Below are 55047 nucleotides of genomic sequence, written 5' to 3'. Positions count from 1 at the left end.
CGTTCGATGGCCAGCCTCCCCGGTATGGCGGCGGCTCGTTGAGGAGGGCCCAGAACACCCCGATCTCCTTGATCGCGGCGAAGAACTCCTCGAAGCCCACGGGCTTCACCACGAAGGCGTTCACCCCGAGGTCGTAGGAGCGCACCAGGTCGGTCTCCTCGCGGGACGAGGTCAGCATGACCACGGGCGTCTTGCGGGTGACCGGGTCGCCCTTGATCTTGGCGAGCACCTCCAGGCCGTCGACCTTGGGAAGCTTCAGGTCGAGCAGGACCACGGCGGGATCCTGGGCCTGCCGCTTCTCGTGGGCGCCGCGGCAGTAGATGAAGTCGAGGGCCTCGGCGCCGTCGCGGCAGATGACGATCTCGTTGGCGAGCTGGCTCGATTCGAGGGCCGCGAGGGTCAGCTCGATGTCGTTCGGATTGTCCTCGACCAGGAGGATGGGTTTCAGTCCTGCCATCTCAGTGCGCCTCCTCCCGGATGGGCAGGGTGAAGTAGAATGTGGCGCCCCGGCCGAGCGTTCCCTCGGCCCAGGTCCGCCCGCCGTGGCGCTCGACGATGCGCCGGACGTTGGCGAGACCGATGCCGGTGCCCTCGAACTCCTCGACCCGGTGCAGCCGCTGGAAGACGCCGAACAGCTTGTCGACATAGGCCATGTCGAAGCCGGCGCCGTTGTCGCGGACGTAGTAGACCGCCTCCCCGTCCCGGGGCGGCAGGCTGCCCACGGCGATCACCGCCTCCGCGGTGTCGCGGGTGTACTTCACGGCGTTCGACAGCAGGTTCTCGAGAACGAGCCGCAGCATCACCGGATCGGCATAGGCGCGGCCGAGCGGGGCGATCTCCCAGCGGATGGTCCGGTCGGGGGTGACGTCGCGCAGGACCTTGCGGCGGACTTCCTCGACCAGGGCGTTCATGTCGCCCCAGACCTTGTTCAGGGCGTGCCGGCCCATCTGCGAGAAGCTGAGGAGGCTGTCGACCAGGGTTCCGGCCGAGAAGGCCGCCTCGATGATCGTCTCCACGTAGTGCCGGCCCTTGTCGGACAGTTGGGCCCCCTCGCGGGTCTTGAGCAGGTTCGCGTAGCCGACGATGTGGCGGAAGGGCGCGCGCAGGTCGTGGCTGACCGAGTACGAGAAGGCCTCCAGCTCCTTGTTCGTGCGCTGCAGCTCCTCGCTCATGGCGGCGAGTTCCTCCGCCCGGCGCAGCACGATGCCGAGCACCGAGGCGCGCAGGTCCTTGGCGGCCTCCACCTCCGGGTCGGACCAGGGCAGGGAGCGGCCCTTCACGGTTTCCTTCCAGATCTCGAACGACTTGCGCGGGTGCAGCCGGTCCGGGCCGCCGTCCGGATCGGGCTCGACGGCCTTCACGGGATTGCCGCCCCACTTCACCGTCCGCACGACCTCGGGTCTGAACCAGAGGATGTAACTCGCGTATTTCTTCGAGACCGAGACCGCCAGGAGACCGCTCGCCCGCCCGGCGAAGGCCGCGGCCGCCGGAAACGCCTCCGACAGGGCTTCGGAGACGAAGACCTCCTCGGCCTCCTCGCGCGCGGACAGCCACCGGTACAGGCCACGGACCTCGCGCTCGGTCGGCGTGGCCCCGAGCAGCCGGCAGCGGTCCGCCGTCACCACCGCGGCGCCGGTCGCGTCCACCAGGGCCAGGACGTCGTCGGGATGGTTGAGCAGGCCGTCGACGAAGCTGTCCTCCTCGGCCATGAAGCCGAGGAGGCGCGCCTGCACGGCGCCCAGGGCCAGACGCCTCTCGGACTGGGCGCCGCGCTCGCGGGCCGAGAGCTGCAGCGCGAAGATCTGGGTGAGCACGTCGCAGGCGTTGCGCGCCTGGAGGGGCACGCGCTTGGGCGCGCGGTTGTGGCAGGAGATCAGGCCCCAGAGCGCGCCGTCGACGAGGATCGACACCGACATGGACGCCATCGTGCCCATGTTGCGCATGTACTCGACATGGACCGGCGAGACCGAGCGCAGCACCGACTGGCTGAGGTCCAGGGGCCGGCCGGACGGCGTGGTGGCCGGCCGGATCGGCACGGGGACGTAGCCGGCATCGGGGATGATGCGCAGGCGGTTCCGGCGGTAGAGTTCGCGCGCCTGGACGGGGATGTCGGAGGCCGGGAAGCGCAGGTCGAGGTAGGAGGGCAGGACGCCGTTCCCGGCCTCGGCCAGCACCGTCCCGTGCCAGTCGCGGTCGAACCGGTAGACCAGGGCGCGGTCGAGACCGGTGATCTGACGGATATCCTCGGCGACGAACCGGCAGAGGTCCTCGACGGTTCTGGCGGTGTGCAGGCGTTCGACGAAGGCGCGCAGGCGCGGGGTGAGCAGGTCGACGCCGATGTCGGCGGCGGCCGCGTCGATCTCCTCCAGTTCCACCACCACAAGGTCATCGACCCGGTGGGCCGCCACCTCGTAGGCTTGGCGCCCGCTGCCGGTCTCCAGCGTGACGGTGCGAAGATAGAGGGCCCCGTCCTGGGTCTCCGCCGCCGCCAGATGGTGCCGGACGACGGCCGCAAGGTCGGGCAGAGCCGCGTCGAGGATGGTCCCGACCGCCGCCGCCGCTGGGGCGTTGGCGCTCGCCTGGACGATGGCGAGGGACCGGGCGTCGAGCCCGAGCAGGAATCCGTGCGGCTGGACGCTGCCGACGATATGGATGGGCTCGCGATCGCACGCAGTCACATCAAGACGCTGAGCCGCGCCGCTTCGTAGGTTCAAGCCGGGGTTCGCCTCCTCACCGGGTCGGCCGCAAAACTTAAAGCGTGTTAACAGCCGAACCGTGCCGCTCCTATAGGGCTAAAGGATTGGCACAGGCGGCTTAACCGTCCGCGCGGGAGGCCGGTGCCGGGTGGCCGAAGGGCACGGCGACCGGATCCGCCATGCGCGCGCGACGCCAGGTCGCACGACGGGGCCGGGCGGCGCGCCGGGAGCCTAGAGCGGAACCCAGGCGGCGAGGGCGATCAGGACCAGGGGCATCGCCACCAGGGCCAGCACGGTCTGCGCCGCCGTGATCCCCGCCATCAGGGGGGCGTCCCCGCCGAGCTGCCGGGCCAGGATGTAGGCGGAGGAGGCGGTGGGCAGGACCTGGAAGAGCAGGGCGGTGGTCAGCGCCGGGCCGTGCAGCCCGAGGCACAGGGCCGCCAGAACCGTCGCCGCCGGCATGGCGACGAACTTCATCGTCGAGGCGGCGAGCACGGGCCCCGCCCAGTGCCGGGCGGTGCCGAAGTCGAGCGCCGCGCCGACGCAGAGCAGGCCGAGGGGCAGCGACGCGGCCCCGAGGGCCCGCAGGGCCGGTTCCAGCCCCGGCGGAATACCGAGGCCGAGGCCCTGGACCAGGATTCCGCCGAGCGAGGACACCACCAGCGGGTTGGTGGCCAGTTGCCGGGCGATGCCGCGCGGCGTCAGCCGCACCGTGCCGTGCCGGGCGAAGACCAGCACGCAGAGGATGTTGACGGTGGGCACGATCGCCGCGTTGCAGATGGCCGCCAGCGCGATGCCCTGCGGCCCGAACAATCCGGCGGCCAGCGTCACCCCGACATAGTTGTTGAAGCGGACACTGCCCTGGAACACCGAGGTGAAGGCCGGTCCGTCGAGCCTCAGGCACGGCCTCAGGACGATCACGAGGACCGCGACGGCGAGGGTCGACAGGATCAGCGTCAGCGCGAGGGCGCCGACCGGCACGGCCTCGATCCGCGCCGTCGCGAGGCCGTGGAAGAACAGGCTCGGCAGCAGCACGAAGTAGCCCAGCCGCTCGGCCTGCGGCCAGAAGCCCTCGGCCAGGAAACCACGCCGCCGCAGGGCCAGTCCCAGCGCGGTCAGGATCACGATCGGCAACAGGGCGAGCAGCACCGCGCCGGTCACGGGAGAGGGTCCAAGGCGGTGTCGCTTTCAGCTGCGCCGGTCAGGTGCGCCGCGGCGCTGGCGGGACGGCCATGCCGTCAGCCGCGCCCCAGCGTGTAGAATTCCGGGTTGGGCCGCAGGCTGGTCACGTTCGCCAGCCGGTTCGACAGGCCGAAGAAGGCCGCGATGGCGGCGATATCCCAGGCATCCGCGTCGTCGAAGCCGTGCGCCCCGAGCGTTTCGAACGCGGCCTCCCCCACGAGATGCGCGGACTGGCTGACCAGCATGGCGAAATCGAGCATCGCCTTCTGCCGATCGGTGAGGTCGGCCTTGCGGTAGTTGATCGCGACCTGATCGGCGATCAGCGGGTCCTTGGCGCGGATCCGGAGGATCGCACCGTGGGCGATCACGCAGTACTGGCACTGGTTCATGGCCGAGGTCGCCACGACGATCATCTCGCGCTCGGCCTTGGTCAGGTTGCCCGGCTTGTCCATGAGGGCGTCGTGATACGCGAAGAAGGCTCGGAATTCCTCCGGGCGATGGGCGAGCACCAGGAACACGTTCGGGACGAAGCCGGACTTTTCCTGCACCGCCTCGATCCGCGCGCGGATGTCGGCCGGCAGATCCTCCAGGCGGGGGATCGGGAAGCGGCCGATCGGGGCGTGTGCGGCTGACATGGGCGCGCTCCTCGCGGATCGAGCCGGCGCCCGAGGCCGCCGGCCGTCCTGCGCAGGCGATAGACCGAACGGTCTCCTCAGCGCAATCGATCGCGGCCGCGCGCACCGGACCGGCCGCTTCCGATCGAGACCGGGTGAAACGTGGGTCCCGGGATCGGTCTCGCAGGGATGCCGTCGTGTGACGATCGCGGGATGCTGTGCGGCGCTCCCGCTCGTCGGGGCTGCCGGCATGCGTCACCGCGAAGATCCGGCCGACGGCACGATCGTGCGAGGCAGCCTTGACCGGGCGGCACGAAGCGGCAGCCCGTGCCACTCGATCATCGACAGTTCGTTGAGCGATGCCTTTCTGTTTTGGCAAATAAATCTGTCAACAAAAACGTCCGACAGATCATGGAGAACGATCTCCGGGAATCAATGTCCGGTGGTTTCGCCGCGTACCCCTGTATCGCGCGCCCGGGTCGGGAGACGACATCCGCCCGGCCGGTCACACGGGTGCGCAGGCGACGCCGACGGCAGCGTTTTCACTCCGCCTCGACCCTGCGCGGGCTTCACGGTCGGCCTCAACTCTGCCCGAAAGCTTTTGTTCGGTCCGCCGACGATCCGGTGACCCGGGCTCCCGGCCCGTTCCGGGATGTGGCGGCGCGCTGGAGGGAGGATGTTGTGCTGCGACGGAAGACGCCTCCGCCGAAGCGATCACGGCCGGCAGGCGGCGGATCGATGCCCGGCCCCGCCCGGGCTTCCGGTCAGGCCTCGCCGAGAGCGGCGTTCGCGGAGCGCCCGGCCTTCCAGCCGCGGCGATGGCGGGCCGCGTGCCCCGTGCTGGCGCTCGGCTTCGGCCTGAGCGCGGGCGCGTCCGCCGCGCAGGCGGCTCCGGATTGCGCCGGGAGCCGGAGCCGGGTCGAGACGCTGATCTGTGCCGACCCCGCTCTGACGAGGCTGGACGACGAACTCAGGCGCCTGTTCGACAGGATCGCCGGGGAGACCCGTGGAATCGACGGAGAGACCGGCCGGGCGATCGACACATTCGGTGCGGACCACGCACGCTGGCGCACGCGGATCCGCGATGCCTGCCCGGATGCCGCCTGCCTGACGCGGGTCTATACCGCGCGGATCGCGCAGGTCCAGCGCGACTGGAGCGAAGCGCTGTCGGACACACCCGCGCTCCGGCACGTGGTCAATGCCCGTTTCGGCTTCTCCATCGACGTTCCCGCCGACCTCGTCGCGGAGCCGCCGCCCGACAACGGCGACGGGCAGGCCTTCCATTCGACCGACGGCCATCTGCACCTGACGGTGTCGGGCCTGAACGACGGGCTCGACCAGGATCTCGACGCCGTCGTGGCCGCGGACCGGAAGACCTGCCTGCGGCAACCGCCCGAATACGGGGCGCGCAAGCCCGGCTGGATCGTGTTTTCCTGCACGACCGCCGACGGCATCCTGTACCGGAAGACCCTCCGGGCGGGCGGGCGCGGCGGCGCCTTCGTCACCCTGCGCATCCGCTATCCCGTGGCCGAGCGGGCGCGCCGGCAGGCGGCCGTCACCACGGCCGCGACCTCGCTGCGGCTGACGGAACCGGGCCGGGACAGCCGCTGACGGCGCCCCCGATCACCGCGAGAAGGTCGTGGCCGTCTGCGCGGTCGAGACCATCGTGTTGTAGTCGTTCACGATCCAGGTCACGTCGCGCCCGGCGCCGCGGCGGGCATCCCCCTTGGCCTTGGCGAGCTTGGCGTCGAATTCGCGCAGCTTGCCGAGCAATGCGCGCGGCCGGCTCTCGAACACGTGGAAGGCGTTCGGGTTGGCGGCGCTGTACCCGTCCAGGTCCTTCACGGCGACGGCGTAGCGCCCGAGCGCGGCCTCGAAGGCCGCCATGTCGACGACCGGCTTGGCGTCGGTGGGCAGCAGGTCCATGACCTTGCGCGCCTCGGTCATCACGTTCGCGACGTGCCAGCGCGCCTTGCGGCCCTCCCGCGCCTCGATGGCGGCGAGTTCCAGCGCGTCGCTCTTCTCCTTCTCGACCCGCAGCGCGGCGTCGACCTGGGCGCGCGCCGCCAGGAAGGCCGGCCCCGCGACGGCGAGCTTGGCGTGGAGCGCCTTGCCCTGCTCCATCTTGTCCGCGCGGTAATCCTGCCGCTCGTAATAGCCCTCCGCCTCGGTGATCGTCGGCGCGAGGGCCTGGTAGGCGGCGATGTAGCGCGTCATGGCGCCGTCGAGGTTCGGCATCGCGGGCGGCTGCGCCGTCGCGGCCTCCGCCTTCGCGATCTCGCCGCGGACATCGTAGAGCCCGTAGAGGCCGTAGATGATCCGCTCGCGGCCGGTCGGGCCGGTCTTCATGTTGACCCAGCTCTGATAGCGGCTGAGCGATTCCTGCGCCCGCAGGGTGCGGTTGAGGAGCCCGACATAGGCGTTGAGCTTGCGGATCGTCTCCTGCGCGGGATCGACATCGGGCTTGGACGCCTGACCCGCCGGGGCGGGGGCGGAGGTAGGGGCCTGTGCGCGAGCCGGGGCGGCGGCGAGCAGCGTCGTCAGAACCAGCCACGTGGTCGCTGTCAGGGTCCTCGTTCTCATGGGCGCGGGGGATCCTCCGGATTCGTTCAGCCCGTGTAGCCGGCGCCCGGCGTGAAGACCAGATGCGATAACCGGTGTCATCCGTCCAGTAGAGACCCTGTCACGGACAACGGCATTGCATTGCGCAAAATCGAAGATTGCATGATTGATCATGGATGTGGAGACGATGGTCTCGCCGGACGCGACCGATTCAGCCTTCGGACGCACAGCGCCGCTTGAACCGGGCGGCGCATGCGGATGTCAGGATTTGCGCCGGGGCGGGCCACGACAGGCCGGACGTTGCCCGACATACCGCGCGCGGACGGGCCATCGACGAACCCGGATCGGTGCGGTCCCGTCTCGTCCCGCGGAGGCGGATCGGATAGAGGATCGGACGATGCTCGACGGCCATCCCCGCATCCTGGCTGACCTGCGTGCCCGGCTGGCCGAGCCGCAGCGCGTCTATCACGGCCAGGCGCATATCGACGCGCTCCTGGAGGCGTTTCGCGCCCACCGCGCGACCGTCCGGAATCCCGACGCGGTGGAACTGGCGATCTGGTTCCACGACGCCGTCTACCAGCCGGGCGCCCCGGACAACGAGCGCCGCAGCGCCGCGCTCCTGCGGGTGCTGCTGGAGGGCGCGGTCCCGGCACCCACGCTGGCGGCGGCCGAGACGATGATCCTGGCGACCGAGCGGCACGCCGTCCCGGACGGTCTCCCGGCCGCGCTCGCCGCGGACGTCGCGCTCTTCCTCGATCTGGACATGGCGATCCTCGGGGCGGCCCGAGCCGCCTATGACGGCTACGCCGCGGGCGTGGCGCGGGAATTCGTCCCGGTCGTGGGCGAGGCCGCCTACCGGCAGGGGCGCGCGGCCTTCCTGCGGGGGGCCCTCGCATCCGGCCGGCCGCTGTTCGTCACCGCCCGGGCCCGGGCGGAGCTGGAGGGGCCGGCGCGGTCGAACATGCGGCGCGAACTCGCGGCGCTGGGCCGGTGACCGGCGACCCGGGCCGCGGTCACGGCGCGATGAGGTGCGGGACGAACCGGGCCCGGTCGGTGGTGATGAGGCCGTCCGACTCGCGCAGGCACAGGCCGGCGGGTCGATCGCCGACCATCCAGCTGCCGACCAGCGCGCGGCGGCCCTCGAAATCGGGCAACGCGGCCAGGGCCTGCCGCACGAAGCCTTCGCCGCCATAGGGGCCCTCGTCGCGCGCCGCGACGGCGCCGTCGCGCACGATCAGCACGTTGGCGCCCTCGCGCCCGTAGAGGGGCTTCCTCACGAAGCTCCGGCCCAGCGCGGCCTTGGCCGGGTCCTCCTCGAAGTAGGTCGGCAGCAGGTTGGGATGGCCCGGCGCCATCGCCCAGAGATGCGCCAGCATCCCCTTGTTGGAGAGCACCGCCTTCCAGGGCGGCTCCAGGAACCGGGTCGATGCCGTGCCGACCGCGCGGCCGAACGGGTCGGCGAACATCCATTCCCACGGGTAGAGCTTGAACAGGCAGCCGATCGGGGCACCGGCCGCGTCCACGAAGCGCCCGTCCTCGGCGAGCCCGATCGCCTCGACCGGCAGGAAGGGGGCGGCGCGGCCGGCCTGGAGCGCGCAATCCTGGAGATAGGCCAGCGTGCCGCGATCCTCCGGCGCGTCGGGGAAGCCCGCGAAGGCGACGCCCTCCGGGGGCGCCACCACGGCGAAGCGCGCCACCAGCGCCTCGTGCAGGGTGTTGAACTGGTCGGCGCCGGCGGGAAGGCGTCCCCGGGCCAGCCCGTCCTCCAGCCACAGCCACTGGAAGACCGCGCTCTCGTAGAGGGCGGTGGGCGTGTCGGCGTTGTATTCGAGGAGCTTCGCCGGCCCGGTTCCCCCGTAGCTGAAGTCGAAGCGCCCATACAGGCTGGGGTCGCGCCGCTCCCAGCTCGCCCGGATCGCGTCCCAGGCATGCTCGGGGATCCGCAGCGCGGCGAGAATCGCTTCGTCGCGGACCGCCCGGTCCACGAAGGCGAGGCAGAGCTCGTGCAGCGCGGCGCTCGGCGCCTCGATGGCGTCCTCGATCTCGGCGAGGCTGAAGGCGTAGTAGGCGGTCTCGTCCCAGTAGGGGGCGCCGTCGAACGTGTGGAAGGCGAAGCCGGCCCGCGCGGCGTGGAGCCGCCAGTCGGGCCGCTCCGGGATCGCCACCCGGCGCATCAGCCGCCTCCGAAACCGCCCGTGCGGCCGCCCGAGCCTCCGGAGAACGCCGTCGCCCGCCCGGTGCCGCCGAAGCCGCCGCGGCTGATCGTGCGCGGGGTCGTGCTCGTGGTGCGGGCGACCGAGGCGGGGACATGGACCCGCGAGACGCCGCCCGCATAGGCGACCCGGCCGCCCGTGCCGGTGCAGTAGCCGCCCCCATGTCCGGCCGTCCCCGCCTCCGCCGCGTCGCGCTCCTCTTCGGGGGCGTGCGGGTAGAGCGGCTGGACCGGCAGGTCCTGCGCGTCCGTCCGCCCCATCAGGAAGGCGGCCATCACCGGCAGGTAGCGGCCGCGCGCGGCCTCCGTGACCGGCCCGCCCGGCGTGCAGCCGCCGGTCCCGTGGTGGCGCTGGCAATCGGCCTCGGTCTCGTAGCGCGGCGCCGTCGCCGCGTAGGCCTCCTGCGCGGTCTTGTAGGCGGCGATGCAGGCCTCGGCGCTGCGCAGCTGCTGGGCGATGCAGGCGCCGAGCGTCCCGTAGACGAGCGCCTCCTCCTCCCGCTGGGACGGGTCGAGGCCGCCGAGGGCCAGGGCGGCCGCGCCGGCGCCCGCGACCAGAACCAGCGACACGGCGGCCGAGCGCTTGGAGCGGCGGGCGGCGGCGAAACCGGTTTCGGGCGCGCCGACGGCTGCGGGGGTGGGGGCGGTCTCCGTCACCGGCCGCTCAATAGGTCATCGCGGCGGCGTTCACGACGCCGCCCGCCAGCGAGGCCGCGCCCAGGAGGAGCGCGGCGGCGGCGCGATCCTCCTCGATGCGCCGCGACAGGTCCGGCACCGCAAGGCGCACGAGCCAGTAGATCGCGATCTGGATCACGAGGGCGATCAGGCCCCAGATCAGGCAGTCGAGCAGGGACCGCGCGTTGTAGATCGCCACCGCCAGCGGCAGGGTGAAGCCGAGCAGGCTTCCGCCCAGCGCGATGGCCGCAGCCGTCACATCCCGGCGGATCAGCGCGACCTCGTTATGCGCGGTGGCGAGGGTGTAGATCAGCAGGTAGAGGCCGATCAGTCCGGTCGCGGTGCCGAGATAGAGCAGGAAGTCCGGCAGTCCGGAGACCAGGGTCACGCAAGACCCGCCGTCTCACCGGCCCCGATCGTCGAAAGCACCGCAGCCGGACAGGTCTCCCGGTCGAATCGCATGACGAGCGAAGCGAATGTCGGGGCTGATTGTTGGACGCGGGATCGATTCACGCCCGCAAATCCACGCAATTTCCCGCGCGGTGTCAAGCTTGTCGCGGATTTCAGAGAGTTGGACTGACGGCAATACGCCGAGGTCCGGAAGGGCGCTACCAGACCAGCCGCTCGATCACCCCGTCCGGATGCACCGCCTGCCGGCCGAGCCACTCGGCCACGTCGCCCAGGCGGTGATGCGCGGCCGTGACGCCGAGTTCCTCCGCGTGGATGCCCCGGGCCACCAGCACGCTGGCGATGCCGAAGCCGCGGGCGCCCGCGATGTCGGTGCGGATCGCGTCGCCGATCGCCAGGACCCGCGCCGGATCCACCGGGGCCCCGGTGAGGGCAGCCCCCTTGGCGAGGGCCGCCTCGTAGACCGGGCGGTGCGGCTTGCCGGCATAGACCACGGGGCCGCCGATCTCCGCATAGGCCGCCGCGAGCAGGCCCGCGCAGGGGATCAGGCGGTTGCCGCTCTCCACGACGAGGTCGGGATTGGCACAGATCATGGTCAGCCCGCGGGCGGCCAGACGCTCCAGCTCCGGCCGGTAATCGTCCGGGGTCTCGCTGCGGTCGTCGAACAGGCCGGTGCAGACGACGAGGTCGGCCTCCGATTCCGGGACGAGGCTGAGGTCGAGCCCCTGGAAGATGCCGAGGTCGCGCTCCGGTCCGAGATGCCGGATCCGGGCGCCCGGGCGCGCGGCAATCAGGTCGTGGGTGAGGTCGCCCGAGGTCAGGATCGCGTCGTAGGCCTCCCGCGGCACGCCGAACCGGTCGAGGATGCGGCCGACGCCGTCGCCGGGCCGGGGCGCGTTCGAGACGAGGACGACCCGGCGGGGCCGCGCCCCCGGAAGGCCACGGAAGCGGATCAGCGCCTCGCCGGCGGCCTCGTGGGCCTTCTGGCCGTCATGCAGCACGCCCCAGACGTCGCAGAGGATCAGGTCGTACCGGTCGGCGACCTCGGCGAGACCCTGGAGGGTCGGGATCGGCGCGGGGGTGGCGGTCGCGGTCATGGAAGGTCCTGGAAGATCCTGGAAGATCCTGGAAGGTCCTGGATTCAAAAGGTCCGGGACCTTTTGTGGGTGCAGGGCAAAGCCCTGCGATACAGCAGGGCCGCGCCCTGACAACCCGCCAGAGTGCGCGGCCCTTGGGGAAACCCCTTACGGGCGCCGGGCCGGTCCCAGCCGGTGCTCGGCGAAGAAGTCGAGCATCGCCCGGGACGCGTCGGGCCCCTCGGGGTCCGTGTAGCTGCCGTCGGGGCGGCCCCCGGACCAGGCATGGCCGGCGCCGCGCACCCGCCAATCCTCGACCACGACCCGGCCCGCCTCGTCCCGGTAGCGGGTGCGGGTGAAGGGGTGGCCGCGGCCCTCGAAGGTCTCGGACCGGGCGATCAGACCGGCGACGTGCGCCTGGGCCAGAACCTGATCGGCGTTGCGCACGCTCACCGTGCCGTCGTCCTCGCCGTGGAAGATGATCGTCGGCACGCGGGTGGCCGGGGCCGGGCTGCCGAAAGCCGTGGCGGTGCCGAGGCCCGGGGCGCCGACCTGCATGGCCATCAGCGCCGAGCCGAGATCCCGGGCGCAGCCGGCCGCGAGGCCGGAATGCACGCCGACGGCGGCGAAGAGGTCGGGATAGGCGCGGGCGATGTTCAGGGCGGCGGCGCCCCCCGCCGACAGGCCGGCGATGTAGACCCGGGCTCGGTCGATCGGGTGCTCCGCCATGATGGCGCGGGCGAGGCCCGCGATGATCGCCGGCTCGCCCGTGCCCCGGCCCTGGTCCCGAGGCTCGTACCAGTTCCAGCAGCGCTGGGCATGGGCCTGACGGCTCTGGGCCGGGTAGGCCACGAACACGCCGGCGCGCTCGGCGAGGGTGTTCATGCCAGTGCCGGCGGCGAAATCGTCCGGATTCTGCGTGCAGCCATGCAGCATCACGATCAGCGGCGCGGCCGCGTCCGGATGGCTCGGGATGAACAGCTTGTACTCGCGGGTGCCGGCGGGCTCGGCATGGGTCAGGGCGACGAAGCGGCCCCCGGTCCCGCCCCCCCGGTCGGCGGGCGGCGGAGCGGGGTGCCGCAGCGGGTTGCCCAGGCCCTTCAGCACCGGTGCAAGGCCGCGCACGACCTGCCCCACCACCTCGCGCATCCGCGTCCCGGATTCCGCTGCGGGAATCTGCGGCATGGCCGACGGATCGGCGTGATGCGGGGAAGAGTCTGTCGACGCGTGTTCAGCGGGTGCGGCCCTCTGGCCGGCAAGGCTGCGCTGGATCAGCGCGGTCGCCTCCTCGAGCCGGCCGAGGCCGGTCAGACGGGTGGCCTCGATCATGTCGGCGAAGGGCGACAGGCCGGTCTTGTCGTCGCGCTGTCCGTCGCGACTGCCGAAATTCTCGGTCATGCGTGCGCGCCTCACTGCCTCAATGTCTCTGTCACGGCCGGACCCGATGCGCCTGCGCCACCGCACGGGCATCGCATGAGCCGACCCTCACCATCTTGCGAGATGATGTGTCGAGGATGTTTTGTGCATTGCAATAAACGCCCCTGTGCAATGCGACAACCGTCGGCGCCGCGCAGCAGGCTTAGGGATCAGACCGCCGGATCAGACGGGATCGTCCGCCCCGATATAGTCGGCCCAGATCGCGGCAGGACCGAGGCTCGCGCGGAAGCCGTCGTGGCGGGTGCGCTCCGCATCGGTAAGACGGCTCCGGTAGGGACGGGGCGCCACGGGGGCCACGGCCTGGACGGAAGATCCGGCCACCGGGGCGGCTTGCTCCGCGTCCAAGAGCCCGAGGCTGGTCTGCTTGCCCCCGAGGAGCTCGACATAGACCTCGGCCAGGATCTGCGCGTCGAGGAGCGCCCCGTGCTTGGTGCGCCGGGTGTTGTCGATGCCGTAGCGGCTGCAGAGGGCGTCGAGGTTGTTGGCCGCGCCCGGATGCTTGCGCCGGGCCATCGGCAGGGTGTCGACCACGTCCTCCAGCCGGATCGGGGGCGGGGCGTTCGCGCCGAGCCGGGCGTATTCCATGTTGAGGAAGCCGACGTCGAAAGGCGCGTTGTGGATGACGAGGCGTCCGTCGGCCAGGAAGGCCAGCAGCTCACCGACGATCTCCGCGAAGACCGGCTTGTCGGCCAGGAACGCGTCGGACAGGCCGTGGACATTGAACGCCCCCTCGGAGACCGCCCGCTGCGGGTTGCAATAGCGGTGGAAGCTCCGGCCGGTGGGGATGTGGTTGAGGAGTTCCACCGCGCCGATCTCGATCAGCCGGTCGCCTCCCTTCGCCTCCGTGCCGGTGGTCTCGGTGTCGAGGACGATCTCGCGCAGCATGGGTCTCGCGACTCGCGGGGTGGGGGCGGACCCTAGCCGGATAAGGCGGAGGGGTTAAGCTCCCGTGCGCCTCAGCGGGACGTGTTGCGGTAGACGCAGACGGGTCCCCGGTCCTCGTAGCCGCCCGGACAGGCGGTGACGCAGGCGCCGGCCGCGAACTTCTTCGGCGGGGGGCAGCTGGCGGCGTACTGGGCCTGCGCGGGCATGGCCGCCAGCAGCACGAGAAGGGTCGCGGCCCCGAGGCCGCCGGACCGGACCGGATCCATCCCGCCGGAGTGCCGCGCCATCACGTCCATCCTGCCGTTCGTGTTCCCCCCGGAACGCAACCGCAGATATTCATCCGCGCGGGCGTGTCATCCGGTGCCGTGGTGCGGCTCCGCACGATGCGCCGTGAGGCGCTCGACGATCCGCGCCACCTCGGCCTCGGCGGCGGGAAAACCCCGGCTCGTGTCGATGACGAAATCCGCCCGGGCGCGCTTCTCGGCGTCGGGCATCTGCTTGGCCAGGATCGCCGCGAAGGCCGCCTCGGTCATGCCGGGGCGGGCGAGCACCCGGGCGCGCTGGATCTCGGGCGGGGCGCTCACCACCACGACCGCGTCGCAGCGGCCCGCGCCGCCGGTCTCGTAGAGGAGCGGGATGTCGAGGACGACCAGCGCCGCCGCCGCGTGCCGCGCCAGGAAGTCCGCGCTGGCCGCCCGGACCAGGGGATGGACGATGGCCTCCAGCGCCGCCATCCGGTCGGGCGCGTCGAGCACCGCGGCGCGCAGCCGCGTCCGGTCGACGCCGCCGTCGTCGTCGAGCACGCCGGGAAAGGCCGCGCCGATCGCCGCGGCGGCCGCGCCTCCGGGCCCGTAGAGGGCGTGGACCGCGGCGTCGGCGTCGTGAACCGGGACGTCGCGGTCGGCGAACATCCGGGCGGTGGCGGACTTGCCCATGCCGATCGAGCCGGTGAGCCCGAGGATGACGGGTCCGGATCCGGCCTTCGGGGTCATCCGGCGAGATCCGCCACGATCCGGTCGCGCAGCGCCGGGGTGACGGCGGGGCGCGGGCCGAACCACGCCTCGAAGCCCGGCACCGCCTGGTGCAGCAGCATGCCGAGCCCGTCCACGGCCGCGAGCCCCCGGCGGCGCGCCGCCGCGAGGAGCTCCGTCTCCAGGGGTGCGTAGACGATGTCGGCCACGGCCGCCTCCGCCGGCAGGGGCGACAGGTCGATGGCGAGGGGCGGCTGGCCCTTCATGCCGAGGGACGTGGTGTTGACCAGGAGGCCGGTCCCGGCGAGCGCCGCCGGCAGGTCGTCCCAGGCGAGCGCCGCGCCGATGCCCGGCGCGAGCGCCGCCACCGCCTCGGCCCGGGCCGCGGTGCGGTTGGCGACCCAGATGCGCCGCAGGCCCCGCTCGGCCAGCCCGACCACGATCGCCCGCGCGGCGCCGCCGGCGCCGAGCACCAGGGCGGTGCCGCCCGCCCGCGCCTGCCAGGCTGCGCCTAAGGTGTGGTCGAGATGGGCGCAGAAGCCCGGCGCGTCGGTGTTGTCGCCGCGGATCCGCCCGTCGGGCTCGACCACCAGGGTGTTCACCGCGCCGATCGCCTTGGCCCGCGGCGTCAGGGTGTCGGCCAGCGCGAAGGCCGCCTCCTTGTGGGGGATCGTGACGTTGCCGCCCCGGAAGCCCGAATCCGGCAGGGCGCGGATGAAGTCCGGAAACGCCGCCGGCGGCACGTCGAGCCGCTCGTAGGAGCCCGGGATCCCGTGCGCGGCGAGCCAGTAACCGTGGATCAGCGGCGAGCGCGAATGGGCGATCGGGTGGCCGACCACGAAGGCGCGGGGATTCGCGACGCTCATGCCGCGCAATCCTGCGCGAGGCGGCAGGCCGGGCCGCCGGCCTCCTCGATCTGCAACGTCGCGTGGCCGATGCCGAACCGGGTGCGCAGGCCCTCGGCGGTCTCGTTGAGGAAGCCGTTGCCGGGGTGGCCGTGAGCCTGATGCCCCTCCGCCATCACGAGATGGACGGTCAGGGCGATGCTGGTGGTGCTCATGGGCCAGATATGCAGGTCGTGCAGGCCGGCAACGCCGGGCCGTCCGAGGAGGAAGCCGGTCACGGCATCGGGAGAGATCTGCGGCGGCACGGCGTCGAGGGACATCGCCACGCTGTCGCGCAGCAGGCCCCAGGTCGCCCAGACGACCAGAGCCGCGATGACGAGGCTGACCGCCGGGTCGAGCCAGGCGAAGCCGGTGAGCTGGATCACGAGGCCCGCGATCACGACCCCGGCCGAGACGGCGGCGTCGGCCGCCATGTGGAGGAACGCCCCGCGGACGTTGATGTCGCCCTTGGCGCCGCTCACGAAGAGCCACGCGGTGAGGCCGTTGACCAGGATTCCCACCGCGGCCACCACCATCACGGTCGTGCCCGCGACCGGCTCCGGATGGACCAGCCGGACCAGCGCCTCCCAGATCACCGCCCCCATGGCGATCAGCAGGACCACGGCGTTGAACAGGGCGGCCAGGATCGAGGAGCCGCGATAGCCGTAGGTGAAGCGCGCGGTGGCGCGGCGGCGCACCAGCACGGCGGCGATCCAGGCCGCCGCGAGGCCCAGAACGTCCGAGAGGTTGTGGCCGGCATCGGCCACCAGGGACATGGAGTTGCTGAGATAGCCGTAGGCCGCCTCGATCACCACGAAGGCGGTGTTGAGGACGATGCCGATGGCGAAGGCCGTGCCGAAATCCTTCGGCGCGTGCGCGTGGCCGCCGTGGCCGCCATGGGCATGGCCTCCGTGAGCGTGGCCGTCGTGGGAATGGTCATGCCCGGCCAAGGGGAGGCTCCCTCAAAAATCCAGAACCCCGGCCCCGCGCAGGCGGGCGAGGAGCGGCAGCAGCGGCAGGCCCAGCACGGTGCTGTGGTCGCCCACGACCGATTCGAACAGGTGGATCCCAGGCCCTTCGAGCTGGTAGCCGCCGACGCTCGACCGCACCCGCGCCTCGCCGGCACAGCCCACATAGGCCGCGATGGCCCTTTCATCGAGGGGGCGAAGGGTCAGCCGGGCGGTCTCCACGAAGGCGTCCTGCACCGCCCCGGCCAGGACCACGGCGGAATGCAGGGCGTGGGTGCGGCCGGACAGACGGGCGAGCTGGGCCCGGGCGGCCTGCGCATCGGCCGGCTTGTGGAACACGGTGCCGTCGAGATCGAGCACCTGATCGGCGCCGATGACGATCCGGCCGGGATGGCGCGCCGCCACCGATTCCGCCTTGGCGCGGGCGAGCACCAGGGCGAGGTCGGGCGGGGACAGGCCGGCGCACTCCGCTTCCAGGGCGCGCTCGTCGACATCCGGGGCGGCGGTCTCGACCGGCAGGGCGGCGCTCTCCAGGAGGAGGCGCCGGGTCGGGCTGGTCGAGGCGAGGAGGAGCGGATCCGGACCGGTCCAGGGCGAGCGGAGCATCGCGCCAGTGTCACGGATCCGGGGATCGGTGCAAGCCGGGGATCGCCCGGGCTGCGACGAGCCCCGCCGCCGGGATGGACCGGCCGGCGGGGCTGTCGCGGCGCCGATACGCAACCTGGCGCCCGAAGAGGACCTTGGCAGGGAGGGGTTAGGAGACAGTCAACGGCCGCATCGCGGAGCCGGTCGCTTCCGTGCCGCGGCGGGACAGAGGCACACCGGGGCACACCGGCCCTCCAACCCTCCCCCTCATCCTGAGGTGCCGTAGCGCAGCGGAGGCCTCGAAGGAGGCCTCCGGATGCCCTGCGATCCCTGGAGCCCTCCTCCGAGGCGGCTGCGCCGCACCCGAGGAGGAGGCGACGGGTTGGGATGCCCGTTGAACCGGCGCCTCAGGTGTTCATCGAGTCGAAGAAGTCGCTGTTGCTCTTGGTCTGGCGCAGCTTGTCGAGCAGGAACTCGATCGCGTCGGTGACGCCCATCGGGTTGAGGATGCGGCGCAGCACGTAGGTCTTCTTGAGCGAATCCGGCGGGACCAGCAGCTCCTCCTTGCGGGTGCCCGAGCGGGTGATGTCGATCGCCGGGAAGATGCGCTTGTCGGAGACCTTGCGGTCCAGGATGATCTCGGAGTTGCCGGTGCCCTTGAACTCCTCGAAGATCACCTCGTCCATGCGCGAGCCGGTGTCGATGAGCGCGGTGGCGATGATCGAGAGCGAGCCGCCCTCCTCGATGTTGCGGGCCGCGCCGAAGAAGCGCTTGGGCCGCTGCAGGGCGTTGGCGTCGACACCGCCGGTCAGCACCTTGCCGGAGGACGGCACCACGGTGTTGTAGGCGCGGCCGAGGCGGGTGATCGAGTCGAGCAGGATCACGACGTCGCGCCCGTGCTCCACGAGGCGCTTGGCCTTCTCGATCACCATCTCGGCGACCTGCACGTGGCGGGTGGCCGGCTCGTCGAAGGTCGAGGCGATGACCTCGCCCTTCACCGAGCGCTGCATGTCGGTGACCTCCTCGGGCCGCTCGTCGATGAGCAGCACGATCAGGTAGCACTCGGGGTGATTGAGGGTGATCGACTGCGCGATGTTCTGCATCAGCACGGTCTTACCCGTGCGCGGCGGCGCCACGATCAGGGCGCGCTGGCCCTTTCCGATCGGCGCCACGATGTCGATGATCCGCGGGGAGAAATCCTTCTTGGTCGGGTTGTCCAGCTCGAGCTTGAACCGCTTGGTCGGGAAGAGCGGCGTCAGGTTGTCGAAGTGGACCTTGTGCTTGATCTTCTCCGGGTTCTCGAAGTTGATCGTGTTGACCTTGAGGAGCGCGAAGTAGCGCTCGCCGTCCTTGGGGCCGCGGATCGGGCCCTCGACGGTGTCGCCGGTGCGCAGGCCGAAGCGGCGGATCTGGGTCGGCGAGATGTAGATGTCGTCGGGGCCGGGCAGGTAGTTCGAGTCGGAGGAGCGCAGGAAGCCGAAGCCGTCCTGCAGCACCTCGACGGTGCCCGAGCCGATGATCTCGACCTCCTTGGCAGCGAGCTGCTTCAGGATGGCGAACATCAGCTCCTGCTTGCGCATGGTCGAGGCGTTCTCGACCTCGACCTCCTCGGCGAAGGCCGTCAGGTCGGTGGGCGTCTTCGACTTGAGGTCTTGGAGCTTGACCTCGCGGACGCCCTCGAGGGCGGCGGGCATGGTGGGCGCATCGGCCGGCTCCGCGGTCTCGATGTCGGCGAGGGCGTCGGGGTTTGGCGTCATGGGGTGTCTTGCAACCGACGGAAGAGGTGGGAGGGCCGGTTCAGTGCCAGGCACCCGGGGGATGGGCGCCGAAGAGCGGGCCGCGCTGCGGCGAGGGGCCCGGGGTCAGATTGGCGAAACCGATGAGGCAGGACCCTCGCGGCTCACGGGCGCGCTGCGGCGCAGACCTTGTGATGAGGGCGCAGTAGAGATAACGCCTTTTTCGCCCGCACTCAAGGGCCCGGCGCGGGATGCCGGCGCGGGGACCGCAAAGGCCCGGCCGCAAGGGCCTCGCCGGGACGCCGAGCCGGCGCTAGAGAGGCAAGCCCGCAGACGGGGTCATCGGAACCGGGCCGGCGCGCGGCCGTTCCCCGTCCCGGTGCTGCAGCGCAGCAGACCGTCCAACCGAGAGTCCCCCCTGACCGCCATGCGCGACGACGCTACCGGACGCACCCTCACCACGCGCGAGCCGCGCCGGATCCCCTGGCTCGACCTCGTCTTCGGCTTCGGCCCCATGGTGCCGATCGCCGTCGGGGCCGCGGTGGCGTGGTGGCTGAACGGCCAGCCCCTCGATTATCTGGTGGCGCTGTTCACCCTGCTCTATGCGGCCTCGATCCTGCTGTTCCTGGCCGGGGTGCGCCGGGGCGTCAGCTTCCGGACCGAGGGCGGCCCGCAGGTGTCGCAGCTCGTGACGATGCTGATCCTGTACGGTCTCGGGCTGGCCAGCCTGTTCACGGCGGTGATGGGCAAGGCCGTGCCGGCGCTGGCGATGCTGATCCTCGGCTACGCCGCCATCGGGATCCTCGACCCGATCGCGGCGCGCGCCGGCGAGGTGCCGCTGGCGCATGCCCGCCTGCGTCCGCTGCAGATGCCGATCGCCGTGGTGAGCCTCGCGGCCCTGCTCTGGCTCAAGCTGACGGCGCCGTACTGAGCCCCGCCAACCGAATTCCCCTTTCGCGCGGCATGCTTTAGAGCCCGGCCAAGGGTTCTCCGCCCGGCGGAGACGATTCAAGATCCGATGCCGGACCCGGGCTCCGGGTCCGCGAGAAGCGAACGCGCGCACATGTCCAAGGCCGACACCCCCAAGGCCGAGAAGGCCGAGACCTTGAAGCCCCGCCTGCCGCGCGGCTTCGTCGACCGGCGCGCCGGTGAGATCGCCGCGCAGGGGCGGATGCTGGAGACGATCCGCAAGAGCTTCGAGCTCTACGGCTTCGAGGCCCTGGAGACGCCCTTCGTCGAGTACACCGAGGCGCTCGGCAAGTTCCTGCCCGACCTCGACCGTCCGAACGCGGGCGTGTTCTCGTTCCAGGACGACGACGAGGCGTGGCTGTCGCTCCGCTACGACCTGACGGCGCCGCTCGCGCGCTTCGTCGCCGAGAACTACGACGCCCTGCCCAAGCCGTATCGCAGCTACCGGGCCGGCTACGTGTTCCGCAACGAGAAGCCGGGGCCGGGCCGTTTCCGCCAGTTCATGCAGTTCGACGCCGACATCGTGGGCGCCGGCAGCGTCGCGGCCGATGCCGAGACCTGCATGCTGATGGCCGACACGCTGAACCGCCTCGGGCTCGGCGGCCAGTACGTGGTCAAGGTCAACAACCGGAAGGTGCTCGACGGCGTCATGGAGGCGATCGGGCTCGCCGGTCCCGACAAGGCCGGCCAGCGCCTGACGGTCCTGCGGGCGATCGACAAGCTCGACCGGCTCGGCGTCGACGGGGTGCGCGACCTCCTCGGCGCCGGCCGCAAGGACGAGAGCGGCGACTTCACCAAGGGCGCGGGCCTCGACGCGACGGCGATCGGCCGGATCCTCGCCTACGTGTCGTTCCAGGCCGATGCCGGGGACGGCGCCGACAAGATGGCGTTCTGGGAGAAGTTCTTCGCCGGCTGGCACGACGCGGTCGGCGAGTCCGAGACCGGCCGGGAGGGCATCGCCGAATTGCACGCGATCATGCGCCTCTGCGCCGCCGCCGGCTACGGTCACGACGTGATCCGCGCCGATCCGAGCGTGGTGCGCGGCCTCGAATACTATACCGGCCCGGTCTATGAGGCCGAGCTGACGTTTCCGGTCACCAACGAGGACGGCCAGACCGTGCGCTTCGGCTCGGTGGCGGGCGGCGGGCGCTACGACGGGCTCGTCGGGCGGTTCCGGTCCGAGCCGGTCCCGGCCACCGGCTTCTCGATCGGCGTCTCGCGGCTGTTCTCGGCGCTCCAGCTCGTGAACAGCCCGCTGCTCGCAGGCGCCGAGGCGCCCGGGCCGGTGGTGGTGCTGGTCCTCGACCGGGAGAACATGGCCGATTACCAGCGGCTGGTGGCGCTCCTGCGCGCCGACGGCATCCGGGCGGAGCTCTACCTCGGCGCCGCCGGCATGAAGGCGCAGATGAAATACGCCGACCGCCGGCGCGCACCCGTGGCGGTGATCCAGGGCTCGAACGAGCGTCTGGCCGGCGAGGTCCAGATCAAGGACCTGATCGCGGGTGCCCAGGCGGCCGAATCCATCGCCAGCAACGCCGAGTGGAAGGCGGCGCGGCCCGCGCAGATCTCGTGTCCGGAGGCCGATCTGGTGGCGCAGGTCCGCGCCGTGCTGGCCCGGCATTTCACGGCTTCGGAGACCTGAGGCGCGCAGGTCGAACGCGGCGGCTCCGGCGGCGTTATCCTCGGTCGGTTCCGTGGAGGGGTCGGGGGAGATGTCGGGATGCGCGCGAAGATCCTCATCCTGTCGGCCGGCCTGATCTGCGCCGGGACAGGCCCCGTCTGGGCCGCCCGGCCGGTCCTCGACCGGTTGCCGAGCGCCGTCGCCCAGGCCACCCCCGGGACCGGCAGCGCCCCCGTCCTGAGCGCCGGGATCGCCGGAGCGCCGGCCCTGACCGTGATCGCCCGCCGCAAGCCGGTCCGGCGCCCCCGCGGGGCGCGTCTCGGCGGCGGCCGGCCGCTCTGAGCGGCTGCTCCGAGCGGGTGAAGTCTGTGGCGCCGTAGCGCGTATCGGTCCGCGGTACGGGGACCTGCGCAGTCCTGCGCACCGCACCGCCCTGCGACGTGTCGCCAAGTCCGGCCACGGTTGCTACAGAGCGCCCGCGAGGATGGATCCGATGACACGACCGGAGGCAGGCGAGACGGGGGCGGGGGACGCGGCGCGCACGCGGCTGCTCGCGCATCTGGCGGCGGCGGGCTATCGGCCCGTGACGCCGCCGGTGCTGCAGCCGCTGGAGCCGTTCCTCGAATTGTCGGGCGAGGACATCCGCCGGCGGATCTTCGTCACGCAGGATGCGGGCGGCGCCGAGCTGTGCCTGCGGCCGGAATTCACGATTCCCGTCTGTCGCCTCCACCGGGCGGAGGCCGACGGGCAGGTGGCCGATTACAGCTATTGCGGTCCGGTCTTCCGCCTCGCCGCCGACGAGCCCGACGAGTTCTTCCAGGCCGGCATCGAGTCGATCGGGCGCACCGACACGCCGGCCGCCGACGCCGAGGTGCTGGGTCTCGCCCTCGAGGGCCTCGCCCTGTTCGGCCGGACCGATCCGGCGGTGCGGCTCGGCGACATGGGGCTGACCGTGGCGCTCCTCGACGGCCTCGCGGTCCCGCCCGCCGCCAAGCGCCGGACGCTCCGGGCGCTGGCCGCCGGGCGCTCGCTGGACGTGGTCACCAACGGCGCCGAGGGGACCCGCCCGGAGGATCCCCATGCGGGCCTGCTGGCGGCGATCCAGGGCCAGGACCCGCGGGGCGTGCGCGCCTTCGTGGAGGACGTGCTGGCGATCGCCGGGATCTCGGCGGTGGGCGGGCGCAGCGCCGGCGAGATCGCCGAGCGCTTCCTCGCCAAGGCCTCCGCGCAGGCCCATGGCGGGGCCGGGCTCAACGCCGAGAACCGTGCGCTCCTCGACCGCTACCGGGCCATCGCCGGCCATCCGGATGCCGCCGCCCGCGACCTGCGGGCGCTGGTGGCCGACGCGGGCATCCGCCACGACGCCCTCGCGGCCGCCCTCGACCTGTTCGAGGAGCGCACCGGCTTCATCGCGGCCCGCGGGCTGCCGATCGAGCGGTTCCGCTTCCAGGGCGGCTTCGCCCGCAACCTCGACTATTATACCGGCTTCATCTTCGAGGTGACCGAGGGGCAGGGCCCGATCCTGGTCGGCGGCGGCCGTTACGACGGCCTGCTCGGCCATCTCGGCAGCCCGGCGCCCCTGCCCGCGGTGGGCTGCACCTTCTGGATCGCGCGCGTGGCGGGAGCCGGCCGATGAGTGCTTCGGACGCGACCGCCATGCCGCTGATCCTCGCCGTGCCATCCAAGGGCCGCCTGCAGGAGAACGCCAGCGCGTTCTTCGGCCGGGCCGGTCTGAAGCTCGCCCAGGGCGCCGGCGCCCGCGACTACCGGGGCAAGCTGCTCGGCGTTCCCGATGTCGAGGTGCGCTACCTCTCGGCCTCCGAGATCGCCGCGCAGCTCGCCTCGGGCGCCGCCCATCTCGGCGTCACCGGCGAGGACCTGATCCGCGAGACCCTGCCGGACGTGCGCGGCCAAGTGGAGCTGCTGACGCCGCTGGGCTTCGGCAACGCCACCGTGGTGGTCGCCGTACCCCAGGCCTGGATCGACGTGCGCGACATGTCCGACCTCGACGAGGTCGCCGCCGGCATGCGCACCCGCCACGGGCGGCGCCTGCGGGTCGCCACCAAATACGTGAACCTGACCCGCCGGTTCTTCGCCGAGAAGGGCGTCGCCGATTACCGGATCGTCGAGAGCCTCGGCGCCACCGAGGGGGCGCCGGCGGCGGGCTCGGCCGAGATCGTGGTCGACATCACCACGACGGGGGCGACGCTCTCCGCCAACGCCCTGAAGGTGCTGGACGACGGCATCATCCTGCGCTCGGAGGCGAACCTCGTCGCCTCGCTGAAGGCGCCCTGGGGCGAAGGCCAGCGGGCGGCGCTCCGCACCGTGCTCGGCCGCATCGCCGCCGAGGAACGCGCCCGGACCACCCGGGAGGTGCGGGGCGCCCTGCCGGAGAGCGGCACCATCGACCTCGCCACCCTGGCGGGCCTGCACGAGGCCGAGCTGCCCTACGGCGCCCCGAAGGGCCCGGAGGGCGAGATCGTCCTGCGCTGCCCTGAGGGCGCGGTGTTCGACCTCGCCGGCGCCCTGGTCGAGGCGGGGGCGCGGGCCGTGACGGTGCGGCGGGTCGACTATGCCTTCGCGGCCGAGAACCCGCTGGCGGAGCGGCTGCTGGCGCGGCTCTGAGGAGGCCGGACCGTCGTGGTGGTGTCCTTGCGGAGCACCGCGACGGCTACGGGCCCTGCTTGGCGAATTCGGACAGTACCCCGCGCAGCACCTTGAGCCGCCCGTCGTAGGCGGCTGTCAGGCAGGCGACGTCGCCGCTGCAGGCGCGCCGCTCCGTCAGCCACGCCTCCTGATCGTCGCGCAGCTTGGCTTGGCCGCCCATGGGCAGCACGCTCTTCAGGATCTCGAACCGGGTCGCCATCTCGACGTCCCGGTCGTTGAGGGGGAGATGGGCACAGATCGCCTTCTCGTCCGGAGCCTCGGCCCTGTCGCACGGAAAGCTCGCGGCCCGGGCAGCCGGGGCGGCGATCGGAGCCGCGAGGGCGGCGAGGGCCAGGGCGAGGACGAGCGGCTTCGGCATGGCCAGGAAACGGCCCGGCGGCGGAAAGGCTCCGCGCAGCGCGGCAGCCGGGTGAATCGACCCGGTCTCAGAAGCCCGGCTTGACGATCGCCAGGATGACGATGCCGATCATGAGTAGCGTCGGCACCTCGTTGAGCACCCGGTAGAACCGATGACCGCGGGTGTTCCGGTCGGCGGCGAAATCCTTGACCATCCGGGCGAGCCAGCCATGGATACCGGTCATCGCCAGCACCAGCGCGAACTTCGCCTGGAGCCAGGGGCTCGCATAGAAGCCGCTCATCCAGGCGAGCGCCACCCCGAACAGCCAGGTGGCGATCAGGGCCGGGTTCATGATCGCCTTGAGCAGGCGGCGCTCCATCACCTTGAAGGTCGCGCTCTGCGCCTCCGAACCCGGCGGCAGGCTCGCATGGTAGACGAACAGCCGCGGCAGGTAGAGCATGCCCGCCATCCAGGCGATCAGGCTGATGACGTGGCCGGCCTTGATCCAGTCGTACAGCACGGGCGCAGCCTCAACCCTGGCCGCGCAGCCGGGCGAGCATCCGCTCGACATGGGCCACCGGCGTCTGGGGCGTGATGCCGTGGCCGAGGTTGAAGATGTGCGGACGGCCGGCGGTCGCCTCCAGGACGGCATCCACCGCCGCGTCGAGGGCCGCGCCGCCCTCGATCAGCGTCTCGGGATGGAGGTTGCCCTGCGTCACCGTGGTGGCCGGCACCGTCGCCCGCAGGGCCTTCAGGTCCACCCCCCAGTCGACGCCGACGGCATCGGCGCCGGTCTCCGGCACCACCCGGGCATGGCCGTCGAGGCCCGAGCCGCGGGCGAACACGATGATCTTGGCGCCCGGCACCCGGGCGCGGACGCCCGCCACCATCCGGGCGATCGGCTGCAGGGACCAGCGGGTGAGGGCGTCCGCCGCGGGCGCGCCCGGCAGGGCGCTCTCAGCCACGTCGCCGACGGGCTCGACGGTGCCGTCGGAAGTCGGCACGGCGAGGGGCAGCGTGCCGGCATGGGACTCGAAGATCTGCACGGCGTCGGCGCCGGCCTCGAGCTGGCGCACGAGGTAATCGGTCTGCACCGTGACGAGGCGGTCGATCAGCGCGTCCACCAGCGCCGTGTCGCCCTCGGCCAGCGCCCGCGCGGGGGCGAGGTCCGGGGTGCCGCGACCGCCGATCATGTAGCTCGCCACCGTCCAGGGGGCGCCGCAGAAGCCGAGCAGCGTGGTCTCGCCGGGCAGTTCCGCGCGCAGCCGGGTCACCGTCTCGAAGACCGGTGCGAGATGGGTCATCACCGCCGGGTCGCCGGCCTCGCGCAGCTTCGAAAAGGCCTCCCGGCCGTCGAGGGGATCGAGGCGCGGCCCCTCGCCCTCCACGAAGCGCACGTCCTGACCGAGCGCATGGGGCACGACCAGGATGTCCGAGAACAGGATCGCGGCATCGAAGCCGAACCGCCGGATCGGCTGGAGCGTCACCTCGACGGCGAAGTCGGGGCTGTAGCAGAGGTCGAGGAACGAGCCGGCCTCGGCGCGGGTCGCCCGGTATTCCGGCAGGTAGCGGCCGGCCTGCCGCATCATCCAGGCGGGGGGCGGACCGATCGCCTCCCCGTCGAGGACGCGCAGCACCTTCCGCTCGGACTTGCGCTCCGTCCCCGTCATCGTCGTTCCCATCCCGTATCCGTCATCCCGCATGCCCGTCGGCGGGCCTCCTGTCGAGTCGAGGCGCGCCGATCCCCACACAGGCCCCTTCGAAAAGAAAAGAGAGAATCTAGGACTCTGTTTTTTCTCTTGGGGGGCCGAATCACGGGGGCACAAAAGCGTCCACAGGCGGTCCCCGGCGCCGCGCCGTTAACGAGGCTTTAAAGGATTTGCTCCATCTTGCGAGAACGACCAGATCCGACAGCGCCTTGGCAACGCCGAGTCGTGTGCGGACCCCGGACGCGTCCCGGATTCTCCCAGTGAGGCGGAATCCATGCGCCCCGATCGTCTGCCTGTGAACGGCGGAGTCGATAGCGCGCACCGGTATCGCCCTGGACCGGCCCGGCGGGGCATCCTATCCACACTCATCGACTCCCCTGGCGGCCGGCGGTGGACAACGTGGGCGCCGCGAAAGGCGACCGCAGAGGCGATCGGAATGGGCCGCAGCTACTTCCACCTCCACCTCGTCTCCGACTCCACCGGCGAGACGCTGATCAATGTCGGGCGCGCGGCGGCCGCGCAGTACGAGGGCGTGTCGGCGATCGAGCACGTCTATCCGCTGGTGCGCTCGGCCGCGCAGCTCGACCGGGTGATCTCGGAGATCCGGGCGGCGCCGGGTCTCGTCCTCTACACCCTGGTGGGGGGCGACCTCGGCGAGCGGCTGGAGGAGGTCGCCCGGGAGACCGGCTCGCCCTGCCTGTCGGTGCTGCGGCCGGTCCACGACCTGCTGCGCGCCTATCTCGGCGCCGAGACCACAGCCCGGCCCGGCGCCCAGCACATGCTGAACGCCGAGTACTTCAAGCGCATCGACGCGATGAACTTCACCCTGGCCCACGACGACGGCAACCTGCCGGAGGATCTCGAGGACGCGGACGTCATCCTGCTCGGCGTCAGCCGGACCTCGAAGACGCCGACCTCGATCTACCTCGCCAATCGCGGCCTCAAGACCACCAACCTGCCGCTGGTGCCGGGCATGCCGCTGCCGCCGGCGATCGAGCGCGCCCGCAAGCCCCTGGTGGTCGGGCTGTTCGCCTCGCCGGAGCGGATCGTGCAGATCCGCCAGAACCGGCTCTCCAGCCTCAACGCCGACGAATCGTCCCTCTACGTCGACCGCTCGGCGGTGGCGGACGAGATCACCGCCTCCCGCCGGCTGTTCACCCGGAACCGCTGGCCGACCATCGACGTGACGCGCCGCTCCATCGAGGAGACCGCGGCGGCGATCGTCGACCTCTACCGCGACCACCGGCTGAAGTTCATCGCGGATTGAGAGGGGTTTCCGAAGGGCTCAGCCCTTTGGCGGGGTCCGGGGGCGGAGCCCCTGAACGACCCGGGCTCCGCCCCGGATCCGCAAGAGGTCGCAGCCCTTTTGAAGCCGGGACGGCCTCAGCTGCCGCTCAGGACCGCCCGCACCAGGGTGAGGCCCGCCACCAGCCCGATCAGACCGGTCGCCACCGAGGCCCCAACGTAGAGGGCGGCGGCGGCGGTCTCGCCCCGGTGGTACAGGCTGATCGCGTCGAGGGAGAAGGTCGAGAAGGTGGTGAAGCCGCCGAGCACGCCCGTGGTCAGGAACAGCCGTGCCGGGTGACCCGCCGCGCCGCGCAGGGCGAAGCCCTCGGCGAGCACGCCCATCAGGAACGAGCCCAGCACGTTGATGATCAGCGTGGCCAGGGGGAAGCCGAGGCCCGGCAGCAGCCGGGCGACCGCCACGTTGATCCCGTGGCGGCACCCGCCCCCGAGCCCGGCTCCGACAACGACGATGAGGGTGTTGATCATGCCGGCCCTTCCTGTTCGGTCGGGCAGCCACGTCCTGTCGCGGCTTCGGCGCACGGCCCCACCGCGGACGGCTGAGGCGCGCCCGTGCGGTAGGAGCCATCAGCCCGGCCTCCGAGTCGGGCGGTTGTCGGGGCGCTCCATCCCCATCGGGACAGGCTTAGCGCAGGATGCCGGGAAGGGGAATCCGGTTTTCCGGCTCCCGCGCTGGTGGGTCGGGGGGGCGCGGCGGGTTCACAGATCGGTTCGGATCGGCGCGGGTCCCCTCCCGTGCGAGAGCGGACCCGCGCCCTGTCATGAACCCACCGTGCTGGATCGATCGGCGAAGCCGCAAGGCTCAGCGAGCGTAGGCGAAGTGGCTGCGCTGCTCGATCTGGGCGGCATAGAAATCCTCGACCACCTCGCGGACCACCTCGGCCAGCTCGTCGCCCCGGTGCTCGTCGAGCTGGATGTCGCTGCCGACGGTCCGGCCGATGGCGCAGCTCGCAGCCCCCGGCACGAGGCGCTCGTTGTAGCGCTGGTTCAGGCCCGAGACCGAGATGTAGTTGCTGCCGCCGAGTTCCGGACCGTACTTGATCTTGATCTTCTGCTCGGTGTCGGTCCCGCGCAGCCGCGCGCAGAGGCTGATGAAGTTGTCCTGATCGATCTTGGCCTCGAGGCCGGTGATGCTGCCGTGGACGTTGTCCTCCTCGTTGAGCACCTCGGCCATGAGGTTCAGGACGCCGACCACCGGCTCCAGCGCCCGGGCGCCTTCCTCCAGGAGTTTCTTGCGGAAGTCGTTGCTGCGGGCATCCGCCTCCTGCAGCCGCGCGCGGAACCTGTCCTTGACCTCGTTGGCGCGTGCCATCGCGCTCCTCCCTGGTGGTTCATCCGATGCTTTGCCGCCCGGATGACCGAAACCTACGAGGCCAATTCAGATGAAGCAAGATAGTGCAAAATATTGATGCCTGCCCAGAACTTGAGCCGTTGCACAGGAATAATACTTGCTCATGGACTGTGCAACGGCGGGTCTCCGGGATCCGCGCCTATTTCAGGAGCTGCAGCAGGCTGCGTCCGGCCGGGGTCTTGAGTTCCTTGGCGTCGAGCGTGCCGTCCTTGTCGGGATCGGCCGCCTTGAAGCGCTGCTCGACCAGGGCGAGGTATTCCTTGCGGTCGAGGGTGCCGTCGTTGTCGGTGTCGGTGGCCTTCAGGTCCGTCTTGCTGACCCGGCCCTTCAGCTCCTTGGCGTCGACGGTCCCGTCCTTGTCGGTCTCGGCGGCGTCGAAGACCTTGCCGGCCGCGGCCTGGGCCTCGGCCAGATCGATCGTGCCGTCCTTGTCGGTGTCGACCATCTTCAGCGTGCGCTCGGTGCCGGAGGACCGGGCGAAGGCCGCCGACGGCAGCGCGGTGGGGACGACCAGGCCGAGGACGAGCATCGCGGCCAGCGCACATGCGGGTCTGTTCAGGATCGCGGGCATGAACGAAATCTCCGGTGGCGATCAGCGCCGGCAGCCCAAGCCGCCATGCGGCGCGCCGTTCCCGGAGGCGCGTTCACAAGCCGACGATCAGTCAGCGGGCCGGACCGTCGAGGGGGGCGAGCCGGTCCGGTTCCCGGGCCGCGGCGGCGACCGGTTCGGACCGGGACAGGGCGTTGGCCAATGCCCTCAGGTCCGGGACCGGCGCGCCCGAGGCGCCGAACACCGACCGGTCGAGAGCCGCGAAGGATGCGACAAGACCAGGCCGCGCTCGCCAGATGCGAGCCAGGTCCGGCGCTTCCCGCATCGCCGTGTCCAGGACCGCGCGGAACCCGGCGGGATCTCCGGAACGGGCCGCCGCCTGCAGCGCGCGCCGGGTCGGGCGGGACAGGCGCAAGGAGGGCCGGCCCAGGCCGAAGCCGATCAGCGCCAGGCCCAGCCCGAAGGCGGCCAGCGCCGAGGCGGCGACCACGAGCGGCGAGGGGATCGCGGGGGGCGCCCGGTCGGTCTCCCGGTCGGGCAGGCCGCCGCCGATCTGCCGGGCCGGGATCTCGGTCTCGCGCATGGTGCGGGTGTTGGTGTCGAACCACGGGATCGCGATGGCGTCGAGGGGGATGATCTCCGGCACGCCGGGCTTCACGTCCCACTGGTAGGTGGCCCGCGCCACGGGGCCCGAGGGGGTCAGCAGGGTCTCGCGGGTGACGGGGCCCGCGAAGGTGATGATGCCGCGGGTGCGCATGACCGGCCGGGGCGGCAGGCCCTCCGCCACCATGCCCTGCGCCTCCAGGGTGACGATGCGGCGGGTGGTCTCGCCGACCTTGATGGTCTCGGGATCCGGGCTCCAGGAATCGGTGATCGCCACGTCCTTGGCCGGCAGCCACCAGGGCTCCTTGGCGTCGGGGCCGCCGCTGGGCTCGGTCCATTGTGCGACCGGGAAGGGGATCGGCTTCGAGCGCACCTCGACCACCCGCCGCTCGCCGACATCGTTGACGGTGAGCTTGTGGGTGAACGGCTCGATGGTGAACTGCCCGGCATGGTGCGGGAAGACCGCCACGGTGCGGTCGAACGCGATGGCGCTCTGGCCGTCGGGAAGCTTGGTCTTGCTCCAGTGATCCCGGCCGAGCTGCGTCCAGGAGAAGTTGGCGAGGGAGGGCTGCACCACCTCCTCGAGCAGGATCGGCTGCTTGTAGACCCCGTGGATCTTCAAGAGCACCATCTCGCGGGAGAAAGGCGCGCTGTTGCCGTTCAGTTCGGCGGTCACCGTCAGGGTGAGGTCGCCCGGCTCGATCTCCGCGCGGGCGGGGAGGGGAGCGAGGAGGGGGGCGAGGAGGAGGAGCGCGCGGGCGCGCCTCTCGAAGACCCCAGAAAAACTCACCACGGGTTGCTCCCGGCGGGAATCGCGGTGCCGGCCTCGACCCGGCGGGTCTGCTCGGCGCGCAGGCGCAGCTTGAGATAGCGGCCGGGATCGTCCGGCAGGGTCTGGAGCCAGAGCCGGTCCGGTCGGATCTCGTGGGCCTCGAAGCTCTTGGTCACCCGGCGGACCTCGCGCTCGGGCGCCTCGGCCACCATCGCCGCGCCGCCTCCGGTCCGGCCGCGGCCCGCCGCGTCGCCGGCCGAGCCCCGGGCCTGGCCCTTGCCGGTGTCGATCGATTGCTGCTCGGCCTTGCCCCGGCGGGACACCTTGCTGTTGCCGGGCAGCGACGCGCTGGCGTTCGATTCCTTGTTGCCGGCGAGCCCCTCGCCGCTGGAGGCGGCGTTGATGTCGTTGTTCTGGTCCTGGTTGGCGGTGTTGTTGTAGCGGGCGCCGTACTGGGCTGTGCCGTTGGCGATGCCGCCGCCGGGCCCGCGATCGATCACCTCGGCCCGCATCCGGGCGATCAGCGAGCGGTTGGCCTGGGCGTCGGCATCGCGGGGGTTGAAGCGCAGGGCCTCGTCGTAGGCCGCCAGCGCGCCGTCGAGGTCGCCCGCCTTCGCGAGCGCGTTGCCGAGATTGTAGCTCGCCCGGCGCCCGCCGGTGCGGAACAGCGCGATCGCGTCCGCGTAGCGGCCGGCCTCGTAGAGCGCGGCGGCGCGCCAGGCCGGATCGACGAAGACGTCCGCGGCCAGCCCCGGCAGGCCGAGGCCCATCAGCAGGCGCCCGAAGCCGGTCCGGGGCTGCGAGACGGCGAGCAGCGCCAGGAGGCCGATCCCCGCCAGCGCCAGGCCGGCGATCCGGGCGCGGCGGCGCCAGCGCGGCGGCAGGCCGGCGCGGAGCGGGACGGCGAAGCCCGTGTCGGGGAGGGTGAGCCGCATCAGGCGCTCCTGCGGAATAGGACCAGGACCGGCAGGGCCGCCAGCAGCAGCAGCCAGCGCCCGAGATCCGCATAGGCCAGGACGCCGTAGCCGCCCGCCGCGAGGTGCTGACTGAGCCCGGCGCCGACCGCGTCGAGCACCGGGCCGGGGATCGCGATGTCGGCGACGGTGCCGCCGCCGGCCCGGACGAGGGCGTCGAGGGCGGCCCGGTCGGGCTTCGGTGCGCCGGGCGGCAGCGGCTTGTCGGCGGGGACGAACAGCGCCTGGAGGCGCCAGCCGTGCTCGGCGATGGCGCGGGCCTCGCGGGTGGCGGCCTCGCCGATGCCGTCGCCGTCGCTGATCAGCACCACGTCGGCCGCCACGACGTTGGCCTCCGCCAGGGTGCGGCGGGCCAGCGCCAGCCCGCGCTCGGGATGGGTGCCGCGGTCCGGCACCGTGTCGGCATCGAGGGCGAACAGGGTTGTGCCGAGGCTGTCGCGGTCGGTGGTGGGGGAGGCGGCGAGGTAGGCGTCGCCCGCGTAGACCACGAGGGCGACCGCCCGGGTGCCGGCGGCCTCGGCGACGGCGGCGGCGGCCTGCCGGACGCCCTGGAGGTTGCCGCCCTCCGTGACCGAGCGGGACAGGTCGACGACGATCACGGTCTCGTCGAGGTTGCGGAAGGTCCGCCCGTCCGCCCGCTCCACCGCGGGGCCGGTGAGCGCGAGGGCGATCAGGCCGGCCGCCAGGGCGGCGGCGAGGTTCGCCTGCCGCCGGCCGCCCAGCACCGCGCCGGTGCGGGCGAGATGGGCCATCAGCGCCGGATCCACCGCCCGGGCCCAGTCGCCCAACGGCGCCGAGCGCCACGCGGCGCGGAGCGCCAGCAGGACGACCACCGGGATCGCCAGGAACCACCAGGGGCGCAGCAGCGCGAAGGCGTCGAGGAAGCTCATCGGGCGGCGTCTCCCACCCGGATCCCCTCATCCCGAGGTGACCGCGCAGCGGGCCTCGAAGGAGGGCTCCAGGGATCGCGCGGCCGGCGGGAGGGCTCCTTCGAGGCCTCCGCTGCGCTCGGGCACCTCAGGATGAGGGCGTGTGCCGGACAGGCGGCGAAACGTGGATCCATCACGCCCCCCTCCGGCTGGCCAGCAGGGCGGCGGCGGCCAGCAGCGCCAGGGCGGCCGGCCAGGGCCAGAGGTCCCGGCGCAGGGGCAGGGGCGGAGCCAGGGCGCGGCCGCCCTCAAGCCGGTCGATGGCGTCGGCGACGCGGACCAGATCCTCGGTGGTGCGCACCCGGAACGCCTCGCCGCCGCTCGCCTGCGCCATGTCGCGCAGGGTCTCGGTGTCGACCACGTCCTGCTCGCCATCGGCATCGGCCATGTCGCGGGGCCCCAGCGCGATGGTGTAGATCTTGATGCCCAGCGTCTTGGCGAGGTCCGCCACGTCCTTGGGGGCGGTCTGGCCGGCATTGTTGGCGCCGTCCGAGAGCAGGATCACGGCTTTCGCGGCCTTGGCACCGGACTGCCTCCCGGCGGCGGCCTCGCCGTCCGCATCCCGCGGGTCCAGGCGGCGCAGGGCGAGGCCGAGGCCGTCGCCGATTCCGGTGGAGCGGCCGCTGATGCCGATCGTCGCCTCGTCGAGGGCGCGGGCGACCGCGGCGGTGTCGAAACTCAGGGCCGCCGCCACGTAGGCCTGGTCGGCGAAGATCACGAGGCCGATCCGGTCCCCGGCCCGGCGGCGGATGAAGTCGGTGCCGACGCGCTTGACCGCGGTGAGCCGGTTCACGGTCTCGCCGTCGAGGGCGAAGTCGCGCCGCTCCATCGAGCCCGACAGGTCCATGGCGATCATGATCTCGCGGCCCGAGGCCGGGAGCGCGGCCGCCGGCATGACGAGGCGCGGACCCGACAGGGCCGCCACCAGGGCGATCCAGAGCGTCCAGGTCAGCAGGGCCCGCCGCCGCCCCCGGGCCGCGAGGTCGGCGCCGGAGCGCGCCCCGCCCACCAGCGTGCCGGGCACGCGCAGGGCGCCGCTGCCGCCCTCGGGCTCGGCCGGGATCAGGCGGGCGGCCAGCAGGGGCAGGGGGAGGGCCAGGAGCGCCCAGGGCGCGGCGCAGTCGAAGGCCGACAGGAGGGCGCTGAGCCATGCGGGCAGGAACGCGCTCATGCCCGCAGCCGTCCGATCAGGCGGCCGAGTTCGGCGTCCAGGGCGTCGAGGTCGGGATCCTGCCGCCGGTACAGCCCGTCGGCGAGCACCCGGCCGGCGCCCCGGGTGAAGAAATCGGTCCTGAACAGCGCGTCCAGGCGGGCGGCCCAGTCGGCGCCCGTCGCCCGGGCCTCGGTCTCGCCGCCGAGGGTCCGGCCGAGACGGCGCAGGAGCCGGGCCTGGGCGACGAGGCGCGCCTCCGGATCGAGATTCCGGCTCCGGGCGAGTTCGGCCAGCGCCGCCCGGCGGATGCCGGCCCGCGCCCGGCCGCGCCCGTAGCGGACAAGCCCCACCAGCAGGGCGGCAAGGAAGCCCAGAGCCGCCGCGGCGACGACCTCCCCCTGCAGGGCGCCGGCGGCGCCGCCGGGCAGATGCAGGCCCCGAAGCTGTTCGAGGGACAGGGGAATCTCGGCGGGAGTGACGGGGTTCATCGGATCGGACCGCCGTGTCGGACCTCACAGCACCGCATCGAGGCGCTCCATGAGCGGCGCATAGGCCTCCGGGCCGGTCTCGACGTCGAGGCGAACGCCCGCGATGCCGCGCCGGGCATAGTCGGCGAGCCGGGCCTCGGCGGATTCGCCCGCCGGCCCGGCCGCCGTCGGCAGCGCGGTCCCGCGGCGGCCATCCGCGAGGGCGAAGGGGTAGTAGCCCGGCGGCCGGGCGCGCTCGAAGGCGTCGCTCACCAGGATCAGCCGGATGGCGATCCGCTCGGCGAGCAGCGTCAGGAGCTCGTCGAAGCCCGGGCCGGGATCGTCGAGGGCGCTGGCGATGACGAGGTGGCCGCCGGCCGGCAGCAGGCTGCGGGCGAGGGCGAGGGTCGCCTCGAGCGGCGGCTCCGCGTGGGCCCGCGAACCGGACTCGGTCCCGAGGGCGTCGGCATGGGCCTGGGCGAGGGCGCCGGTCACCGCGATCATGGCGCGCTCGCCGCCCGCCGGCCGCAGCACGGTCGGCGCGCCGGCCGAGGCCACCGCGAGGCCGACCCGGCCGCCATCGGCCGCGACCCGCCAGCCGAGCAGCGCCAGGGCCTCGGCGGCCGCCACCGAGCGCAGGGCCCGGCGGGTGCCGAACAGCATGGAGGGCCGGAAATCGGCGAGCAGCACCACGGCGCGGTCGCGCTCGTCGTGGTGGGTGCGGACATGCAGCTGCCCGGTGCGGGCCGTGGCGTTGCGGTCGATGAAGCGGCGGTCGTCGCCCTCGGACCAGAGGCGGACATCCTCCGGCTCGGAGCCGCGGCCGCGGCGCCGGGTGACGATGCCGCCGGGCAGCCCTGCCAGGGTCCGGGTGGCGGGCGCGGAACCCCGCCGGGCGAGGTGGCGCAGGCCCATCAGCGCCTCGCCCGAGAGGTGGATGCCCGCGGCGCTTCTCGTTCCTCCCCCCTTTGCGGGGGCCCCGGCCGTCAGGCCGGGTCGGGCGAGGGGAGCGACGCTTCCGGACAGGTCGCGACGGGCGCCATTTCCCGATCCGTCGCGCTGCCCCGCTCCCCCGCTGCCGCGCAGGGTCTCCTCCCCCGCAGAGGGGGGCGGGGAAGCACGTCCCGGAATCCGGAGCCCGAACACCGTCAGAGCGCCCGCACCCGCTGCACCAGTTCGCCGACGAGGCCGCGCGCCGTCTTGCCCTCGGCGGCCGCCCGCCAGGTCAGGCCGATGCGGTGGGACAGGGCGTCCCGGGCGAGGTCCGTGACGTCCTCGGGGATGACGTGGTCGCGGCCCCGCAGCCAGGCCCGGGCCTTGCCGGCCATCATCAGCGCCAGGGTGCCCCGCGGCGAGGCCGGGTGCTCGATCATGGCGCGCAGGTCCGGGGCCGCCGCATCCGTGCGGGTCGCCGCCACCAGCCGCACGAGATAGTCCTTGAGGGCCGGCGACACGTAGGTGGAGAGCGCCGCCTCCCGGGCCGCGCGCACATCCGCCAGCGACAACCGCATGGTCATGGCGTCGACGTGGTGGGTGATCTCGCCCTCCACGAGGTCGAGGATCGCCCGCTCCGTGGTCTCGTCGGGCATGTCGACCACGACGTGCAGCAGGAAGCGGTCGAGCTGCGCCTCCGGCAGCGGGAAGGTGCCGGCATGCTCGATCGGGTTCTGGGTCGCCACGACCATGAACGGATCGGACAGGCGGTGGGTGGTCCCTGAGACCGTCACCTGCCCCTCGGCCATGGATTCGAGGAGCGCCGACTGCACCTTCGGCGGCGCGCGGTTGACCTCGTCCACCAGCACGAGGGCGTGGAACAGGGGCCCCGGCAGGAACTCGAAGGTGCCGCTATCCTGGCGCCAGACGGTGGTGCCGGTGAGATCGGCCGGCATCAGGTCCGGGGTGCACTGGATGCGCGCGAAGGAGCCGTCGAGCCCGTCGGCGAGCCGCTTGACCGCGCGGGTCTTGGCCAGCCCCGGCGCGCCCTCGATCAGCAGGTGGCCGCCGGTGAGCAGCCCGATCAGCAGGCGCTCGACGAGGCCGGCGCTGCCGATCAGGCCGCGCTCCAGCCCCTCGCGGAGCGCCATGACGCGGCCGTGCAGGGCGTCGTCGGGAATGGTGTCGGGCCGACGCTCGGCGAGGGCGCCGCTCATACGCGGACGCATCCTGTGCGGCAGGATCTTGCGCTGCGGGATCTTGCGCGGACCCCGTCCGCCGCTCGGGCCGTGTGCTGCATCCTGCACGTCTCCTCGACCGGGTCCCGAATTCTTAAGGGATCCTCAGGCTCTTGCCGGTGTGCCCGCTGCCCGGTGCGGCCGTCAATCCCGGTTCGGATACGCTTACGGATCCGGGCCGGGCCATGGTGTCACGGTTTCGTCACCTCCCCGCTCCCATGAGACCGCGGATGATCAGCTACACCGCCCTCCCCGAAGAACTGAAATCCGCCATCGGCCTGCTCGTGGCCTTCGTGCTCGGCACGATCATCGGGGCCGAACGCCAGTACCGGCAACGCACCGCGGGCCTGCGGACGGCCGTGCTGGTCGCGGTGGGAGCGAGCGCCTTCGTGGATCTCGGCATGCGGCTCACCGGCCCGGACGGGGGCGTCCGCACGGTGGCCTATGTGATCTCCGGCATCGGCTTCCTCGGCGCCGGCGTGATCATGAAGGAGGGCATGAACGTCCGCGGCCTCAACACGGCCGCGACCCTGTGGTGCTCGGCGGCCGTTGGGGCGTTCTGCGGTGCGGACCTGCCCCTGGAGGCCGTGTTCGTGATGGTGACGGTTCTGGCCTGCAACACCGCGCTCCGGCCGCTGGTGAATGCCATCAACCGCGCGCCGATTCGCGAATCCGCCACCGAGGCGACCTACGAGGTCCAGGTCACCACGGCGCCCGGCGAGGCCGGTCCGGCGCAGGATCTGCTGGTGGAGCGCCTGGAGGCGGCGAACTACCCGGTCGGCAGCGTCGAGGTGGAGGAGCGGGGCGAGACCGCGGTGGATGTGGTGGCGACCCTGACGGCCAGCGCCGTGAAGGCCGAGGAGCTCGACGCCGTCACGGCCGAACTGGCCCGCGCCCCGGGCATTCGTCACGCCACGTGGTCGGTCCAGACCGCCGACTGATCTGTTTTCGGCTCAAAGCTCGGTCCGTTCGACAGGAGCGGCGGCTGGTTCCGATCCAAGTCGGGCGCATGGGCAGGTGCGTCCGGCGCCTGACAGCGGACCTCAGGATCGAGTGCCGCGGACGGCAGCGATTGGCCGGAAGCGACCTGGCGAGTTCCGGTTGCACGACGCGCGAAACCAGACCTTGCAGCCTTCTCGTTGCCAGCTTCTGAGCAACACGCTTTCCGACGTTTGAGTAGTCGACGCAAATTTCCGACGGGAGTTGACCGCCTCGGCGCGCGGAATGTGTACCGCCAGTCAATGTCGGGAAAACGATCGTTTTCCCGACGCATCTAATTCAAGATCGTCGTTCGAAATGATCCTGTTTGGCGCAGCCCATGTCACAAATCGCGTCTTTACCACCAAGTTTTGAACGTGACATCCAGCCCGACGAACTGAGCACCGAGCACGCCATAGTCGTGATCGGAGCAGTCAGTGTCACCCGATCCGCAATAAAGATCGGTCAGACGTGATCTTGATACATGGTCACAACGTATGCGGTGTATGCTGTAGGCCGCACGACTGAGTCTGAGCCCGCCGAGCTTCTCTCAGCAGGCGAGAATGGCGCCGGAGCGGAGGCAAGAGCCGACACGCTGTGCTCACTGTTGGACGCGGCTGCAAGCGGTGCCACGCCCCGGGTTGTAATCGTGACGTCCTGATCGGATGTGCCACCGTGGCCGTCATCCAGTGTCACGGTGAACATCTCGACCCGGCTCTGGCCCTCGGCGAGGGCAGGCACGGACTTGTGGTCCACCGTGTAGGTCCAGGCAATGGATCCGGGCCCGCTGCTGTTGGGCTCCTTGCTAATCTTGGCGGTCAGGGTGCCGACCGCTCCCTCGCCGGGCTTGACCGTGACCGTGTGGGTGTCTCTGATATCCGGATCGGTGAATGGTAGGGTGCCGCTGACGCTGGCGAAGTCCTGGTCGGCTTTATCCAGTACGAGACCAGTAGTGGTTTGTTCTATTCGGACCTTAAAGATGTCGATAGCATTATTTTTGTCATCTGCCACCAGAGTGTCGTCGATAGAGGCAAAGATCAGCTCGCTGCCATCAGGTGAAAAGGCCAAGCGCTGACTTTCGGCCGCGCTCGGATGGGAAATGGGATCCGATGTGCGCGGAACTGGTGCGACGGGGATAAGCTCTTGAGTGACCAAGTTCTTGACGTAAGCCATACCCGTGGCGTCATCAACAAAGGCTAGCTTAGTGCCGTCGGGTGAAAGGACAGGATCGAGATCGCCTCTGAGGCTGAGTTGCTCCCCATTCGATCCTACGGAAATGCGGGTCGTAGTCCCGGTTTCCAAGTCTTTGATAAATATATCGGGCGAACTATTCGTATCGTCCGCGACGAGGTTGCTTGCGTCAGAGACAAATATTATTTTCTTGCTGTCTGGCGTAAAGATCGAATACTGGCTTGGCCCGTTTGCCTGCTCATTTTTGCTAGAGGTAGAAACACGCGTGACAGCGCCGCTGTCAAGGTCTTTAACAAATATATCGAAGGTGTCGTTGGTGTCGTCGGGCACCATATTGTCAGAATATGAGATAAATGCGACCTTCTTTCCATCAGGTGATAGAACGGGATCGCCATTGCCGTGACCGGTTACGCTCTCCAAGTTTTCGCTTGTAGTTGTGATGCGCGTGATCTTTCCTGTGTTTGAGTTCCACACGAAACCATCGATAGCATTGTTATTATCTCCCGATACAAGGTTGCTCACCTCCGAACTAAAAAGTATCTCCTTTCCGTCGCTGGAGAACTTAGGAGAACCAAGGGTATATTCAAGTGCCGAGCGGCCGAAGCTAATCGTACCTGTAGGAGTTGATCCATCGGAGGGAGCTGAAAGGCGGATTATAGCTTCAGTATCCAAGTCTTTGACAAAGACGTCTGCGGTGTCATTTGTGTCGCCGTCCACGAGGTTGCTTGCATCCGAGACGAAGACTAGCTTTTTGCCATCAGGTGAGAGATTGAAACGATCACTATCACCGTTGGCCTCAGTACTGCCAACGGCGGTTAGGCGTGTCACAACTCCAGTCCTGAGGTCCTTAGAGAAGATATCGCGTTTGGCGTTTGTGTCACCATCGACGAGGTTGTCAGCATCCGAGGCGAAGACGAGCGTGTTTCCGTCAGCTGAGAGCACGAAATGCGGGCTGGCACCGTTGGCCTCTCGTCCATCCGAGCGGGTCGACAGACGTTTGAATGGCCCAAATGCCGTAATGTGCGGCGCATCGTTGTCGCCAACGATCGTGATAGTGACGACCTGATCGGCGGTGCCGCCGTGCCCGTCATCCACCGTGAGGGTGAAAGTCTCCGTCTTGGTCTGCCCCTTGGCCAAACCGGCCACCGCCTTGTGGTCGACCGTGTACTCCCAGTCGATCACGCCGGCCGCGGTTCCCGAGTCCTGGCTAATCCTAGCGGTCAGGGTCCCCACCGCCCCGTCCCCCGGCTTGACCGTGACGGTGTGGGTGTCACCGACATCCTCATCGGTGAAGGTGAGTTTGCCGGAGGTCTCGGACGAGACCCGATCAGCCTTGTCATAGACCAAGCCCGTGGTCGTCTGCCCGGTCCAGGCCGAGAACACGTCGAGGGCCGCGTTGGTGTCGCCGGGCACCAGCGTGCTGTCACCCGAGACGAAGATCAGTTGCGTGCCGTCGGAGGAGAACGCGACGCGCTGCGTCACGCTCGCGTTCGGCACGGGCGCCACGGCGGTGAGCGCGTCGGTGGCCAGATCCTTGATGTAGGCCTGCTTGGAGAGGCTGTCGACGAAGGCGATCTTGGTACCGTCGGGCGAGAAGGCCGGAACGAGGTCTCCGCCGAGGTTGAGCGGCGTCCCATCCGGGCCGGTGGAGACGCGGGTGACGGCCTGGGTGTTCAGGTCCTTCACGTAGATGGCGAGGGTTCCGTTCGTCCCATTCCCGACCAAGTTGCCGGCCTCGGAGACGAAGGCGATCTTGGTGCCGTCGGGCGAGAAAACCGGCGACGCATTCCGGCCGTTGGCCGGCGTTCCGTCGGCCGCGGCCGAGACGCGGGTGATGGCCTGCGTGTTCAGGTCCTTCACGTAGACGGTGTAGGTTCCACTCTCGCCACCCGAGACGAGATTGCCGGCCGTGGAGACGAAGGCGATCTTGGTGCCGTCGGGCGAGAAAACCGGGCTGAAGGAGTCGCTGCCCGTCTCGGCTTGGGTGCCGTCGGCCGTGGTGTCGACACGGGTGACGGTGCCGGTGGCCAGATCCTTGACGAAGATGTCGCGCGCCCCGTTCGTGTCGCCGGACACGAGGTTGGCGGCTGACGAAACGAAGGCGACCTTGGTCCCATCGGGGGAGATGACGGGATTGGTGCTGCTCGAGCCGTTCGGCGTCTGCGCACCATCGGCGGCGATGGAGACGCGGGTGGTGGTGTTGTTGGCGAGATTCCTGACAAAGATGTCGCTGGCGCCGTTCGTATCGCCGGGGACGAGGTTGTTCGCTTTCGAGGCGAAGGCCACCTTGGTGCCGTCGGCCGAGAGGCTGACGGACTTGTAGAGGCCGTCGCTGGCATCGTCGGCGTCGGTGCCGTCGGCGGCGACGGAGATGCGGGTGACCGCGTTGGTCTGCAGGTTCTTGACGAAGATGTCGCGGACGCCGTTGGTGTCGCTGTCGACGAGGTTGCTGGCGTCCGAGGCGAAGGCCAGCGTGTTTCCGTCGGCCGAGAGCACAGGATCGACGCTGGCTCCCTTGGCCTCCTGCCCGTCTGCGCCCGTCGACAGGCGCGTGATCGGCCGCGTCTGACTAAAGCGTGGCGCACGATTGGTGTAGTCGCTTTGCGACATAGTCCCGATGCTAGAAATTCCCGCCATCTTGCTCTCTCCCGCAGCCGAATATGGATATTTTAAGCCGACTGAAGATCTAAGATCTCTGGCGCCTTCGAATTAACTCCATACGAAAACATGAGTCAACTTAATCGACGGATTTGTTATATGTTTTTTCGTATTTAACGACCGTCTTTTTCGAACCGATAATATTTTTACAACATAGTTATGTGCTCTATCCTAGCACATTATCCACAATATCGGCCGGATCTGGCATTTAATACGTAAGACTGCGAACCATCAGCGGACATAGACTGCAAAGTTCTTATTTCGTGATGAGGTCAGAACTTCAAAACGGTGCCGAGTGACGGGTTCTGATCGCGCAAATTTCAGGCGGCGACGTCTCAAAAGCCGCCGTTATGCGCATAGCCCCTTGCGGGCAGCAGCGTCTGCTTACGAGACTTCGTCACCGCCGGCTGAATGGCCGCGTGGGGCGCGCATCCGTCAACCGACGTGATCCGGGCGAACGTCGGATCTTACGGTTTCGGCCCCCGACAGCGGATGGGCAGGAAACCACCCCGAGCGATCATTAGGAGCGCTTGTCGACGGGACTGGAACTGGCCGAAAGCGGCCGGTCCGCTTCGGCGCAGGCCCGCCGGAAAGCGGATGGCCTCCTATCGACCCGACGTCGCCCGTGAGGCCGGATCGTGCGGTCCCCGGAAGCGGACGAAGGCGCCCTCCTTCCGGCGGGGCCAGCGTGATGAGGAAAGCTACAACCAGAAAGTAAAACGAGGTTGTATTAAATACAACGGACGTTCCTATCAGAATGTATCGACGCGTCGTGCTCTCTGGGCTCGCAAAGCGGGCGACGTCCGGATGGCAGCCGCCCGCCCTCACGCCTCTCTCCGCCAGGAATCTCGGACCATGATCACCCGCGCCCTCGACGCACTGTGCCTCAGTGCCCTGGGTTCGACGGCCTTGGGATGGGCGGTGCGCACGGTCGTCATCGTGGCATCCCGGACTGTCGCGCCCCGCAGCGAGGCTGCCGGCGGCCGGCCCGGCCCGATGGCGCCGGCCCGGTAGGCAAGAGGATCGGTGAACGGCGACGCGGCTCAGGCCGCCCGGGCGAGATCCCCTTCGATCGCGGCGAGCGCCCGCTCCAGCGCCGCGAAGCAGGCCGGATCGAACGCTGTGCCGACATCCGCCCGCATGATGCCGAGCGCCTTCTCAAGCGGCATGGCGGCCCGGTAGGGTCGGTCGGCGGTCAGCGCGTCGAACACGTCGGCGACCGAGACGATCCGGATCTCGGGTACGATCGCATCGCCTTTCAGCCCCCGTGGATAGCCCTTGCCGTCCAGCCGCTCGTGATGGCCGCCGCCGATACAGGCCATCTCGTGAAACACCGCCACGCGGGCCAGGATGGTCTCCGACAGGGCGGCGTGATTGCGCATGTCCTGCCACTCGGCATCGTCCAGCTTGCCGTTCTTGTCGAGGATCGCGTTCGAGACCCCGAGTTTGCCAATGTCGTGCAGGAGCGCGGCCCGCTTGAGCCAGCGGCGGCGTTCCGCAGTAAAGCCGAGTTCGGCCGCGATCATATCGGCGTAGACCGCGACCCGCTCGGAGTGGCCGGAGGTGAAGGGGCTCTTGGCATCGATGATCTGGGCGAACGCGCGGGCGATGTCGTCGAGGTAGTCCTCGTCCACCGCGATCGGGCTGACCGGTGCCAGGGCGAACACCGCCGCCTCGACCTCATCCGAACCCAGAACCTCCCAGAAGCCGGGTTCGGCCGCGACCGCTTCGAAGCAGGCGACGACCTGCGGGTCGAACCATGTGCCAGAGCGCGCCCGCACCTCGGCGATCGCGGCCGAAGGGCCAGCTGCGGCGTGGAAGACGTCGACCACCTGCGCGAGCAGCGCCACACGAGCGTAGAGCGGGATCGCAGCGCCCGTGAGGCGGTCCGGCCGGCCGCTGCCATTCCAGTGCTCGTCCAGCGCGTGGATGGCGTCGCAGACGCTCGTCGAAAAGCGGAGCTGCCGGGCGATCGCGGCACCGCGCTGGCAGCGGGTCTGTATGAGCTCGTCGGCGATCGCTCCGCCGTTCTGCAAGATGTTGAGCACCGCGCGGAACCGTTCGGCCAAGCCTGCCTTCAGGCCCGTGTGAGCGAAGACAAAGCCCAGCACCTTCGGCAAGCTGTCGCTCACCGTCTTGAAGTCACGTTTGAAGCTGAGATCGTCGGATAGATAGAGCTCACAGATTCGCGCGGCGTTGCTTGAGCAGCCGAGATCCTTCAGCATGATCGTATGGTAGAGTTCCCACAGCTGAAGGTCGGGCAGGCCCATCGCGCGGCCGATGTGGAAGCCGATCCATGTCGCACGAATGCAATGCCCCACGGGCTGACCTTCCGTCAGATCCAGGGCATGGCTCAAGGCACCCAGGATTTCCGACAGGTGTACGGTCTGTGTCTCTGCGTCACCGCTCGCCACGATTCGCATTGGTATAGCCCAAACTCGTGCCTTATAGGCCGAATGACTATCTCCCAAAAATAATGAAACCGTTCATCGACGGTCGTTCCCATGCGTCCTCATCTCGGCCGGGGACCGCCGCAAAACCACCCTGAGCGTTGGGGTGGACATCCCCCGACGGCATCGCTGTGCCAGAGCGGGGGTGTTGCGACACCCCTGCAGGCGGCCTCCCGGGTGGGGTGAGCACCGGCGGGATCGATCCGGTCGAGTCGATTTTCCAGGGTCACCGCTCGGATGCGAGTGGCACAGCCGTGGGTCGCACGATGCTGCGGCGTGATCCGGGGCGGGCGTTCGTCGCGACACCTCCCCGATGCATGGGCGCGATGGAGATCTGCGCCGGTGCTCGTCACTGGGCATGCGGGATAGACTTGGCCGGTCACGACACGCGGCTCATCCCTCCGGCTTGCGTGAAGCCGTTCGCGAAGCGGCAGAAGAGCGCCATGGCCGACGCGGAGGCGATCTGCGGCGCGGCGCCCGACGCTGCGGTTCGCCCGGGATCCCGCGACAAAGCTGGGGCGAGGTCGGCCGGCATGCTGTCGCGCCAGCCGCGCATGCGGGTCACCGTCGCCCTGGCGGACATGATGGCGCGGATCGTCTGGGCGTTGATGGCCCACGGGGCGCCTGCGGAACTCCGGCCACGGCGTAACCGCCATGCCGCGAGGCGGGAGGGATGCGGGGACGGTCGTCCATCGCCCCGCCGTCACGCCTTGTTCGCCGCGGGATGTCCGAAGCAGCGGGCCAGCATCGGGTGCCGCTCGCGCACGGTCCATGCACCGGCAAAGCCGAAGCCCTTCACCGGCAAAGCCGAAGCCCTTGCGCAGCCCCAGCATGCCGTCCGAGCCGCAGATCATGCGCGGGCTCTGGGGATGGGGTGGCGGGGATGGAGCGGCGGGGATGGAGCGGCAGGCTCGGCGGCTAGGCCCAACGACCCGCGAACCCGCGCGTTCGCGCGTGCGACACGCCCGCACCCGTCACGCCGGGTCAAACCCGCTCGACCCCACGCTGGGACCGACCGTCCCATAATCCTCCGGCGGCCGCTCTAAACGCAGCATTAACCTTGTTCAGTGATTTGCTGGATCCTTGAAAGCTTCGCGGGGGCCGTACCTGCCGCCGCGCAAGGATGGCAAATCATGCGGCTGATCGTCGGCACACTGATCGTCTTCGTCTGCGTGTTCGGCAGCTACGCGGCGATGGGTGCCCACTTGGCAGTCCTCTGGCAGCCGTTCGAGTTTGTCATCATCCTCGGTGCAGCCATCGGTGCCTTCGTCATCGGCAACACAGGGCCGGTGCTCAAGGCCGTGCCCGCCATGCTGGGCACCCTGATGAAGGGCCCCAAATACACGCAGAACTCCTATGTCGAACTGCTGGGGATGCAGTATTCACTGTTCAAGCTTGCGAAGCAGAAGGGTTCGATGGCGCTCGAGCCGCACATTGAAAACCCGGGCGAGTCGACGCTGTTCAACGCCTTTCCGACCTTTGCAGCGAATCATCACGCGGTCGAGTTTGTCTGCGACTACATGCGCATGGTGTCGCTGGGTGCCAACAACGTCCATGAGATCGACGCTCTCATGGATCAGGAACTGGAGACGCACCACCAGGAGCAGGAGCGGGTCGTGTCTGCCATGCAGGCGCTCGCCGACGGAACACCGGCGCTCGGCATCGTCGCCGCCGTGCTCGGCGTGATCAAGACGATGGGGGCGATCAAGGAGCCGCCGGAGGTGCTGGGGCATCTGATCGGCGGCGCGCTCGTCGGCACCTTCTTTGGCGTCTTCGTCGCCTACGGCTTCTTCGGGCCCATGGCGCAGTCGCTCAAGAGCCTCTTCGAGGCCGAATCCAAATACTACCTTTCCCTCAAGGCGGGCCTGCTCGCCCACATCGGCGGCCAGCCGCCGGTCATGGCGATAGAATTTGCCCGCAAGTCTCTGATGAGCGACGTCCGCCCGACCTTCAGCGAAGTGGAAGCGGCAACCGCCGCTCTGCCCGCCCAGATCTGACCCGCTATCCGGCAGGGATTCGATGACCACGATCATCATCAAGAAGGTCAAGAAGGCCGCACACGCCCATCACGGCGGGGCCTGGAAGATCGCCTATGCGGACTTCGTGACCGCCATGATGGCGTTCTTTCTGCTGATGTGGCTGATCAGCATGACGACGCAGGAGCAGAAGATCGGTTTGGCGGAATACTTCTCGCCGGCGGCTTTGAGCCCTGCAACCAGTGGCGCGGGCGGGATCCTGTACGGCACCGCCCTGGACACGTCAGGCAACAAGCCGTCCACGCCCCGCGACGCGGAGCGGGGTTCTGCCGAGCGGGAGGACAGAGTGCGCCCGACCAGTCCGGGCCGCACCAGCGATCTCGATGCCAGCCGCCCGGCCGCCAGCACGGAGGTGAACTACAGCGCCATAGCCAGCCTCCGGCAGGCGCTCCAGACGATGCCCGACATCGCCGAGCTGTCGAAGAACATCGTGATCGAGCAGACCAAGGAGGGCGTGAACGTGTCCCTCGTGGACCAGGACGGCCGCGCCATGTTCCGCGAGGGCTCTGTCGACCCCTACGAGCGCACCCGTCGCGTGCTGGAGGCGCTCGCGCCCGCCCTGCGCCGGCTGCCCAACAGCCTGTCGATAACCGGCCACACGGCCGCCGCACGCCCGGGTTCGGCGCGGACCGCCGAACCCTGGAATCTCACCGCCGGGCGTGCGCTCGCCGTGCGCGAGATCCTGTCGGGTGCCGGGGTTCCCAACGACCACTTCTCGTCCGTGGTGGGACGCGCCGACACCGAGCCGGTTTTCCCCGACAATCCCTACATCGCGCCGAACCGACGGGTGACGATCACTCTGCTCAATGCGAGCCCGCCGGTGCCCCCGAACCTGCTTCGTTGACGACGAGGCACCGCGCCGCCTCGGACGACAACGGCGAATCGCCGTCGAGGCCGCCCATCGGATCATCGTGGCGCATCACGCGCTTTGCGCAGGACCACAGGCTACAGCGTCGCTTCTGGCGCGCGTGCGGAGACGGAGCGGGCGGCCTACGAACAGGCCCGGCGCGTCTGCGCCGCGCGCCTTCCGTCAGCGCCCTCAGCGGATCCCCAGGATCCACCCCCAGGGGAGGGGGGCGGCCTGTCGGGATGGCTTTCGGGTCGCGGGAACGAATGGAGGTCGCGGTCAGGCCACAGGCCTCGAGCCGCACGGGGCGAGAGACCGTCGAGAAATCAACCCCAGAGACCTGAGCGGCGTCCGCTTCCCCCACCTCGATTTCCGAAAGCGGACCGGCGGCAAACCACCCGACCCGGACATTCGTCCGGTCACGCGGATCACGTGCGAACCCCGGGCTCGGCCCGTTCGAGACCGAACCCCGGTCACGCAACCTCCGCGGCCGATCGAACCTTATCCGGCCGAGACCCGAAGACCGACCATGACCCAATCGCAGAAGCACGCGCTGATCGTCGGGGCCTCGCGGGGCCTGGGGCTCGGCCTCGTCGAGACATTCCTGGCCCGCGGCTGGCGCGTCACCGCCACACAGCGCAGGCCGTCCCCCGCCCTCGCCGGCCTCGGCTCGGAGGCCCTGCGCGTCGAGACCGCCGACATCGACGACGATCCCGGCGTCACCGCCCTGCACGACCGGCTGGCCTCCGAGCGCTTCGACCTGATCTTCGTGGTGGCCGGTGTCGCCACCCTGGCGCACGACCCGGCGCACGCGGTGCCCCGGGATGTCGCCGCGCAGGTCTACCTCACCAACGCGATCAGTCCGATCCGCTTCGCCGAGGCCTTCCTGGATCGCCTCGTCCCTGGCGGCAGCATCGCGCTGATGAGTTCGATCCTCGGCAGCGTCGGCCTGAACGAGACCGGGGGCTGGGAGACCTACCGGGCCAGCAAGGCAGCGCTGAACACCCTGGCGCGCAGCTTCGAGATCCGGCACCGGGCGGAGAACGTCTCCGTGCTGATCCTGCATCCGGGCTGGGTGCGCACCGAGATGGGCGGGGCGGAGGCCGACATCGACGTGGCGACCAGCGTCACAGGCCTCGCCGACGTGATCGGGGCGCAACTCGGCCGGCCGGGCGCCCACTACCTCGACTACCGGGGCGAGACGCTGGCGTGGTGACGCGGTCGTCCTGACGGCCGCTCAGCGGCGCGGGTCGAGGGGGCGGCTGCGCCGCTCGATCACCACGGTCGGGCGGGTGCGGCGCTCGACCACCACGGTGCGGGGTGCCCGGCTCGGGCTCGCATGGGTCAGGATCCGCTCGGGGACCCGCTCCGGCTTGGCCTTCTTGGCCGCCAGGACGTGCGGGCGGACCTCGTCGGCCGGCAGGCCCATCAGGCCGGCGGCGATCTCGACCTGCTGCTCGACATCGTCGGCGAGGTCCTGCGCGGCGGCGACCGCCTCGTTCACCGTCGGCGGCTCGCGGCGGACGCGGATCGGCGGCAGGTCGGCGAAGCTCTTCTGTGTCTTCTTCACGGGGCGACTCGCGGTCTTCATAACCCTGAACATAGCGCCTTCCGCGCGGGTTGTGCAGTGCATCAAAAACGTGTGATGGGCGCCTTGGGCACATGTCTCGCGAATCCGGAACGGAGATGTGACGCGCCCCGGGGCATCCGGTGCCTCATCGGCCGGGCATCCGAGCATTCCGGCGGCGGAATCCGGGCCGTCCAGGCCCCCGTACCGCTCGGCGCGGCATAGTGGCGCAGAGGAGCGTCCGGAAGCGTCGCTCCGGCGCGACCGCGCTGACCCGCCCGTCAGCCCGGCAGGGTCGGATTCATGGTAGGATCTGCGCATGAGCGAACCCCTCGATCCCCGGCTGACTCCGGCCCGACCGCATGTCGCCGATCTCCGCCTGCGGGACCGCGTCACGGCGGCGCGGTACGTCGCCGGTACGCCGCGGCGCGTGACCGCGCCGTCCGCGCCGCTGCGCCGCGAGCCCGATCCCGGCGCGGGGCTCGACACCGAGGCGCTCCTCGGCGACGCGGTCGATCTCTACGACGCGGCCGAGGGCTTCGCCTTCGTGCAGCTCGCCCGCGACGGCTATGTCGGCTACCTGCCCGCCGACAGCCTGGGCCCGGCCGATCCGGAGCCGACGCACCGCGTCACGGCCCTGCGCACCTTCCTGTATCCCGAACCGGACCTGAAACGGCCGGTCCTCGGGCATCTCAGCCTCGGCGCCCGCCTCGTGGCGACCGGTGAGTCGGGCGCGTATCTGGAGACCCGGGGCGGCTATGTGTTCGCCCGGCATTGCGCCTCCGTGGAGAGCCGCGAACCGGATTACGTGGCCACGGCCATGCGGCTGGCCGGGACCCCCTATCTCTGGGGTGGGCGCACCAGTCTCGGGCTCGACTGCTCCGGTCTGGTGCAGCTCTGCCTGGACATGGCGGGGCTGCCCTGCCCCCGCGACGCCGACATGCAGGAGAGGGCCCTCGGGCAGGCATTGCCCCTCGACCTCGCGCACCTGCGCCGGGGCGATCTCGTGTTCTGGCGCGGCCATGTCGGGCTGATGCGCGATCCCGAGACGCTGATCCACGCCAACGGCCACCACATGGCGGTGGCGGCGGAGCCGCTGGCGGAGGCGGTCGCCCGCATCGAGGCGCACAGCTTCGGCGCCGTGACGGGAATCCGGCGGCTTTAGCCGGCTGTGCCGGCGCCCTGCGCATAGACGAGACGGGTGTCGCTCACGAAAACCGTCTGTCCCCCACCGCGGACGGCGCAGCGGCCCTGCGTGACGCTCTGCGAACGGCGCGGGTCCAATTCCCGCGGCAATCGTGCTACAGAGCGGCTCCGCTTCCCTCTTCCCGCCCGGTTCCTGGGCCAGTCCTGTTGACAGGACCGCCCCGCCCTCGCCACATCCCCCTCATGACCGTCGAAATCGCGACCACCGAGCCCGTTCCGGGCACCGCCGGCAAGCCGCCGCTGGAAATCCTGCTCTGCGCCCCCCGCGGCTTCTGCGCCGGCGTGGTGCGGGCCATCGATGTCGTGGAACGGGCTCTCGCCATCTACGGGCCGCCCGTCTACGTCCGTCACGAGATCGTGCACAACAAGTACGTGGTCGAGAGCCTGAAGCGGAAGGGCGCCGTGTTCGTCCGCGAACTCGACGAGGTGCCGGACGGCGGCGCCCCGGTGATCTTCTCCGCCCATGGCGTGGCGAAGACCGTGCCGGCCAACGCCGATTCGCGCGGGCTCACCACCATCGACGCCACTTGCCCGCTGGTGACCAAGGTCCACCGCGAGGCCGAGATCCATCACAAGCGCGGCCGCCACGTGCTGCTGGTCGGCCATTCCGGGCATCCGGAGGTGGTGGGGACCATGGGCCAGCTGCCCAAGGGCTCGATCACCCTGGTTGAGGATCTCGACCAGATCGCGGCGCTCACCCCGGACAATCCCGACAACCTCGCCTGGGTCACCCAGACGACCCTGTCGGTGGACGACACAAGGCACATCGTCGACGCCTTGAAGAAGAAGTTCCCGACCATCACCGGGCCGCACAAGGACGACATCTGCTACGCCACCACGAATCGCCAGGAGGCGGTGAAGCAGGTGGCCCCGCTGGTGGACGCTCTGATCGTCGTCGGCTCGTCGAACTCCTCGAACTCGCAGCGCCTGCGCGAGGTCGCCGAACGCGTCGGCTGCCCGATCACCCGTCTGGTGCTCCGCGCCGAGGAGATCGACTGGCCGGCCTTCGAGGGCATCCGCAAGCTCGGCCTGACCGCCGGCGCCTCGGCGCCTGAGGTGCTGGTGGAGGAGATCATCGACGCGTTCGCGGCCCGCTACGACGTGATCGTCGACACGGTCTCGACGGTGATCGAGGACATGGTCTTCCCGCTGCCGCGGGAGCTGCGCAGCGAGGCCGCCGAGTAGGCGGTCCAGGCCGACACGCGGGCCTGAGGCTCGGCATGCTCTATGCGGGGGCGCTTCGGCGCCCCTTGCCATGTTGACCTTCCGAAATCAGAGCGCGAACACGTGGCCGTCTACACCGAGGTATCCGACGCGGCGCTCGCCGACTTCCTGTCCGCCTACGCGATCGGCAGCCTGCTCTCCTTCAAGGGCATCGCCGAGGGGGTCGAGAACTCGAATTTCTTCCTGCACACCACCCAGGGCTCCTACATCCTGACCCTCTACGAGAAGCGGGTCCGGGAACAGGACCTGCCGTTCTTCATCGGGCTGATGGAGCACCTCTCGGCCCGCGGCCTCGCCTGCCCGCAGCCCGTGCGGGACCGGGCCGGCCAGGCCCTCGGACAGCTCTGCGGCCGCCCCGCCGCCATCGTGAGCTTCTTGGAGGGCGTCTCGGTCAAGACGCCGGGCGTCGAGCATTGCCGGGCGCTCGGCCGGGCGCTGGCCGAGCTGCACGCCGCCGGCCGGGACTTCCCGATGGTGCGGGAGAACAACCTCTCGGTCTCCGCATGGCGGCCGCTCTTCGCGCAGGCCGAGGACCAGGCCGATTCGGTCGAGCCCGGTCTCGCGGCGCGCACCCGGTCCGACCTCGCCGTCCTCGAGGCACACTGGCCGCGGAATCTGCCAAGCGGCGTGATCCACGCGGACCTGTTCACCGACAACGTCTTCTTCATCGGCGATGCCCTGTCGGGCCTGATCGACTTCTACTTCGCCTGCACGGACGCCTTCGCGTACGACCTCGCGGTCTGCCTCAACGCGTGGTGCTTCGAGGCCGACGGCACCTTCCACCGGGACATGGCGGCCGGGCTGATCGCCGGCTACGAGGCGGTGCGGCCGCTCGAATCCGCCGAGGTCGCGGCCCTGCCGATTCTGTGCCGGGGCGCCGCGCTCCGCTTCATGCTCACCCGGCTGGTGGACTGGCTGAACGTGCCCCCGGGCGCCCTGGTGAAGCCGAAGGATCCGCGGGAATTCGATCGCCGGCTCACCTTCCACCGGCAGGCCCGGGACGCGTGGGATTACGGGCGGCCGCGCTGAGGGCCCGGTGAGCGCCGACGAGACCGGGCCGGGCGGTCAGGCCGCGGCCGAGCCGAAGCGCGTCACGATCTACACGGACGGCGCCTGCTCGGGGAATCCCGGGCCGGGCGGCTGGGGCGCGATCCTGATCTTCGGCGACACCCGGAAGGAGCTCTCGGGGGGCGAGGCCCACACCACCAACAACCGCATGGAGATCCTGGCGGCGATCGAGGCGCTGGAGGCCCTGAAGCGCCCCTGCCGCGTCGACCTGTTCACGGACTCCCAGTACCTGCGCCAGGGCATCACCAGCTGGATCCACGCCTGGAAGGCCCGGGGCTGGCGCACCGCCGACAAGAAGCCGGTGAAGAACGAGGATCTGTGGCGGCGGATCGACGCCGCTCGCGAGCGGCACGACGTGGCGTGGCACTGGGTGAAGGGCCATGCCGGCGACCCGCTCAACAACCGGGTCGACGCGCTCGCCGTCGCTGCGATGCTGCCGTTCAAGCGCCGCTGAGACCGGATCCGGGTTCAGCGCTCCGCGACCACGACCGCGCCCTCGTTTCCCGCTCGGCGGCCACGGCGGAGCGCCGTGCAGGACGCGCATGGCCGCGTCGGCCACATCGTGCGCGATGACGGAACGACGGTGCACGACAGGCTCCCGCCCGCTGGGCAGACGGCCGGGTCGATCGAGCGCGGGACGATCCCTCCAGCAGGCCGCTCTTCGCCAACCGCTCGTCGAGTGCGATGGCGGGAGCCGGGTGGTCGAACGCCGTCAGATCGTCGATGGCGTCGCGGTCCGGAAAGCGCCCGTCGACGGTGACGCGCCCCCCGCCCGAGGCAACCCTCTCGACGCCGGAAGGCTGTCGCATCCTCACGAATGGGGAAGGCTATGGGGAAGGCTATCGTACGGCCGTCTGGCGGAGAACCGATCAGGCGGCCCCTTCTCAGTCGGTCTCGCCGTCGAGACCCAGCCAGTGGCGGCCGTCGCGAGCCAGGAGTGCGTCGGCTTCCTTCGGGCCGGCACTGCCCGCCGGATAGAAGGTCACCTCTCCCTGCGGCCAGCCCTCGAGCAGCGGATCGACCGCCGCCCAGCCGGCCTCGATGTTGTCGGCGCGCTGGAACAGCGTCGCGTCGCCGGTCATGCAATCGTAGAGCAGCGTCTCGTAGCCGACATTCGGCCGGTCGGCGAAGAAGTCCTTGTAGCGGAAGCCGGACCGGACCCGGCCGATCGCCATCTGCGGCCCCGGTACCTTGACGTTGAATTCGGTGCTGACCCCGTGATCGGGATCGATCTGGATCCGCATCACGGTGGGCGCGAGATCGGCGGTGGGCGTGTCCTCGAACATCTTGAACGGCGCCGGCTTGAACAGCACCGCGATCTCTGTGCGCCGCCCGGTCATGCGCTTGCCGGTGCGGACGTAGAACGGCACCCCGGCCCAGCGCCAGTTCTCGATGTTGAGCTTCAGGGCGATGTAGGTCTCGGTGACCGAGTCCTTCGCCACGTGCGGCTCGTCCCGGTAGGCGGGCACGTCGCGTCCCTCCGAGGTGCCGGCCGTGTACTGGCCGCGCACCGCATCCTCGGGCAGGATCGGCTTCACGGCCTCGGCGAGCTTGGCCTTCTCGGTGCGCACGGCCTCCGCGTCGAAGGAGTTCGGCGGCTCCATGGCGACCATGCAGAGGAGCTGGAACATGTGGTTCGGCACCATGTCGCGCAGCGCCCCGGTCGGCTCGTAGAAGCCGCCGCGCTCCTCGACGCCCACCGTCTCGGCCGCCGTGATCTGGATGCTGTCGATGTATTCCCGCCGCCAGACCGGCTCCAGCAGCCCGTTGGCGAAGCGGAACGCCATGATCGACTGCACGGTCTCCTTACCCAGGAAGTGGTCGATCCGGTAGAACTGGCTCTCGTCGCCCTGTTTGAGGATCCGGGCATTGAGCGCCCGGGCCGATTCGAGATCGGAGCCGAACGGCTTCTCGATCACCACGCGGCGGAAGCCGTCGCCCTCCTGCTTGAGCAGCCCGGCCTGACCGAGCCCGTCCACGATGGTCCCGAAGAAGCGGGCCGCCACCGCGCAGTAGAACACCGCGCTGCCGGTGACCCTCTGCTTCACGGCCGCGTAGGTCTCGGGCTTCTCGAAATCGCCCTTGAGGTAGTGGAGCCGGTCTCGGATGAAGCCCCAGCTCTTCGGGTCGATGTGGTCGGCGTGGAACTCCGAGGTCGGGTCCTTGCTGAACGCCTCCAGGGTCTGGGTGAGGTTGTCGCGCAGGGACTCGTCAGTGCCGTCGTTGTGGTCGATGCCGAGGATCGAGAAGCCTTCGGCCAGGAGCCCCGCGCCCGCGAGATTGTAGAGCGAGGGCATCAGCAGGCGCTTCGTCAGGTCGCCACCAGCCCCGAAGATCACCAGCGTACAGGGCGGTGCCGGCTGCGTGCCGCAGGCTGCCGTATCCTTGAGGGCTGTCGTCGGCTCGGCCATCCCTGACTCCCGTCTGGCTGCAGTGCGGCAAACCGGCCTGACAACCCGCTACGGCGAGGCCCGTTCCGGCGCCTATGGGGCTATGCTGCGCCGGGTCCAGGATCAAGGAACCCCGCATGCATACCCGGTTCCTCGAACCCTGAGCCCACAGCCACGTCTTCCGGGGTGACCGACACCGTCACGCCCTTCGACGCCGCCGGACCCTGGGCCGCTTTGCGACGTCGCGCCGATGCGGAGGGTTGCATCACCGGACGGCCTCGACCGGAAGCCGGCCGCCCGCGCCCGCAAATCCCTACTCGTCGGGGCGCACCGCCTGCCCGCCCCGGTCGATCGGCAGGCTCGGACCCTTCAGCTCGGAATCGCTCGGCAGCGAGCGCACGTCCCACCCGCCGCCGAGGGCGCGGATCAGCGTGACCGCCGCAGTGAAGCGGCTCAGCCGCACCTGGAGGGCGTTGACCTCGTTGTTCACGAGCAGGCTCTGCGCGGTCACCACCGTGGTGAAGTTCTGGGTGCCGGCCCGGTACTCGTTGAGGGTGATCTCCACGGCCTTGCGCGACAGGTCCACGGCGGTGTCCTGCGCCTTCTGCTGCTGGCCGAGGATACGCAGGGCCGCCATCTGGTTCTCGACCTCGGCGAAGGCGGCCAGCACCACCTGCCGGTAGCCGGCCACGGCAGAATCGTAGCCGGCCTCGGCCGAGCGCAGGGCCGCCGTGCGGGCGCCGCCGTCGAACAACACCTCGCTGCCGGAGGCCGCCACAGACCAGACCTGGTTGGCGGCCGAGAGCAGGCCGTTGCGGGTCGCCCCCGAGATGCCGCCCTGGGCCGAGATGGTCACGGTGGGGAAGAAGGCCGCCACCGCAACGCCGATGCGCTCGCTCTGCGCCTGGACGAGGCGCTCGGCCTGGGCCACGTCCGGGCGCCGTTCCAGGAGGTCGCCGGGGA

53 protein-coding genes, 2 pseudogenes and 1 riboswitch (2 of these 56 only partly in view) are annotated in these 55047 nt (G+C 70.4%); of the genes and pseudogenes, 18 read left to right on the top strand and 37 right to left on the bottom strand.

The window, feature by feature from the left end:
* The 4 genes from GGQ91_RS19490 to GGQ91_RS19475 all read right to left on the bottom strand — a co-directional run.
* Window positions 1-457, bottom strand: the 5' portion of a protein-coding gene (locus tag GGQ91_RS19490; RefSeq protein WP_043353847.1) for a response regulator. Its footprint begins 5 nt before the window's first position; only the first 457 of its 462 coding nucleotides appear in the window; its start codon is at window positions 455-457; the stop codon falls past the left edge of the window.
* A gap of 1 nt (window position 458) precedes the next feature.
* On the bottom strand, window positions 459-2714 hold the full coding sequence (locus tag GGQ91_RS19485; protein WP_043759567.1) for an ATP-binding protein: 2256 nt from the start codon (window positions 2712-2714) through the stop codon (window positions 459-461).
* Window positions 2715-2927: 213 nt separating this feature from the next.
* Complete coding sequence (locus GGQ91_RS19480; RefSeq protein ID WP_043386138.1) at window positions 2928-3857, bottom strand: AEC family transporter; 930 nt, start codon at window positions 3855-3857, stop codon at window positions 2928-2930.
* Between the two features lie 77 nt (window positions 3858-3934).
* Entirely contained in the window at window positions 3935-4513 is a 579-nt protein-coding gene (locus GGQ91_RS19475; protein ID WP_179697433.1) for a peroxidase-related enzyme, read from the bottom strand.
* Window positions 4514-4819: 306 nt separating this feature from the next.
* Between GGQ91_RS19475 and GGQ91_RS19470 the strand changes: the two genes are divergently transcribed.
* Window positions 4820-6103 carry a lysozyme inhibitor LprI family protein gene (locus tag GGQ91_RS19470; RefSeq protein WP_182592671.1) on the top strand — a complete coding sequence of 428 codons (1284 nt, stop codon included), beginning with the start codon at window positions 4820-4822 and terminating at the stop codon, window positions 6101-6103.
* Between the two features lie 12 nt (window positions 6104-6115).
* On the opposite strand, the gene GGQ91_RS19465 is transcribed toward GGQ91_RS19470, so the two are convergent.
* Window positions 6116-7075, bottom strand: coding sequence for a YiiG family protein (locus GGQ91_RS19465; RefSeq protein ID WP_051044909.1), 960 nt, complete (start codon window positions 7073-7075; stop codon window positions 6116-6118).
* Window positions 7076-7451: 376 nt separating this feature from the next.
* On the opposite strand from GGQ91_RS19465, the gene GGQ91_RS19460 reads away from it, so the two are divergent.
* Window positions 7452-8048, top strand: coding sequence for an HD domain-containing protein (locus tag GGQ91_RS19460; protein WP_053611335.1), 597 nt, complete (start codon window positions 7452-7454; stop codon window positions 8046-8048).
* A gap of 19 nt (window positions 8049-8067) precedes the next feature.
* Here the strand turns inward: GGQ91_RS19460 and GGQ91_RS19455 are convergent, their stop codons facing one another.
* The 12 genes from GGQ91_RS19455 to rho all read right to left on the bottom strand — a co-directional run bounded on the left by GGQ91_RS19455 (window position 8068) and on the right by rho (window position 18912).
* Window positions 8068-9228, bottom strand: a complete 1161-nt coding sequence (locus GGQ91_RS19455; protein WP_043386145.1) for a glutathionylspermidine synthase family protein — start codon at window positions 9226-9228, stop codon at window positions 8068-8070.
* On the bottom strand, window positions 9228-9923 hold the full coding sequence (locus tag GGQ91_RS19450; protein WP_182592670.1) for a DUF1190 domain-containing protein: 696 nt from the start codon (window positions 9921-9923) through the stop codon (window positions 9228-9230). The genes GGQ91_RS19455 and GGQ91_RS19450 overlap by 1 nt, the downstream gene beginning before the upstream one ends.
* Before the next feature lie 7 nt (window positions 9924-9930).
* Window positions 9931-10329 carry a DUF350 domain-containing protein gene (locus tag GGQ91_RS19445; protein WP_043353858.1) on the bottom strand — a complete coding sequence of 133 codons (399 nt, stop codon included), beginning with the start codon at window positions 10327-10329 and terminating at the stop codon, window positions 9931-9933.
* A gap of 220 nt (window positions 10330-10549) precedes the next feature.
* Window positions 10550-11446 (bottom strand): TIGR01459 family HAD-type hydrolase, encoded by an 897-nt coding sequence (locus GGQ91_RS19440; protein ID WP_043759579.1) that lies wholly within the window; start codon window positions 11444-11446, stop codon window positions 10550-10552.
* Window positions 11447-11593: 147 nt separating this feature from the next.
* Window positions 11594-12823, bottom strand: a complete 1230-nt coding sequence (locus GGQ91_RS19435) for an extracellular catalytic domain type 1 short-chain-length polyhydroxyalkanoate depolymerase (protein ID WP_182592669.1) — start codon at window positions 12821-12823, stop codon at window positions 11594-11596.
* A gap of 201 nt (window positions 12824-13024) precedes the next feature.
* On the bottom strand, window positions 13025-13747 hold the full coding sequence (gene dnaQ, locus GGQ91_RS19430) for a DNA polymerase III subunit epsilon (protein WP_182592668.1): 723 nt from the start codon (window positions 13745-13747) through the stop codon (window positions 13025-13027).
* Between the two features lie 71 nt (window positions 13748-13818).
* A complete protein-coding gene (locus GGQ91_RS19425) occupies window positions 13819-14034 on the bottom strand; it encodes a hypothetical protein (RefSeq protein WP_043353881.1) in 216 nt (71 codons plus the stop codon).
* 66 nt (window positions 14035-14100) lie between these two features.
* Entirely contained in the window at window positions 14101-14739 is a 639-nt protein-coding gene (gene coaE / locus GGQ91_RS19420; protein ID WP_182592667.1) for a dephospho-CoA kinase, read from the bottom strand.
* Window positions 14736-15584, bottom strand: coding sequence for a shikimate dehydrogenase (locus tag GGQ91_RS19415; protein WP_182592666.1), 849 nt, complete (start codon window positions 15582-15584; stop codon window positions 14736-14738). The genes coaE and GGQ91_RS19415 overlap by 4 nt, the downstream gene beginning before the upstream one ends.
* Window positions 15581-16552, bottom strand: coding sequence for a cation diffusion facilitator family transporter (locus GGQ91_RS19410; RefSeq protein ID WP_182592665.1), 972 nt, complete (start codon window positions 16550-16552; stop codon window positions 15581-15583). The genes GGQ91_RS19415 and GGQ91_RS19410 overlap by 4 nt, the downstream gene beginning before the upstream one ends.
* 12 nt (window positions 16553-16564) lie before the next feature.
* Window positions 16565-17176 (bottom strand): Maf family nucleotide pyrophosphatase, encoded by a 612-nt coding sequence (locus GGQ91_RS19405; protein WP_043353868.1) that lies wholly within the window; start codon window positions 17174-17176, stop codon window positions 16565-16567.
* A gap of 386 nt (window positions 17177-17562) precedes the next feature.
* A complete protein-coding gene (gene rho / locus GGQ91_RS19400) occupies window positions 17563-18912 on the bottom strand; it encodes a transcription termination factor Rho (protein ID WP_043386160.1) in 1350 nt (449 codons plus the stop codon).
* Between the two features lie 406 nt (window positions 18913-19318).
* On the opposite strand from rho, the gene GGQ91_RS19395 reads away from it, so the two are divergent.
* The 5 genes from GGQ91_RS19395 (at window position 19319) to hisG (ending at window position 24106) form a co-directional block, all read left to right on the top strand.
* Window positions 19319-19822 (top strand): DUF3429 domain-containing protein, encoded by a 504-nt coding sequence (locus GGQ91_RS19395; RefSeq protein ID WP_043353871.1) that lies wholly within the window; start codon window positions 19319-19321, stop codon window positions 19820-19822.
* Window positions 19823-19954: 132 nt separating this feature from the next.
* Window positions 19955-21502 (top strand): histidine--tRNA ligase, encoded by a 1548-nt coding sequence (gene hisS / locus GGQ91_RS19390; protein ID WP_182592664.1) that lies wholly within the window; start codon window positions 19955-19957, stop codon window positions 21500-21502.
* A 78-nt stretch (window positions 21503-21580) separates the two neighbouring features.
* Window positions 21581-21823 carry a hypothetical protein gene (locus tag GGQ91_RS19385; RefSeq protein WP_043353874.1) on the top strand — a complete coding sequence of 81 codons (243 nt, stop codon included), beginning with the start codon at window positions 21581-21583 and terminating at the stop codon, window positions 21821-21823.
* 151 nt (window positions 21824-21974) lie between these two features.
* Window positions 21975-23117: an ATP phosphoribosyltransferase regulatory subunit gene (locus GGQ91_RS19380; RefSeq protein WP_043386166.1), complete on the top strand. Its 1143-nt coding sequence runs from the start codon at window positions 21975-21977 to the stop codon at window positions 23115-23117.
* On the top strand, window positions 23114-24106 hold the full coding sequence (gene hisG, locus GGQ91_RS19375) for an ATP phosphoribosyltransferase (RefSeq protein WP_182592663.1): 993 nt from the start codon (window positions 23114-23116) through the stop codon (window positions 24104-24106). The genes GGQ91_RS19380 and hisG overlap by 4 nt, the downstream gene beginning before the upstream one ends.
* 46 nt (window positions 24107-24152) lie before the next feature.
* Here the strand turns inward: hisG and GGQ91_RS19370 are convergent, their stop codons facing one another.
* The 3 genes from GGQ91_RS19370 to GGQ91_RS19360 all read right to left on the bottom strand — a co-directional run bounded on the left by GGQ91_RS19370 (window position 24153) and on the right by GGQ91_RS19360 (window position 26167).
* Window positions 24153-24506 carry a lysozyme inhibitor LprI family protein gene (locus tag GGQ91_RS19370; protein WP_043386172.1) on the bottom strand — a complete coding sequence of 118 codons (354 nt, stop codon included), beginning with the start codon at window positions 24504-24506 and terminating at the stop codon, window positions 24153-24155.
* A 67-nt stretch (window positions 24507-24573) separates the two neighbouring features.
* Entirely contained in the window at window positions 24574-25005 is a 432-nt protein-coding gene (gene hemJ, locus GGQ91_RS19365; protein ID WP_043346260.1) for a protoporphyrinogen oxidase HemJ, read from the bottom strand.
* Window positions 25006-25015: 10 nt separating this feature from the next.
* Window positions 25016-26167 carry a uroporphyrinogen decarboxylase gene (locus GGQ91_RS19360; protein WP_043346262.1) on the bottom strand — a complete coding sequence of 384 codons (1152 nt, stop codon included), beginning with the start codon at window positions 26165-26167 and terminating at the stop codon, window positions 25016-25018.
* Between the two features lie 463 nt (window positions 26168-26630).
* On the opposite strand from GGQ91_RS19360, the gene GGQ91_RS19355 reads away from it, so the two are divergent.
* The gene (locus GGQ91_RS19355; protein WP_043346269.1) at window positions 26631-27461 is read left to right on the top strand and encodes a pyruvate, water dikinase regulatory protein; all 831 of its coding nucleotides are present in this window, start codon (window positions 26631-26633) and stop codon (window positions 27459-27461) included.
* A gap of 116 nt (window positions 27462-27577) precedes the next feature.
* Here the strand turns inward: GGQ91_RS19355 and crcB are convergent, their stop codons facing one another.
* The 10 genes from crcB to GGQ91_RS19305 form a co-directional block, all read right to left on the bottom strand.
* Complete coding sequence (gene crcB, locus GGQ91_RS19350) at window positions 27578-27967, bottom strand: fluoride efflux transporter CrcB (protein ID WP_091955375.1); 390 nt, start codon at window positions 27965-27967, stop codon at window positions 27578-27580.
* Window positions 27968-28050: 83 nt separating this feature from the next.
* A riboswitch (Fluoride riboswitch) is annotated at window positions 28051-28121 on the bottom strand.
* 180 nt (window positions 28122-28301) lie between these two features.
* Window positions 28302-28811 carry a hypothetical protein gene (locus tag GGQ91_RS19345; protein WP_043346263.1) on the bottom strand — a complete coding sequence of 170 codons (510 nt, stop codon included), beginning with the start codon at window positions 28809-28811 and terminating at the stop codon, window positions 28302-28304.
* Window positions 28812-28989: 178 nt separating this feature from the next.
* The gene (locus GGQ91_RS19340; RefSeq protein WP_182592662.1) at window positions 28990-29421 is read right to left on the bottom strand and encodes an EF-hand domain-containing protein; all 432 of its coding nucleotides are present in this window, start codon (window positions 29419-29421) and stop codon (window positions 28990-28992) included.
* A gap of 91 nt (window positions 29422-29512) precedes the next feature.
* Window positions 29513-30796, bottom strand: coding sequence for a BatD family protein (locus GGQ91_RS19335; RefSeq protein ID WP_075381013.1), 1284 nt, complete (start codon window positions 30794-30796; stop codon window positions 29513-29515).
* Entirely contained in the window at window positions 30790-31710 is a 921-nt protein-coding gene (locus GGQ91_RS19330) for a tetratricopeptide repeat protein (RefSeq protein WP_182592661.1), read from the bottom strand. The genes GGQ91_RS19335 and GGQ91_RS19330 overlap by 7 nt, the downstream gene beginning before the upstream one ends.
* Complete coding sequence (locus GGQ91_RS19325) at window positions 31710-32639, bottom strand: VWA domain-containing protein (protein WP_182592660.1); 930 nt, start codon at window positions 32637-32639, stop codon at window positions 31710-31712. The genes GGQ91_RS19330 and GGQ91_RS19325 overlap by 1 nt, the downstream gene beginning before the upstream one ends.
* Window positions 32640-32811: 172 nt before the next feature.
* Window positions 32812-33849 (bottom strand): VWA domain-containing protein, encoded by a 1038-nt coding sequence (locus tag GGQ91_RS19320; protein WP_182592659.1) that lies wholly within the window; start codon window positions 33847-33849, stop codon window positions 32812-32814.
* Window positions 33846-34319, bottom strand: coding sequence for a DUF4381 family protein (locus GGQ91_RS19315; RefSeq protein ID WP_051976194.1), 474 nt, complete (start codon window positions 34317-34319; stop codon window positions 33846-33848). The genes GGQ91_RS19320 and GGQ91_RS19315 overlap by 4 nt, the downstream gene beginning before the upstream one ends.
* A gap of 24 nt (window positions 34320-34343) precedes the next feature.
* On the bottom strand, window positions 34344-35213 hold the full coding sequence (locus GGQ91_RS19310) for a DUF58 domain-containing protein (protein WP_043386180.1): 870 nt from the start codon (window positions 35211-35213) through the stop codon (window positions 34344-34346).
* Window positions 35214-35446: 233 nt separating this feature from the next.
* Window positions 35447-36448 carry an AAA family ATPase gene (locus GGQ91_RS19305; protein WP_051044631.1) on the bottom strand — a complete coding sequence of 334 codons (1002 nt, stop codon included), beginning with the start codon at window positions 36446-36448 and terminating at the stop codon, window positions 35447-35449.
* A 251-nt stretch (window positions 36449-36699) separates the two neighbouring features.
* Here GGQ91_RS19305 and GGQ91_RS19300 point away from each other — a divergent pair, with 251 nt between their 5' ends.
* Window positions 36700-37410 (top strand): MgtC/SapB family protein, encoded by a 711-nt coding sequence (locus GGQ91_RS19300; RefSeq protein ID WP_043346286.1) that lies wholly within the window; start codon window positions 36700-36702, stop codon window positions 37408-37410.
* 502 nt (window positions 37411-37912) lie between these two features.
* On the opposite strand, the gene GGQ91_RS19295 is transcribed toward GGQ91_RS19300, so the two are convergent.
* Window positions 37913-41275: a VCBS domain-containing protein gene (locus tag GGQ91_RS19295; RefSeq protein WP_182592658.1), complete on the bottom strand. Its 3363-nt coding sequence runs from the start codon at window positions 41273-41275 to the stop codon at window positions 37913-37915.
* Window positions 41276-42151: 876 nt separating this feature from the next.
* On the opposite strand from GGQ91_RS19295, the gene GGQ91_RS19285 reads away from it, so the two are divergent.
* Complete coding sequence (locus tag GGQ91_RS19285) at window positions 42152-42310, top strand: hypothetical protein (protein ID WP_158498469.1); 159 nt, start codon at window positions 42152-42154, stop codon at window positions 42308-42310.
* A 29-nt stretch (window positions 42311-42339) separates the two neighbouring features.
* On the opposite strand, the gene GGQ91_RS19280 is transcribed toward GGQ91_RS19285, so the two are convergent.
* A complete protein-coding gene (locus GGQ91_RS19280) occupies window positions 42340-43719 on the bottom strand; it encodes an HD-GYP domain-containing protein (protein ID WP_043346292.1) in 1380 nt (459 codons plus the stop codon).
* Between the two features lie 158 nt (window positions 43720-43877).
* Between GGQ91_RS19280 and GGQ91_RS28225 the strand changes: the two are divergent.
* Window positions 43878-44223, top strand: a pseudogene (locus tag GGQ91_RS28225) (hypothetical protein); the annotation flags it as partial.
* Here the strand turns inward: GGQ91_RS28225 and GGQ91_RS19275 are convergent.
* Both GGQ91_RS19275 and GGQ91_RS19270 read right to left on the bottom strand, forming a co-directional pair.
* Complete coding sequence (locus GGQ91_RS19275) at window positions 44126-44329, bottom strand: hypothetical protein (protein WP_053611325.1); 204 nt, start codon at window positions 44327-44329, stop codon at window positions 44126-44128. The pseudogene GGQ91_RS28225 and the gene GGQ91_RS19275 overlap by 98 nt on opposite strands.
* A gap of 120 nt (window positions 44330-44449) precedes the next feature.
* Window positions 44450-44542 (bottom strand): annotated as a pseudogene (locus GGQ91_RS19270) (IS6 family transposase); the annotation flags it as partial.
* A gap of 337 nt (window positions 44543-44879) precedes the next feature.
* Between GGQ91_RS19270 and motA the strand changes: the two are divergent.
* From motA to GGQ91_RS19255, 3 genes are all read left to right on the top strand, one after another.
* The gene (gene motA, locus GGQ91_RS19265) at window positions 44880-45743 is read left to right on the top strand and encodes a flagellar motor stator protein MotA (protein WP_043346294.1); all 864 of its coding nucleotides are present in this window, start codon (window positions 44880-44882) and stop codon (window positions 45741-45743) included.
* 22 nt (window positions 45744-45765) lie between these two features.
* Entirely contained in the window at window positions 45766-46626 is an 861-nt protein-coding gene (locus GGQ91_RS19260) for a flagellar motor protein MotB (protein WP_043346296.1), read from the top strand.
* A 532-nt stretch (window positions 46627-47158) separates the two neighbouring features.
* On the top strand, window positions 47159-47845 hold the full coding sequence (locus tag GGQ91_RS19255; protein WP_043346306.1) for an SDR family oxidoreductase: 687 nt from the start codon (window positions 47159-47161) through the stop codon (window positions 47843-47845).
* Window positions 47846-47866: 21 nt separating this feature from the next.
* Here the strand turns inward: GGQ91_RS19255 and GGQ91_RS19250 are convergent, their stop codons facing one another.
* A complete protein-coding gene (locus GGQ91_RS19250) occupies window positions 47867-48199 on the bottom strand; it encodes a hypothetical protein (protein ID WP_236952744.1) in 333 nt (110 codons plus the stop codon).
* A gap of 316 nt (window positions 48200-48515) precedes the next feature.
* Between GGQ91_RS19250 and GGQ91_RS19245 the strand changes: the two genes are divergently transcribed.
* The 4 genes from GGQ91_RS19245 (at window position 48516) to rnhA (ending at window position 52148) form a co-directional block, all read left to right on the top strand.
* Window positions 48516-49361, top strand: coding sequence for a C40 family peptidase (locus GGQ91_RS19245; RefSeq protein ID WP_053611323.1), 846 nt, complete (start codon window positions 48516-48518; stop codon window positions 49359-49361).
* Window positions 49362-49585: 224 nt separating this feature from the next.
* Entirely contained in the window at window positions 49586-50587 is a 1002-nt protein-coding gene (gene ispH / locus GGQ91_RS19240) for a 4-hydroxy-3-methylbut-2-enyl diphosphate reductase (protein WP_043346311.1), read from the top strand.
* A 102-nt stretch (window positions 50588-50689) separates the two neighbouring features.
* On the top strand, window positions 50690-51655 hold the full coding sequence (thrB, locus tag GGQ91_RS19235) for a homoserine kinase (protein WP_053611322.1): 966 nt from the start codon (window positions 50690-50692) through the stop codon (window positions 51653-51655).
* Between the two features lie 7 nt (window positions 51656-51662).
* The gene (gene rnhA, locus GGQ91_RS19230) at window positions 51663-52148 is read left to right on the top strand and encodes a ribonuclease HI (RefSeq protein WP_053611321.1); all 486 of its coding nucleotides are present in this window, start codon (window positions 51663-51665) and stop codon (window positions 52146-52148) included.
* A 430-nt stretch (window positions 52149-52578) separates the two neighbouring features.
* Here the strand turns inward: rnhA and zwf are convergent, their stop codons facing one another.
* On the bottom strand, window positions 52579-54105 hold the full coding sequence (gene zwf, locus GGQ91_RS19225) for a glucose-6-phosphate dehydrogenase (protein ID WP_182592657.1): 1527 nt from the start codon (window positions 54103-54105) through the stop codon (window positions 52579-52581).
* Between the two features lie 292 nt (window positions 54106-54397).
* Window positions 54398-55047 carry the end of an efflux transporter outer membrane subunit gene (locus tag GGQ91_RS19220; RefSeq protein ID WP_244447693.1) on the bottom strand. Its footprint extends 901 nt past the window's final position, so only the last 650 of its 1551 coding nucleotides appear in the window; its start codon lies off the right edge, out of view; the stop codon is at window positions 54398-54400.

Origin of the sequence: Methylobacterium fujisawaense (assembly GCF_014138435.1) — a bacterium.
GTDB classification, from domain to species: Bacteria; Pseudomonadota; Alphaproteobacteria; order Rhizobiales; family Beijerinckiaceae; genus Methylobacterium; species Methylobacterium fujisawaense.
Note: the sequence above shows the minus strand (reverse complement) of the source record. Positions and strands in the feature narration are given on the sequence as shown.

Excerpts from the sequence above, each read along its gene's own strand:
- GGQ91_RS19475 (WP_179697433.1), bottom strand. The coding sequence starts at position 4,513 with ATGTCAGCCGCACACGCCCCGATCGGCCGCTTCCCGATCCCCCGCCTG.
- GGQ91_RS19465 (WP_051044909.1), bottom strand. The coding sequence starts at position 7,075 with ATGAGAACGAGGACCCTGACAGCGACCACGTGGCTGGTTCTGACGACG.
- GGQ91_RS19460 (WP_053611335.1), top strand. The coding sequence starts at position 7,452 with ATGCTCGACGGCCATCCCCGCATCCTGGCTGACCTGCGTGCCCGGCTG.
- GGQ91_RS19455 (WP_043386145.1), bottom strand. The coding sequence starts at position 9,228 with ATGCGCCGGGTGGCGATCCCGGAGCGGCCCGACTGGCGGCTCCACGCC.
- GGQ91_RS19440 (WP_043759579.1), bottom strand. The coding sequence starts at position 11,446 with ATGACCGCGACCGCCACCCCCGCGCCGATCCCGACCCTCCAGGGTCTC.
- GGQ91_RS19435 (WP_182592669.1), bottom strand. The coding sequence starts at position 12,823 with ATGACCGAGAATTTCGGCAGTCGCGACGGACAGCGCGACGACAAGACC.
- dnaQ (WP_182592668.1), bottom strand. The coding sequence starts at position 13,747 with ATGCTGCGCGAGATCGTCCTCGACACCGAGACCACCGGCACGGAGGCG.
- GGQ91_RS19425 (WP_043353881.1), bottom strand. The coding sequence starts at position 14,034 with ATGGCGCGGCACTCCGGCGGGATGGATCCGGTCCGGTCCGGCGGCCTC.
- coaE (WP_182592667.1), bottom strand. The coding sequence starts at position 14,739 with ATGACCCCGAAGGCCGGATCCGGACCCGTCATCCTCGGGCTCACCGGC.
- GGQ91_RS19415 (WP_182592666.1), bottom strand. The coding sequence starts at position 15,584 with ATGAGCGTCGCGAATCCCCGCGCCTTCGTGGTCGGCCACCCGATCGCC.
- GGQ91_RS19405 (WP_043353868.1), bottom strand. The coding sequence starts at position 17,176 with ATGCTCCGCTCGCCCTGGACCGGTCCGGATCCGCTCCTCCTCGCCTCG.
- rho (WP_043386160.1), bottom strand. The coding sequence starts at position 18,912 with ATGACGCCAAACCCCGACGCCCTCGCCGACATCGAGACCGCGGAGCCG.
- GGQ91_RS19395 (WP_043353871.1), top strand. The coding sequence starts at position 19,319 with ATGCGCGACGACGCTACCGGACGCACCCTCACCACGCGCGAGCCGCGC.
- hisS (WP_182592664.1), top strand. The coding sequence starts at position 19,955 with ATGTCCAAGGCCGACACCCCCAAGGCCGAGAAGGCCGAGACCTTGAAG.
- GGQ91_RS19385 (WP_043353874.1), top strand. The coding sequence starts at position 21,581 with ATGCGCGCGAAGATCCTCATCCTGTCGGCCGGCCTGATCTGCGCCGGG.
- GGQ91_RS19380 (WP_043386166.1), top strand. The coding sequence starts at position 21,975 with ATGACACGACCGGAGGCAGGCGAGACGGGGGCGGGGGACGCGGCGCGC.
- hisG (WP_182592663.1), top strand. The coding sequence starts at position 23,114 with ATGAGTGCTTCGGACGCGACCGCCATGCCGCTGATCCTCGCCGTGCCA.
- GGQ91_RS19370 (WP_043386172.1), bottom strand. The coding sequence starts at position 24,506 with ATGCCGAAGCCGCTCGTCCTCGCCCTGGCCCTCGCCGCCCTCGCGGCT.
- GGQ91_RS19360 (WP_043346262.1), bottom strand. The coding sequence starts at position 26,167 with ATGGGAACGACGATGACGGGGACGGAGCGCAAGTCCGAGCGGAAGGTG.
- GGQ91_RS19355 (WP_043346269.1), top strand. The coding sequence starts at position 26,631 with ATGGGCCGCAGCTACTTCCACCTCCACCTCGTCTCCGACTCCACCGGC.
- crcB (WP_091955375.1), bottom strand. The coding sequence starts at position 27,967 with ATGATCAACACCCTCATCGTCGTTGTCGGAGCCGGGCTCGGGGGCGGG.
- GGQ91_RS19345 (WP_043346263.1), bottom strand. The coding sequence starts at position 28,811 with ATGGCACGCGCCAACGAGGTCAAGGACAGGTTCCGCGCGCGGCTGCAG.
- GGQ91_RS19340 (WP_182592662.1), bottom strand. The coding sequence starts at position 29,421 with ATGCCCGCGATCCTGAACAGACCCGCATGTGCGCTGGCCGCGATGCTC.
- GGQ91_RS19330 (WP_182592661.1), bottom strand. The coding sequence starts at position 31,710 with ATGCGGCTCACCCTCCCCGACACGGGCTTCGCCGTCCCGCTCCGCGCC.
- GGQ91_RS19325 (WP_182592660.1), bottom strand. The coding sequence starts at position 32,639 with ATGAGCTTCCTCGACGCCTTCGCGCTGCTGCGCCCCTGGTGGTTCCTG.
- GGQ91_RS19320 (WP_182592659.1), bottom strand. The coding sequence starts at position 33,849 with ATGAGCGCGTTCCTGCCCGCATGGCTCAGCGCCCTCCTGTCGGCCTTC.
- GGQ91_RS19315 (WP_051976194.1), bottom strand. The coding sequence starts at position 34,319 with ATGAACCCCGTCACTCCCGCCGAGATTCCCCTGTCCCTCGAACAGCTT.
- GGQ91_RS19310 (WP_043386180.1), bottom strand. The coding sequence starts at position 35,213 with ATGGGCCTGCGCCACCTCGCCCGGCGGGGTTCCGCGCCCGCCACCCGG.
- GGQ91_RS19305 (WP_051044631.1), bottom strand. The coding sequence starts at position 36,448 with ATGAGCGGCGCCCTCGCCGAGCGTCGGCCCGACACCATTCCCGACGAC.
- GGQ91_RS19300 (WP_043346286.1), top strand. The coding sequence starts at position 36,700 with ATGATCAGCTACACCGCCCTCCCCGAAGAACTGAAATCCGCCATCGGC.
- GGQ91_RS19295 (WP_182592658.1), bottom strand. The coding sequence starts at position 41,275 with ATGGCGGGAATTTCTAGCATCGGGACTATGTCGCAAAGCGACTACACC.
- GGQ91_RS19285 (WP_158498469.1), top strand. The coding sequence starts at position 42,152 with ATGATCACCCGCGCCCTCGACGCACTGTGCCTCAGTGCCCTGGGTTCG.
- GGQ91_RS19280 (WP_043346292.1), bottom strand. The coding sequence starts at position 43,719 with ATGCGAATCGTGGCGAGCGGTGACGCAGAGACACAGACCGTACACCTG.
- GGQ91_RS19275 (WP_053611325.1), bottom strand. The coding sequence starts at position 44,329 with ATGTCCGCCAGGGCGACGGTGACCCGCATGCGCGGCTGGCGCGACAGC.
- motA (WP_043346294.1), top strand. The coding sequence starts at position 44,880 with ATGCGGCTGATCGTCGGCACACTGATCGTCTTCGTCTGCGTGTTCGGC.
- GGQ91_RS19260 (WP_043346296.1), top strand. The coding sequence starts at position 45,766 with ATGACCACGATCATCATCAAGAAGGTCAAGAAGGCCGCACACGCCCAT.
- GGQ91_RS19255 (WP_043346306.1), top strand. The coding sequence starts at position 47,159 with ATGACCCAATCGCAGAAGCACGCGCTGATCGTCGGGGCCTCGCGGGGC.
- GGQ91_RS19245 (WP_053611323.1), top strand. The coding sequence starts at position 48,516 with ATGAGCGAACCCCTCGATCCCCGGCTGACTCCGGCCCGACCGCATGTC.
- ispH (WP_043346311.1), top strand. The coding sequence starts at position 49,586 with ATGACCGTCGAAATCGCGACCACCGAGCCCGTTCCGGGCACCGCCGGC.
- zwf (WP_182592657.1), bottom strand. The coding sequence starts at position 54,105 with ATGGCCGAGCCGACGACAGCCCTCAAGGATACGGCAGCCTGCGGCACG.